We start from the raw sequence: 57,671 nt of genomic DNA, 5'->3' as shown, positions 1-57,671 counted from the left end.
TGCAAGCTTTGGTTGTTGTTCAGAGGGAAGCTCACGTCGTCCTCGCTCCAGTCCTGGCCCCCGACGGTGCGTGTCTGTGGGGTATTGGTCAGGGCTTGCGGATTGCTCAGGCTGGTGGCCTGGGCGAAGTTCTGAATCAGAAACTGGTCAAGATCGTGCGCGCTGGGAAACGCCTGGTTGGCATCGCTAGGAAATTGGACAATCAGCAGGCTCAAAGGAACTGAAAGACTCTGAGGGGGATCAAGCGTGAGCGTTTTCACTCCGCTAGTGGACGTATTGAGCTGGCCCTCGACCCAGTCCTGGGGCAGGCTCAAGGTTAGGCCCAGTGACTGACTACTGGCATTGCTCAAAGGCTTGAAGGAGGATGGCGTGGGCAGAACGTTCGTGGTCGAGTTCTGGGTGCCTGCTGTGGCGGTCGCCGCCGGCGCCTGGCTGGGAAGCCGAACGCTGCGCACGGGAGCCTTGGGGGCAAAATAGCCGTGGACCCAGAGTAGTCCCACCGTAAAACCGGCGCCGAGCAGACAGCTCAGGAGCAGGACGGCGATCGCTGTGAGCCAGCGGTTGGGGCGTGATCCTGGTCGAGCCTGGGCGGCTGAAGTAGCGGCTGCATTCTGAACAGCAGCACTGTTGACCAGCAGCGAAGGACCGGAGGCTTCGCGCGGGTCGCGCGGCCAGGCGGGTGTATCGGCGGGAAGATACGAGTAATATGCTGATGTTCCTGATGAGACTGCTGCGCCGCACTGAGGACAGACCACAGCATAGACTGGTAGTTCTAACTTGCATTGCGTGCAGGTCATGGCTGCACCTCTCTCATGTTCGTTCCGACAACAGCTGCTGTCGTCGGAGAATGCAGTCTGCGCAAGAGATGGATGGATAGAATGGCTGCAACCGGGACGAGGTCTGACATCCTGCTGTGCTCCGGCACCTCTCCCTCACGCTCGACCGGTTGCTGGTTGACTAGCCAGCGAGAGCTGGCTCGGCTGATGAACCGGCTCCTTCCCTGGTGGACGGTGCATCCTTGCCTGATCCGTGCGGCTCGGCTCAATCCAGACGGGTTGGTCGGGGCTACCGACCAGTGCGGTGTGTGTCAATCACCCGGCTGCCCAGGGCCATGAGCTGAGCTATCGGACCCAACGGCAGTCAAAGCGGACCTGTCCACTGCGACGATCGGTGATAGCCCTGATGACCTCCAGGGTGATCAGCTCGCCAATGGCTACTGGCAGATCCTGCTCATCAAGCACGCGGCAGTCGAAATGGCGTTTCGGGTCGTTGAGGTCGGCAATGACGCAACGCACATAAGGGTGCTCCTCACCGCCAATAGAGGCTCGTAGGCCGGATTCCTTAGCGAGCAATCTTCCCGTGCGCTTCACCGTCCGCTGGCCCCCCTCTCTGGGAATCCTCTCACTCACTTTCCTCCTGTCCAGATAGGATGGCAGACCGCTAAAGACATAGTAGAAGAGTCTGCAGCAAAAGTCAACCGTACTGCGGCAAATGAGATTCCCTTTTCATCTACCCTGCCGCCGCTTCTGCCTACAGAAGCGGGAGCTGGGTAGCTTGAGCCTCCTTCCCTCCTGGCTGTCCTGGGTGCTGGTCGACCAGGTCTGCTTGAGGCTTGGCTTAGCCTAGTACCTCGGGATTGACCAGGTTAGGAGGTCGACGTCCCTCGTGGTAGGCGACGATGTTATTACTGGCCATCAGCGCCATCTGATTACGCGTCGCGTAGGAGGCACTGGCAATATGTGGCAGCAATACCACATTGTCCATTGTCAGAAGCTCTGGTTCGATGGCTGGCTCGTGCTCATAGACATCCAGGCCGGCGCCGGCGATTTGCTTCGCCTGCAAGGCGCGCACCAGGGCCTTCTCATCGATGACGGGCCCGCGAGAAGTATTAATCAAGTAGGCTGTGGGCTTCATCAGTGACAGCTCTCGTTCGCCGATCAGGTGATGGGTCGAAGGCAGGTAGGGTGTATGAATACTGACGAAATCGGACTCACGCAGCAACTCGTCCAGCGGGGCATAAGTGAGATGATAGGTGGCCTCCTCCTCTGGTGGCAAGCGGTAGACATCGTAGTAGAGGACGCGCATTTCGAAGCCGCTGGCACGCTTGGCGACGATTTTCCCGATGCGTCCGGCGCCGATCAGGCCCAGGGTCGCGTGATGAACATCGGCGCCACAGAAGAGCAGGGGACCCCAGCCTTTGAACTTACCGGCGCGCACAAAGCGCTCCGCCTCGGGGATACGGCGAGCCACGGCGATCAGCAGACCGAAGGCCAGGTCGGCGGTAGTATCGGAGAGGACGCCCGGAGTGTTGCTGACGGCTATACCGAGGCGGGTGGCAGCTTCGACATCGATATTGTTGTAGCCAACAGCCATGTTGGCCACCATCTTCAGGCGTGGTGTGGCCGAGGCGCAAGCCTCCAGAAAGCGGGCATCGATCTGGTCGGTGAGCAGACAAAAAATATAGTCATGACCGGGGCCGCGGCGGAGCAGCTCTTCGTAGGGCCAGATCAGGCCTTCCTCCATGTTGGCTTCTACCTCGCCGATGGTCTCCAGCGGCGGATAGGCAACATCAGGTACACGCTGGGTCACAAGGATTTTGGGACGTTCTGCCATAGCACTCTCCTGCCAATCTTACTTGCTTTGTTGCTGCTGCTGCTACTGCTACTGCTACTGCTGACTTGCTGGAGCAGTGGTCTGCCTGAACGAGTTGAAGCTGGGAGGCCTTGCCTATGTATGGGGCGCCCCGTTTTACAGATGAGCTGACGCAGTCTGATTGTGACCGCTAGCCATGCCGGATAGAACTTTCTTTTTATTGTATAACCTCTGACAAGCCTCTCGTCGGATCCGTCTGATCGTCCGTGCTAGCGGTCTGCTGACAGGTAAGGGTAACCGGGAGGTGGAACGGTTTCGCCAGGCGGCGACGCAGGAGCATAAGGAGGGCGGGCCATCCGTCTCTCCAGGGAGAGAGTTTTTTCGCCTGACGAGGAGTATAGCGAATGGGGACCTCCAGGATGGTCAGGCCGGCCTGCACCAGGTAGATGGTGATCTCTGGTTCAATCTCGAAGCGGCGTCCCTGGAGAGGGAGGGCCTGCACCACAGCGCGTGGCATGAGCTTGTAGCAAGTTTCCATATCGGAGAGGCGGCAGCCGTAGAGCAGATTAGTGATCGCAGTCAAAAAGCGATTGCCCCAGCGTGTCAGCCAGGGCTGTTGAGAGAGATTACGGCAGCCGTAAACAGCTGCGAGCGGCTGACCTGCCGTGGTCCAGCGCTCTACGAGCAGAGGGATATCCTGTGGATCATACTCCAGATCGGCATCCTGGATAAGGACCAGGTCGCCCGTGGCGTAGCCAAAGCCTGTGCGCAGAGCTGTACCTTTTCCCTGATTGGTGCTGTGGCGCACATAGCGGTAGCGATCAAAAGGTGGCTGCTGGCGCAGTGTCTGCAAGATGTCCCAGGTACGGTCAGTGGAGGCATCATCGACGATGACCACCTCCAGATCGAGAGGAAGTCGGGCCAGGGCCTCCAGGAGCCGGGCCACCGTGGTTTCCTCGTTGTAGACAGGCACAACCACCGAGACGCGCATGCTTGCAGTAACCTCACTTCCCGATGCTGCAGAGTGGAGAGCATGGGAGGCGCATGTTGCCGTTCATGCTCCTCTCCTTATCCAGGATGACAACCCTCTGGATAGTAGGGCCCAAGAGTAGAACTTTTTCTCCTGACCCGGCCTCAGACCTGATGAATGGCGGTGGCCAGGTCTCTCTGCTCATTCCCACAGCTGAATCGTGCCATCGGTCAAAGCAACGAGCAGGCGACGACCGGCAAAATGCAGGGCGCTGATCTGCCATGGATGGTAGAGCTTCTGGACGAGCTGCCCGGCTGTCAGCGACCAAAGCTCTACCACGCCCTCGTTGATCTCGCTGTCTTCGCGAGCCACGGCCAGCCAACTGGCGTCGTCGGAGAGCGCCAGACGCGAAGTGCCTCCCAGGGTGCCGACAGCGAGATCGTAGTAGGTGGCGGCCCGCAGGTCCTGCACGCGCACGCGATTACGCTCCTGTCGCGCTGCGAAAACCACTGTCTGTAGATCAGGCGTGACGGCATAGGGTGGGGCACAATCGCTACACGCTCCGGCCAGCACAGAGGTGACAATACGGGGACGTGGGCGGTTCCCGAAGCGTGTGCGGGCCATAAGATCCCAGCGCCGGACGACGATTACCTCCTCCTGGCTGCCCGGGCTATGCCCACAGGAGAGCGTCAGTAAGGAGCGCGTATCGCGCGAGAGGGCGCGCAGGCGAATTGCCCAAAACTGCCGCTTCTCGATTTCCTCTTCGATGCAGACCAGGTTCTCCTGGGGGGCGGTACTCTGCCCGGGCTGGTAAAGCAGGATATCGGTAGCGCGCACTCCCACTTTACGCGGGGTGCGCGGGTCCTCAGCCTGATAGGGAAGGGCGAGGCGCAGGCTCAGAGAGGACGAATCCGTGATCGATTCCGCCGGCGGCTTAGAAGCGCTTCCTTCCTCCACAAAAGCCAGATCGAGCGTGTAATGGTCGAAGACGGTGCGCTGCTGCAAGGGATAGCTCCAGACCAGCGAGCCGCTTTGTGTATTCCAGACGTGCAGGCCAAGGCGCCCCCAGCCGGCCAACAACTCGCCGTGCGGCGAAAAGCGCAGTTCACGCAGCGATTCGACTGTCAGAGCGGGATCAGTGCGAAACTGAGAGAGCTGAGTGCTGTGGGCCAGGCTCCAAATGGCTCCCTGGCCATCCAGAGTGCCGGCGGCGATGTAGAGATCGTTATCCCTGGTTTGAACGCTGCCCAGGGCCGAGATCACTCCCAGGGACGTCTGCAGGCGGGCACCAGCGCGCAAGGGGCCGCGCGTGCTGAAGATGCTCAGACTGGCAAACTCCAGCTCCTCCTGTGGATCGACGCGCTGTGGGCGCCGGCGAGGTCGCAGCTGGCCGTTGCGCACATCCAGCACTCCCCCCAAGGCTACGTCGTACTGCTGCCGCTTCTGAGGGTCGCTCAAGACTGCATAGGCCCGATTGATACGCTTCATCTGGGTTGCCCCCTCGGGGCCGGCCAGATCAGGATGGTAGCGCCGCGCCAGTTGTCGATAGGCGCGCTTGATCGTCTCCTGATCAGCATCCGCTGGTACGCCCAGAATGGCGTAGTAGTTTTCCAGTTCGTCCCTTTCCATGACCGGCTCTGTTGCCTGCTGAAAGTAAGCGGATGGTACTAGAGCGATACAATGCGTGTTTTGGCGCGGTTGCTTTGCATTGACAGGCGCCGTGTGCGCCAAATATACCAGGTTGCGACGGTGCGATAGGGCCGCCAGCGCTCGCCGAAGGCCAGCAATTCCTTGCGCGTTGGGCGCCGTTCCAGCGCGTAGAGGAGGCGGAGACCCTCGGCCAGGCCCAGATCGTCAACGGGCCAGACATCGAGGCGACCCAAGGAAAAGATCAAGATCATTTCTGCTGTCCAGCGTCCGATGCCCCTGACAGCGGTCAGCGCACGGATAACAGCCTCATCGTCAAGCGCTGGCAGCTGCTGCAGATCAAGCTCACCGCTCAGGACACGTGCACAGAGATCGCGTATGTAGCTGATCTTCTGCGAAGAGAGACCTGCGGCCTGCAGCTGCCGCTCATCGAGGGCCACAAGAGGTTGGGCCTGAAGGGGGCCGGGAGGAAGCAGAGCACGCAAACGTGCCATGATCGCGTCGGCGGCCTGGATAGAAATCTGCTGTGAAATGATGGCATCGATCAGCGCCTCGAAAAGGTTGGGGTCCGGTACCAGGGTGCATGGCCCCACGCGCTCAATCGCCCTGGCCAGGACAGGATCACCAGCTTTCAGCGCCAGGGTAGCGGCGGCGACAACGTCAGTCCAAGTTTGCTGGATAGTCATTCGTCCGTCTTTCTGCTCGCTCAACGCTCTGATTTCGATCGCTTGCTTAAGGCCTACCGAAGGGCTGACCGCTGAGGCGAACGGCACAGCCGATAGAGGCGAAGCGCCGGATGGAGAGCGCATCGAGGCGTCTCAGCTCGGCTCTCCGCAGATATTGTAGCACATGCCGGCTTTCTGCCGCTGGCGCCTCCCGTCTGGTGTAGGGCGAGAGAGGAGGGCGGCATCAGGAGTAGAGGCGCGCGCTTCGGTCCGGGGACGAGCGGTGGAGGAGAACTCTGCTTCTCCTCCACCGATATTGGGGAGCCTGCCGTCTCACTCAGGCCCTGGCCACGAGGCTGCTTTGCCGGAAGTGAAGGAGGGCCGCCAGCCCTACGACCAGGGTCAGGCCGAGGACCGTCAAGGTGGGACCCCAACGCATGCCCTCGGTGATTGGGCTACCGTAGAGATGGAAAATCGAGAGATTGATCAGCCACTCGGGCAGCTTCAGCATCGGCTGCAGGAACTCCATCAGGAAGGAGAGGGCCAGGAAGACGCTGACGAGGCCCGTGGTCAGGCCCGAGGAGAGGCGCGTCGCCAGGAGGTAGACCAGGGCAGCCGTCAGCCACTCCAGCGGCAGCATACTGAAGCAGGCGGCAGCCGTGTCGCCGACATCGATGCGCAGATTAATGATGCTGGCCGTCAGCAGGAGACTGAGCCAGATCAACAGCGGAGGAATCAGCGAAGCCAGGATGACAGCCGAAGCATGCTCTGCGAGCAAGCGGAGGCGCGACTGCGGCATGCTCAGGATGATCTCCAGGCGCTGGTTATCCAGATCGCGGCTCCAGCTGTGGGCCAGCGTTAAGGCGAAGATGGTCAGGGCCACAGGGACAAAGGCGAAGACGGTCGCTCCCAGAAAGCCCTGGTTAGTAGCGACGTTGTAGCCGCTAAAGAGCTGGCTCATCACCGCATTGCCCTCAACTGCCTTCCTGAAGATGTCCAGCAGGCTGGGAATGAGAGCGGTCAAAAATTCGACGAAGAAGAGCGTGATCACCGTCCACCAAAAGAGGGCGGTGAACTGCGCGCGCAGGGTGCGCAGACCCAGCGAGCGCAAGAAGGGATCGCCAGCGGCGCGCGCCAGCGCCCGAGCGCGCTCGACCGTCGCCGGCTGCCGTTGCCCATTGAGGGCGAGCTGCAACGCCACGCCGCCCAGATCGCGTCGGGCAAAGAGCAAAGCACCGGCGACGATCAAAACCACTGCCAGCAGGACAAGCAGCATCACGGCTCCCCAGTTGGCGGCCACTGAGGGTATTAGAGGCTTATTAACATTATAGTAGTAGAAGATCGATAAGTGCCGCAGCCAGTCGAAGTCGTGTTGGACTCGCCCGACGCTATCGAACAGGAACATGATCACCAGGATGGCCGCCGTCCAGCCGGCGGCGGCACCGCGCCAGCGCACGAACTGTGAGATCAGCAGGGCGATGGAGGCAAAGATCAGTTCAAACAGGCCGACGTTGAGAGCCGTCAGCAAGGCGCGCGGGTAGTCAGCTGCTTGCTTGGCGCTGAGCTGGCCAAGCAGAATAAAGAGGCTAATGATCAGCATCATCACGAGGATGGCCAGTATAAGCGCAAGCAGCTTTTCCAGCAAGAGGCGTATCCGAGCCAGGGGCTGAGAGAGCAGGACATCGAGCGTGCCGCGCTCCTCGTCCCCGCGCACTAGGCGGGCGCCGGCCAGGATGGCCCAGATGGCCAGAAAGGCTGGCAAGGTCGTGCCGAAGACGCGGAAGGTGACGTAGCCAGGAATAGTGTTGAGCGCCACCTGATCGCCATAGAAGCTAAAGGACTGATAAATCTGCGTGACACCAGCGCTGAGAGCATCCTGAGCGGTGGCGTACATGGCGTAGATCAGCAATCCCAGGCCGAGGCCCCAGCAGAGGACTGCGATCCAGTACTCGCGCAACGTTTTCAGCCAGATCGTACGCAGCATAGCTGTTCCCTCCCGTCACTGGCCGCCGCACAGCGGCCAGCAGTGCTTAGCGGCCAGCGGCAACCGGCTGGTCGACCTGATAGAAGCGCAGGAAGATCTCTTCGAGGCTTGGCTCCTGGGTTGAGAGGCTGAGCGCATCGTGGGCGGCAGCTGCCTTGATAACTGCCTGCAGCTCGCCCTGGACGTCAAGGTGCAGCTCGCGACCGTCGCGATTGAGGCGGACGGCGGCCACTCCTGGCAGCCCCTGGAACCACTCCGGTGAGGCAGGCCCAGGAAAGCTAATGACGACTGTCTGCTGTCGCATGTGCTTGAGCCGGCTCACCTCGTTCACCTCGACGAGGCGCCCATCGCGGATGATGCCAACGCGGCTGCAGGTCTGCTCAACCTCGGGCAGGATGTGCGAGGAGAGGAAGACCGTGTGTCCCTCGCTCTGCACTTCCCGCAGCATGCGGTAAAACTCCTGCTGGTTGAGGGGATCGAGGCCACTGCTCGGCTCGTCCAGGATAAGCAATCGTGGACGATGCATGAAGGCCTGGATCAGGCCCAGTTTCTGACGGTTGCCGCGCGAATACTCGCGGAAGCGCTTGCCAGGATCGAAATCCAGTCGCTCGCAGAGCTGCTGCACGTAGGAGCGGTCAACGCCGCCGCGCAGGTGGCCAAGGTAGGTCAGGATCTGGGCCCCTGTCAGCCCCGGATCAAAGGCGAACTCCGAGGGCAGGTAGCCCACGAGCCGCTTGACGGCGGGCGCCTGCGACCAGCAGTCCAGGCCGGCGATGGTGGCACGGCCCGCCGAGGGACGCAGGAAGCCCATCAGCGTGCGGATGGTGGTGGTTTTGCCGGCGCCGTTGGGGCCGAGAAAACCGAAGATTTCACCCTCCTCGATCTCAAAGCTTAGGTCAAGAATGCCGCGACTGCGACCGTAATACTTCGTCAGGCCGCTGACTTGAATCAGAGCTGTCATGAGTGCTCCCTCCTGAAATGCCTGGAATATACTGTTCCAGATAGGCGCGAATGGCTGCCACGAAGCTCGCAATATGCTCATTTGCTAGGTGAGCCAAACGGCGACGCCTCTCTGGTGGCGGTAGCTGCTGGCTTTCTAAAGACAACCGAATGGCCTCGCCCAGATCCTGGGCCTGTTGCTCAAGAGGAAGGCGCTCTTCTTCCGGCCAGAGCGGATCAAGCGTCATATAGCCTATAAAGATGGCTGCCAGCATGTATTCGAGGCGCCTGAGACTCAGGTCCGAGCGCAACAGGCCCTCCGCTTGCATCTGCTCCAGGATGGCGTGGGCGAAGAGCACTTTGCGGCGAGCTATTGAATTACTCTGCAGATAGTCATGCTGGGCCACTGAGCCAAGCAGACTGGCATCGTTGGTGAGCAGTGCCTTCACCAGCGGACGCTGCTGGTAGAGCAGAAAGGCATAGGGAAAAAACGTGTGGAAGGCAAAGCTATCAGCATTCTCAACGATGTACTTCTGCAGCGATTCGATGACGGCCAGCGCCTCGCGCATGATCACAGCCATAAAGAGGTCCTCGCGCGTCTTCCAGTGGAGGTAGATGGTCCCCTTGGCGACGCCGGCCTCGCGAGCGATGTCGTCGATGGTCGTCTTATCGTAGCCCCAACGCTCGATGAGCTTTACAGCAGCATCGAGGATGCGCTCAGCGCGCGCCCGGCGCTTTTCCGGAGACGTGCGGGCCCGGCCACGCTTCCTCTGGAGCTGATCTGTCACTCCATCGCCCTCCTTTCTTGACTAAATGACTGTATGAATAAAAATGGTCACAAAATTCTGATAAGAGTATAGTCCGCGTTGGCAAGAAAGTCAAGGGGAGATTCATAAAACCGAACGATCCATTACTGAAGCGTGCGGCGATGGTCTGTTGTGCTGGCAGCTGCTTGCTGCCCGTCTCTGGAGGGCAAGAGGGGGCTGAGCCTGGTCAGGCGACTGACAGGCCGGGGTGTGCAGGCGAAGAGGCGAAAGGGACTCCTTTCCATCCCCTGATGTCGTACAATGAACATCTAAAGGAGAAAAGAGACTGTGCTTGAAAAGCAAAGCGAGCATTTGCTCGGGAGGCAGCATGACAGAAGCAAGCGGCGCGCCGCAAGGCGCTCAGCATACCAATCGTCTCATTCACGAGACCAGTCCCTACCTGCTGCAGCACGCACACAACCCGGTGGACTGGTATCCCTGGGGGGAGGAAGCCCTCAGCAAAGCCAGGCAAGAAGACAAGCCCATTTTGCTCAGCATTGGCTACTCTGCCTGTCACTGGTGCCATGTCATGGAGCGCGAATCCTTCGAAAACGAAGAGATAGCGGCCCTCATCAACCGTCACTTTGTGCCTATCAAAGTTGACCGTGAGGAGCGGCCCGATCTCGACGCCATTTACATGCAGGCCGTCCAGGCGCTGACCGGCCAGGGAGGCTGGCCTCTCAACGTCTTTCTAACGCCCGATGGCAGGCCCTTCTTTGGAGGGACCTACTTCCCGCCCGAGGACCGGCGCTATGGCGGGCAAGTGATGGCCGGGTTCCCGCGAGTGTTGCTGACCATCGTCGACGCCTATCAGAATCGACGCCAGGAAGTTGAGGAGCAGGCCGAGCGCCTGGCTGAATACCTGCGTGAGCGGAGCAGCGCGCCCCTCTTGCGTCGCAGTCAAGGGCAGGTCTTGCCGCAGCTTGAACTTCTGGCCAATGCTGCGAGCGAACTGGCCGCCGAATTTGATCCTGTCAACGGCGGCTTCGGCGGCGCTCCCAAGTTTCCCAACAGCATGGCGCTGGAGTTCCTGCTGCGTGTCCACCTGCATCGCGCCGCCGGCGAGCTGCCAGCGGTGAAGGAAGGGGAGCGCTCGGAGCTGGAGATCGTTGAGCAGACCCTGCAGCGCATGGCCTGTGGTGGCATCTACGACCAGCTTGGCGGCGGCTTCCATCGCTACTCGGTTGACGCCCGCTGGCTGGTTCCCCATTTCGAAAAGATGCTCTACGACAACGCCCTGCTCAGCCGCCTCTACCTGCATGCCTACCTGGTCACGGGCAACCCCTTCTACCGACGCATTGCCGAAGAGACCCTTGACTACGTCGTGCGCGAGATGACGGCGCCAGAAGGGGGCTTCTACTCAACCCAGGACGCGGACAGCGAAGGGGAAGAAGGCAAGTTCTATCTCTGGCAGGCCGAGGAGATTGCTCGCCTGCTGCCTGGCGAGGATGGGGAGCTGTTCATGGCCTGGTATGGCGTGACCCCGCGCGGCAACTTTGAAGGCAAGAATATTCTCCACGTGCCCGAGCCTGATCCCCAGCGGGTGGCTGAGCGTCTCGGGGTCAGTCGCGAGCGTCTGGAGCAGGCTCTGGAGAAGGGCCGCGCGCTCCTCTTGGCAGCACGCGAGCAGCGCGTCAAGCCGGGACGCGATGAGAAGGTCCTGACGGCCTGGAATGGGCTGATGCTGCGCAGCTTCGCCGAGGCGGCGCGCTATCTCGGGCGTAGCGATTACCGGCACGTAGCCGAGCGCAATGCTGACTTTCTGCTGACGGCGCTGCGCAAGGATGGGCGCCTGCAGCGTACCTGGAAGGATGGACGGGCCCACCTGGCTGGCTATCTGGAGGACTATGCCTTTCTGGCAGATGGCCTGCTGGCCCTCTACGAAGCCAGCTTCGAGCTGCGCTGGTTCAGTGAAGCGCGCGGCCTGATGGAGGAAGCCATGCGCCTCTTTGCTGATAGCGAGAATGGTGGCTTCTTCGACACCGGCAGCGACCAGGAGGCGCTGATCAGCCGTCCCAAGGAGATTATGGATAACGCTACACCGGCGGGCAACAGCGTCGCCGCCGAGGTCCTGCTGCGCCTTGCCGCTTTCACCGGAGAGGAGCGCTATCGCCAGCTGGCCGAGAGCTATCTGCAAGCCCTGGCGGATATCATGACCCAGCATCCGCATGCCTTCGGGCATGTGCTGGGAGCGCTTGACTTTGCCCTCTCGCCCGAGCGTGAGATCGCCATCATTGGCGACCCGCAGGCTGGAGAAACAGCCGCTCTGCTGGCAGTGGTCAACCGTCGCTATCGACCCAACACTGTCCTCGCCTGTGTGGCACCCGGCAGCGCGCAGGAGCGTGCCGCCGCCCGCATCCCGCTCCTGGCGGAGCGGCCCCAGCAGAATGGACGGGCGACAGCCTACGTCTGCCAACATTTTGCCTGTCAGGAGCCGGTGACGACACCAGAGGCTTTACATGCCCAGCTCGACCAGTTGGACCGCTAACGTCCTCCTGCCAAGGCTGAGTGAGGAAAGACGGGGCACTGTGGACCGGCTCCCTCTCTGCTGATTCACAGTGCCCGGAGCGCATGCTGATGCACATAGTAGAGTTGCAGGAAGCTGAGCAGGCCCGGCATAGGTCGAGGCCAGTACCTGAACTAAAAGAGGCAGATAATGGGCTGCCAGGCTTAGTCATTGACATAGCGCAGTTGGCCTTCCACCTCGTGACGGCAGAGCCTGCCACTATTGACGAGATGTTCAAGTGCGAGCGTAGCCGCGGCAACCTCCTTTCTGCCGGCCTTCTTCTTGCTGGCCGGCAGAAACATAGTGGCGACCTCCTGGGGAGTGAAAACAGCCAGAGCGCCGGTCTGCTCCTCCAGGTAAGCGGTCAGGGCCTTGCGATACCAGGCGACCAGGTCGCCTGGCTGGGCGATCCGCGGAGCCATCACGATCATCACCGGGCAGGGGGCAAGCGCTAAGACACGGCGGGAGATGCTACCGACGAGCAAGCGTCGCAGCTTGTGACGAAAACCCTCGCCGCGGCTTCCGACGACGATCAGGTCGACGCCCAGCTCACGCGCAGCCCTGACGATCTCTCCCGCCGGCTCACCGACGCGAATCATCATCTCGATACGTTCAGAGGAGATGGTATATTTTTGGAATTCCAGTCGGGCGCGCTTGAGCACCTCCTCGGCTTCGCGGCGTTGTTCGGTGGTGATCGGCAGGGGCTGAATCTGGCCAACATACATGCCAAAAGAGGGAGAAGCGGTATAGGGGATAGGAATGACCGTCAGGAGAATCACGTGCAAGGCGGGAGCCTGCTCAACCAGCTCTCTGACTTTCGTGATCGCCTGCCTGGTGGCCGGAGAGATCGCGGGATCGATACCAAGCAAGATATGCCTGTTCATGGCTACTGTACTCCCGAAGGTCACCCGAAGATGGCCACCCCATCTTCTGGGTTCGGTTTCTCACGCAGCGGGGATCAGTGGCCCGGACATCCAGCGTTAGGCTGGGCTAATACTGTGGTACTGTGTACTGCGTATCTCACCAGAGAAATTCTCTATCCGATCGGGGACATGGGGCGGAGAGCGCCCGACACCGCGGCTGGTTCGTCAGCTCGTTACTGACTGCTTCGCCTGCTGGCTGTTCTGCTGCCTGCCTGCCTGGTGTGATAGCACCTACCCTCATCCTCTCTCCTTCGCGCGGCGCTCGCTTCCCCATCACCTTAGCCGGTAGTCCCTCTTCTTTTCCTTGCTTCCTTCCTGACTCCTCCCGGCGACCAGCTTCCTGACCGGGTTCGACGCTTTGGTCGCTAGCTGCTTGTGTGGCAGGAGACTACTATAGAAGAGATCAACGCTTATTGAACGCCATTGTTGCCTGATCGCTCATTGCTCAGCCATGTCCTTGCGCGCCGTACCTGGCCTGCGTGGAAAGTGGCAGCCAGCCAGTCGACTGAGAAGGCAGCGCCTGCGGCGGTTCCTTCCTCGTCGGCGCTACTCGCATGTCTCTGCTCTCACCCCGCCGTTGAATGTGTGGAGTAGTTCACACTGAGCTGGTTAGCTGCGACATAGCCTGTCCTGAGAAGGGACCGTACACTCTCTATACGATAGTATAGCTGTTTTTTAAAGGAGCCACAAGAGCTTCCAGCCGCTTCTATAGCAGAGTTCAGGCCCTTCAGGCAGCTGAATCCTGTCGAGGAGTGGTCTCCGCCATGAGCAATGTCGACGGACTGGGTCCAGGGGGAAGCCCGGTCGCCCAGCGCATCGTTCCAATGCTATTCTTGGCGCCTGCCGAGCCAGGTGGGCGGCGGGAGATCTGTCGTTATAAACGCATAATCTGGACTCATACGAATGAAAAATTGGAGATCAGCCTGACAATAGCGTCTACCTGAATATGGATGTCTTAGGGTCCTGCCACCAAGCGGACGAACAAGACTATCTCCGTGTAAGCGAAGGCATTGAAGGAAGAAAGCAGGTTGAGAGCGATGGGCATGCAGACTGAACAATTCTCAAGTGTCCTGGAGCTGGCCCTGCCGACCGAGGTTGACGCCGGGGGAGCCGAAGCGATGAACGAGAGAGCAGCCGAGCAAAGGCACGAGGAAGAGTGCTATGGACTGGAGATCTTCCAGCGCGCCATTCTGGAAGGTGATCAACAGGCCTGGGCGCTGCTTCAAGACCAGTTCTCCGATCTTGTCCGCTGTTGGATGCGCCGACATCCTAAGCGAGAGATTGCCATGCGTCTGGATAGCGAAGAGAACTATATTGCCCAGGCTTTTGAGCGGTTCTGGCAGGCGACGGCTTTCAAGCACGACCTTCAGTTTACTTCCCTGGCGGCGGCCCTGAGCTATCTACGGGCCAGCCTCAACGGCGCCATCATGGACACTTTGCGTATGTACGCCCGACCGCGCGAGGCTTCTCTCTCAGTGCCGGGCTACGAAGGAGCACCAGTGAGCGAGGACAGAGATGATGGCGGCGAGCTTTGGGAGATACTCAAGAGTCTGCTGCCTCAACGGCGAGAGCGGTATCTCGCCTATCTGCTCTTCCATTGCGGCCTGAAGCCACGTGAGGTTGTCCGCTACTGCTCACAGGAATTCCGCAGTGTCCAGGAGGTTTACCGCTTAAGGCGTAATATTGTGGAACGTCTCATTCGCCATGCTGATCAGCTACGTTGGCGACTCAGCGTGCATTAGCAATCCTTCTGAGCAGTGGCCTGACCTGGCAGAGTATAGCAGGATGGGGTTTATTACTCCGAGAGCAAAGTGCTGCGGCAGGAGAGGAGGAAGCTGGAAAGAAGCTGAAGAACGCCGTGTGCAAAAAGCCGTACCTGAAACGTTGATTTAGCGAAAGGAGTATCCTCAGAAGGAGGAAGAACCAGCCTGCGTTTAGGCATCGTTGCATGCCATGCTGCCAGGTGAAGGAAACAAACGATGGATTGCAAAGATCAGTTTGCCCCTGGAACTGAGGAGCTGGCCATGCTGGCCTTCGACGACGAGGGCCTGGCCCCCGAAGTGGTGCGGCACTTACGCGCATGCATGATCTGCCAACGGCGCCTTATGCAGTTTCAGGCGCTCTATCGTCACTTACTTGCGCAACTCTATCGTAGTCAATGCCCTGATGGCCTGCGCCTCAGCTTCTACTGCGCTGGCCTCCTCAGCGTGGAGGACCGGCGTCAGATTGCGGTTCACGTGCAAGAGTGCCCGCTCTGTGCCGAAGAAGTGGCTATTACCAGGCGCTTCATGGCTGATCCGCTGGTACCCGCGACGTCGGCGCCTTCTTGCCCCCGCCTGGCAGCGCCTCGCGCCAGGCGTCAGGCTCGGCTGGTGTTGTGTGATAGATGCCCATCGGCAACATGGCCGCGGTACTACTACGGTGAAGAGTTTGAGCTGGCACTGCATATCTTGTCTTCCACTCCAGGGCGTTACGTGCTGTACGGTCTGCTCAGCTGCGCCAATTCTGCGCTGGATGTGTCAGCTTTCGCCGGTCGGCAAGCAGAGCTGCAGCCGCTAAAGACGCCGCCAGGGAAGCAAGCCAGGCGATCCGTGGCCGACGCAGATCTGCCTCGGCTGTCAGCCGAGATCGACCGTCGGGGAAAGCTGACCTTTCCCGCCGTCTCTCCGGGACGCTATATGCTGCTCTTGCGCCTATGCGAGCGAGACCTGGTGATTGAGGAATTACAAATCGATGGCTACGGAATGAGCTGAAGCTAAGGCTCGCTGGGCCGGCGAGGGTTGACGAACGCAAAGCAAGGGCGCCGGACCTGGGACAGACTAAGGGCCACCGGATCGCCTGGTAAGCGTGAGGGACCACTGGCCCTGGGTGAGGCCGAGCCAGCATCAGGTCGGCGGCCTCTCTCCCGCTTCCAACCGGCGCCGTCGAGTATGCAATATATGCTTTTAGGATAAAAGGAACAATATCCTGTTTATGGCTTTTATTTTAGAAAGCGCAGTGATTCCGGGATGCTCTCTTTGCTGCTGGTCCTCCCGTCGGGGCTGAATCACGCTCCTACTCCAGTTCACCCAGCCAGTGTGTCTTGTTCCGATAATCGGTTGGAATCCGCGCGGGTGGCGAAAGAGCCGGGTAGCCGACATAGAGAAAGGCCACAATCTCATCTTCGGGAGCCAGGCCGAGCCAGGCTTTGACCTGTGGATCATAGGCCGCTTCGCCAGTGCGCCACATCGTGGCCAGGCCCTGCTCCTCGGCGGTCAGCAGCATGTTCTGAACGGCGGCGGCCACCGCCTCGATATTTTCAATGGCACGTACCTCGGGACGCTGGGGAGCCTCGGCAGCTACCACGATGACCACTGGGGCACGCAAGGGCTTCTGACGCTCCTTCTCGATCAAGGCTCGGGTCTTTTCATCCTTGCCCTGGCCCAGACGTAGGGCCAGGGCCTGAGCCATTGCCTCGCCCAACTCCTGACGGGCGGCGCCGCTAAAGATGATGAATTTCCAGGGTTCGACTCTATGGTGATTGGGGGCGTGTGTGGCCGCCTCCAGCATGCGCTCAATCTGGGCCCGTGTCGGACGGCGCTCACTCATCTTGCTGATGCTGCGCCGTCGGCGGATCGTTTCAAACACCAGCATTGTCGATGTTCACCCTTATGAAGTGCCATGATGATGTTCCGTATACTATACCCCATGCGGCCCTGTTACTCAAGGAGGACTTTCGCTCTCAGACGGCTTCACGGGCTGTGGCGGCTCTCTTTCTCTGATTGCTTCTCTGCCTGTCCGTATGCTTCTCTGCCTGTCTGATAGTCGGTCTGGGAGGTACAGATACGCTATAGCTGTCGCCAGAGCTGCCTTGTCATGGTTCTGCCCGAGGGATACAATGGAGGCAAACGGTAAAGGCAAAGGCGAAAGCGAGCTATGATGACAGCAGTACACTTTGGCTGGGTGCTCAATGCCGGACCGACGCGCGGCATGGAGCCGAGCCGTTTTCTGGAAATCACGCGAGAGCAGATTGCGCTGGTGGGCGAACAGATCGACTCCCTGTGGTTCACCGATCATCTGCAGTTTGGACATTCGCCTGTGCTGGAGGGTTGGACAGCGCTGACCTATATTGCCGCACTTTACCCCCAGTATCGCATTGGTCACATGGTCCTCTGCCAATCCTTTCGCAATCCGGCTCTGCTGGCCAAGATGGGTGCTACCTTGCAGTATCTCAGTGGGGGGCGTTTCCTGCTGGGTATCGGCGCCGGCTGGCATGAGGAAGAGTATCGCGCCTACAACTATCCTTTCCCCGAGCCGCGGACCCGCATCGAGCAACTCGAAGAGACTCTGCAGATTGTCAGAGCGCTCTGGAGCCAGGAGCAAGCGACCTTTGAGGGGCGCTATTATCGCGTCCACAGCGCCTATTGTGAGCCAAAACCGGAGCCAGTACCTCCCATCATCGTCGGTGGTCTTGGCCCGCGTCTGCTCCAGATCGTAGCCCGTTATGCTGATGGCTGGAATGCTGCCTGGGTCAGGCCCGAAGCCTACCAGGAGCGGCTAGCCACCTTCGAGCGTACCTGTCAGCAACTCGGGCGCGACCCCAGCCAGATTGAGCGGAGCTGGTTCGGACGTTGCATCTGTGTCCCCTCTCCGCAAGAGGCGGCCAGACTGCAGGGCCGGGGGCTGCTGGGTACTCCGGATCAAATTGCGGAGCAGATCCAGGCCTACATCGATCTGGGCATCACCTCCTTTATGTTAGGAAGCTGGGAGCTCGAGGATCTGCAAACCGTCGAACTGCTCGCGCGTCAGGTATTACCCCGCTTCCGCCCAGGTACCGGGGCCGCCTGAGCGCCTCCGCCGACAACGGCCCTGTGATAGGACTCTGATGGTGCTCGTTGGTTGAGCAATCGGCGAACGAGCAAACAAGCAGATGAATGAATGAGTGTGTGAGGAGCGAGGTTTATGGAAACGCCCAAGAGTGAGCGTCCCCCTATCCTCTTCGGGGCAAATGTTGATCCTACGGCGGATGATCCGCGCTGGCCCCTGGAACTCACGCGCGCTGTGGAGGAGGCTGGTTTTGACCTTATAGGCATTCAGGATCACCCCTACAACGCAGGCTTCCTCGATACCTGGACACTCATTGCTACCCTGGCGCAGGCCACGCAGCGTGTACGCTTCTTCCCCAACGTCGCCAATCTGCCGCTGCGTCCCCCGCTGATGCTGGCCAAAGCGGTGGCCACCCTTGACGTCCTCAGCGGCGGTCGTCTTGAGCTGGGACTGGGAGCTGGCGCTTTCGCCGACGGCATCGTCGCTATGGGGGGACCACGGCGCAACGCCGGCGAAGCAGTCGCGGCCCTGGAGGAAGCAGTGCAACTCATACGCCGCTTCTGGAGCGGCGAGCGCAGCCTTCACTTTCAGGGACGCTACTACAGCGCCCTGGGAACGCGCCCTGGTCCACGTCCGGCCCATGCGATCGGCATCTGGCTTGGCGCTTATCGTCCACGCATGCTGCGCCTGACCGGGCGTCTGGCCGATGGCTGGATTCCCAGTAGCACCTATGCCGCCCCTGAGCAACTGCCTGCCATGCAGCGTCAGATCGACGAGGCTGCCCAGCGGGCAGGACGCTCGCCGCGAGCTATTCGGCGTATCTACAATATCATCGGCCAGATCACCGATAGCGGCCCTGGCTGGGAGCGCGGCACCTTTCGCGGCGGCGTCCAGGATTGGATTGCGGAGCTGACGCGCCTGGTGCGCGAAGTGGGACTGGATACCTTTATCTACTGGCCGCTGGAGGACCGTCTGCGTCAGGTCCAGCGCTTCGCCGCCGAGGTCATCCCTGGTGTGCGGGAGGCCCTCACTACTCCCTAGCGTACTCGTCTCGCGGAAAGGTGGTGGCAGCCGGGGCAGGGGGCCAGCAGTCAGCGCTAGTCAAGAAAGAACCAGGGCAGGCGGCCAGCAATAGCTAAAGGGCATTGCTGGCCGTGCCGGCTGGCTCTCTGCGTGAACTCAGCCCTGTCCTTCTGAGGAAGAAGGAGCAGGCCCTTTCTCCAGCAGGTTGCCCTCCACTCCTTTCAGCAGGTTCCCCTCGACTCCGAGCGAAGGGAGAAGCTGGGCCTGGGCCTGTGTCTGCAGTGGGAGACCCCACAGCTTAATAAAGCCCACAGCGGCGTTATGATCGAACTGATCGCCCGTATCGTAGGTCGCCAGGCTGTGGCTATAGAGCGAATGCTCGGACTGGCGTCCGACCACGGCAAACTGGCCCGGCGCCAACTTCACGCGTACCTTGCCGCTCACAAAGCGCTGCGTGCTCTGCACGTAGGCCGCCAGGTCCTGATGCAGGGCGCTGTACCATTGCCCGTTGTAGATCAGGCGCGCATATTCGGCAGAAACCAACTCCTTGAAGCGCAGCTGGTCGCGGCTAAGTGTCAGGCTCTCCAGAGCCTTATGCGCCGCGTGCAGGACCACCGCGGCGGGCGCCTCGTAGATCTCGCGCGACTTAATGCCCACCAGACGATTCTCGACATGATCGATGCGCCCGATCCCGTACTTGCCGGCCAAAGGGTTGAGCGTCTCGATCAAGGTCACCCCATCGACCTCCTCGCCGTTGAGGGCCACCGGGATGCCACGCTCAAAGGTCAACTCGATATAGGTTGGCTCGGGAATGGGCGGACCGCCCGGACGCCCGAAGAGCCAGGGGCTGGTGGTCCAGGCATAGACATCCTCTGGCGGCTCCTCCCAGGGATCTTCCAGGGCCCCGCACTCGATGCTACGCCCCCAGAGATTCTGATCGATGGAGTAGGGGCTGGCGTTCGTCACCGGGATGGGAATATTGTGCTCGGCGGCGTAGGCGATCTCGCTGTCGCGCGTCATGCTCCACTCACGCACCGGGGCGATAATCTTCAGATCGGGGGCTAACGTCGCGATCGAGACATCGAAGCGTACCTGGTCGTTGCCCTTGCCAGTACAGCCATGAGCCACGGCGACTGCGCCCTCGGCGCGGGCTACCTCTACCAGCAGGCGAGCAATTAAAGGACGGGCCAGAGCAGTTGCCAGCGGATACTGGCCCTCATAAATTGCGCCGGCCTGCAGAGCGGGCCAGACAAAATAGCGCACAAAGTCGGCCCGCGCGTCCACTACAATCGCCTTCACGGCCCCAATCTGTTCCGCGCGGCGGGCAATACTTTGCAGATCGCGATCGTTGCCGACGTCGATCGTCAGCGCGATCACATCCAGATCGTATTTCTCCTTAATCCAGCGGATTGCCACAGAGGTATCGAGACCGCCGGAATAGGCGAGAACCGCAGTAGCCATCAGCTTAAGCCCTCCCATGCTCAGACTGAAGCCCATCCGGCGCCGACGTGGGGCTGTTCTGGCCGCCCTGATCATTCTGTCCTGGGTCTATCAGGCGCCGGATCGCTCTTTCAAAAGTGGCAGTGCGTTCCTGCCAGGCCGCCCGTGCGGTGGCCAGCCGCTGGGCCACTTGTTCCAGACCGAGATTACCGGCTCCGCCCAGGTGATTGCGCTTCTTGAGGCGCTCGACCAGCTGCTCGCGGCTCTCTGTGGGCAGAGGCTCATGACGATCGAGCTGAGCTGTTACCTCAGCTCCCACAATCCGATAGGCATCGCGAAACGGCAGGTTGGCGGTGCGCGTCAGCTCGTAGGCGCGATCGGTAGCGAAGAGTTCGAAGGTACAGGCGGCGACCAGGCGGTCGACATTCACCTCCAACGACCCCACCACCAGCGTAGAGATGTCCAGGCACTCACGCACCACATCTAGCGCTTCCATAAAGGGGCGCTTGGTCTCCTGATAGTCCATATTGTAGCCCGAGGGCAGGCCAGTGACAATGCCCAGAATCTGCTGCTGAAGGGCCAGCACCGTCTGTGTACGGGCGCGCACCAGCTCCATCACGCCCAGATTGCGCTTCTGGGGCATAATGCTGCTGCCCGTGCATAGTTCCTGGGGGACATGGAAGAAATTATATTCCGCCGTTGTGAACAGCAAGATATCCTGAGCCAGCTTACTCAGGTCCAGCATTATCTGGACCAGGGCCTGCACGATAGCTGCCTCTACCTTGCCGCGACTATTCTGCACATACACCACATTATTCTGCACACGGGCGAAGCCCAACAGCTCAGCGGTATACTGGCGATCGATGGCAATCGGTACACCATAGCCGGCGGCGGAGCCAAGCGGTGACTGGTCGTTCAAACTGTAAGCGGCGCTCAGCAACTGCTCATCGTCGAGTAGGGACTCGGCGAAAGCGCCAGCCCACAGGGCCACCGATGAGAGCATGGCCCGCTGCATATGGGTATAGCCGGGCATCGGTACATCGGTATGGGCGCCGGCGAAGCGCCAGAGCGTTTCCACCAGCGTCAGCAGGGAATTGGTGATTCCATGCAGCTGCTCCTTGGCATAGAGGCGCAGATCAACCAGCACCTGATCATTGCGCGAGCGCGCCATGTGAATCTTCTTGCCCGCGGCCCCGGCCACCTCAGCCAGATAGTTCTCGACGCGCGTATGGACATCTTCATCGCTGGGCGTAATGGTAAACTGTCCCATTTCGGCCAGATGGAGGATGTCACACAGGGCCTCTTTCAAGACCCTGTGCTCATCCTCCGTCAGCACACCAATCTTGGTGAGCATGGCCGCATGCGCCAGCGACCCCCAGACATCGTGGCGCACCAGGCGGCTATCGAGAGCGCTATTCTGCGCCGCCTCGAAACGCTCGACCTGCTCATTCACACGATAGGTTTTCTGCCAGAGTTTCGGCATGAATCAGATCCCTCCTACGGGACTGAACCCCAGATTCTTGTTGCGGCGCGAGATCAGCTCATAAGGCAGACCGCGGATGTGGGCCACAGCGGCGCACTCCTTCTGATTGAAGCTGGCGCTCTTGATAGAGCGCACATCGGGGAAGAAGAGACCGCCCTCCGCTTTGCGTGCCACAATATCAATGTTCCCTTTATAGAGCTGGAGCGTGTACTCGCCGTTCACCACCTTCTGCGTTTCAGCGATAAAGGCGTCGATGGCCTGCTTCAGAGGATGGAACCACTCGCCGTGATAGACCAGGCGTGCCCAGTAAGCGTCAAGAGGACGCTTCAGCTGGATCTCCTCCTTTGTTAGACAGAACTGCTCTAGATCGCGGTGGACCTTCAGCAGGATGGTCGCCGCGGGGGCCTCGTAGATCTCGCGAGACTTGAGGCCCATGATGCCATCCTCGAAGAGGTCGATCTTGCCGATTCCATTGGCCCCACCGATCACATTCAACTGCTCAATCATCTCGTCGAGCGGCAGCTCATGGCCGTCCAGGGCGACCGGCAGGCCATTGCGCCAGGTCAGCTTGATCGTTGTCGGTTTATCTGGGGCCTTCTGAGGAGGAGTCAGCCACATCCAGATCGAATCGGGCAGCTCCGTATCCAGATCGATCCCGCCGCTGGCGATCGAGCGACACCACATTGTCTTGTCATCACCGCCGACAATGATCTCCTCGATCGGAACGCCGTAGTGCTCCATCAGCAGCCCCTCTTCGCTGCGCGTCAGGTCGAAATCGCGCACTGGCACAAAGATCGCCAGGCCGGGAGCGAAGAGGCTAAAGACATTATGCATGCGATACTGGTCGTTACCTTTGCCGCTGGAACCCTCCATCAAGGCATCGCAACCCAGCTCCAGGGCTTTCTGAGCCACCCTGGCGGCGATCAACTGGCGCGTCATCGAGGTCGAGACGGGATAGCCGTTATAGTCCGAGTTGGCCTGAATGGCTTTTGTCAGCCACTGCTCGGTGAATTCCTTTCTGGCGTCGATCGTAATCGGCTGAATACCCAACTGGACCGCGCGCTCTACCGCCATCTCGATCTCATCCTGTCCCTGACCGACATCAACATTGATGGCGTATAGCTCCCGCGCCTTGTACTTGAGCTGGGAGAGCTTGACGCAGAGCGACGAATCAAGGCCGCCAGAGTAAGCGAGGGCGATGCTCTTCCCCTGGGGAACCTCTACCGCCTCGATCTTCTGCAAGGCAACTGCGAGGGCACTCTGCTTGTCGGTCTGTTGTTCCTGATTGCTGGTTGTCATCGTGCAACACTCCTTCAAGGTCAAGGAAAACGTGTCGAGAAGGAGCGAGCAGGCATCAAAAAACCCTCGCCCCTTCCTGTCCTGGAAACCTGAAGGGACGAGAGTAGGCAAAGGCGAGATGAGATTGAGGACTCGCTTGCACCTACACCCGTGGTGCCACCCTTATTGTCACCAGCCGCTGCCTAGCGCCAGAGAGAGGAGGAGACCAGCTCTCTCCTGTCGGATGCCGCTCACACCGCTGTGAGGAGCATGCACGGTGACCGCTCTTTACGGTTATTGCGCTGCGTGGGAACCACCCACCTGATCCTACTTGCCCGTGATGTGCTCCCTTCCACTTCCCTCTCTGTCCCAGATTAGGATGCTTCTGACTTCAGGCGCATCACGAACTTTCTTCGGCCAGCCGCTCACGAAGGCGTTCCAGAGGGCGTGTCCTTCCGAACTCTCACCGAACATCGGATCGCTGTTGGCCGCTTCCTCTGTACTACGTTCGCTCAACGCGGGACAGCTATCAGCAAGCTCGTATTCGATTGTCGCTTGTGCGGCGTAGGCACCTGCCCTGGTGGAATGATGGCCTCTCTCGGATTCTTGCCCGGCTGCCTGGCGCATCTCATCTGCCAGGGGCGGTGCCGTGGTACCTTCCTGCTGACGAAAAAGAGAGAAGCCTGCGAGCAATAGCCTGCCCTGCAGGCATACCTTTCTTCAGCATTGGGGTCAGGGTTGTGGCAAGTGATGCGAGCCGTTACCAGATCGGCTCTGAGCGATAGCACCGAGCAATTTCGCAGGGGACAGCGCGGAGAGGGAGGTAGCTCATGCCAAGCTGCGGACTCGCGCCGGCTTTCGAGGAGACCATCCTGGAGCGAGTGATACTCATCCAGATCGGGGCTTGCGGCTCTCTCTGCACGGCCCTTGACCAGACGGCCCACTCACCTTCCAGCGAGGCGCTTCGCTGTCGTCATCCTCCGCTGCCTCTTGCCGAAGCTTCTCCTGCCTGCTCTTGTTTTCGCTCTTGATGCCAGCCTCTATGCCCAGAAGCTAAACACCCTGCCACGAGTATTATACAGGGACGGTCAGGATTGCGCAAGTTTCTGCCTGGTGGACACATGACTGCTGTGCCAGCTGGAGCATACGAAGAAAAGTCCTTCGTCTTTTCCCCTTGTCATTGCTGAAAGCAGGCTTTATGCTTTCTAGTATGTGTAATGAATGAGTAGCCATTACAAAGTGTTGTCAGTTGCAGCAGCGACATAAAGAGGTTGTTTCCCATGAATTCACTGAATCTCTTAGCCAGCGTCATCGATGTCGTGGCGGGCGCTTCTATGATTGTTTTGAGCCTGCCATTGTTGCGTGGCACCACTCAGCGCAACTCCTTCTACGGTTTCCGCTTCGGACGGGCCTTTACCTCAGCCGAGCAGTGGCGCGAAATCAACCGCTACGGAGCGAGATGGACGATCCTCTGGTCCAGTCTGCTGATAGTTATTGGGATCGTTGCTTTCTTTATTCCCTTTGGGGACAATACGACTCTGGCTTTCCTCTGGATTGTTATCCCTGTGCTCTTCCTTTCGACTATACCTATCATCCAAGCAGCCAGCTATGCCAGGCGCATAGCTAGATAAGATAGCGCCTCCCTTGGTAGGAGGGGAATGCTTCCCCGTGCGCTCCTCCAATCCTTCCCCGGCGTTTGGACTTCTTTCTCCGGTGCCGGGGACCCAGGCTTTAGCCGTGAAATAGTTGACTCTTGTGCCGTTGTTGGCTATCTAGCGGGCGCGTCTGGCTGCTACGATATACACCGCCGTTGAAAGCAGCATGCAGAGCAGCAGGCCGATGAAAACCAGCGCGCCGGGACCCGTCGCTTGTTGAGTTGCCACCTCTATCGTAAGCCATTCGCCATAGAGCAGCATCCAGATCAACAAGAGTTTGAGCCAGTTGATCAGCCCTCGCGCTAAGCGGTACTGCCGAGCTGCGTTCTCTTCGGTAATAGCCCAGGGATAATTGAAAAACCTCGTGAAGCATGACAAGAGAGTTATGAAAATATAGGCAATAACTGAGAAAATAGGGTAGAATAGAAGGTCTGATCTGTTAGAATAGGCATCAGGCTGACCTGCGAGGCCGAAATGGCCAGGAATGCGCGCTGGCAATGTAGCCCAGGCCTGCACCGTCAGGTAAATGCTCAGGGCAACACTGGCCAGAGCAACGATCTCTATCCCTATTTCGAGGGGAGAAAGTGGTGGACGGACTGCAGGGCGCCGTTTTCTCTCGTGCATAGAGTGCTCCGACTTTTTGAAACGCTCAGTCTCAGCAGAATATGCTGTTTTTTTACATTCCTCTGTATACCGCCCCCCTGCGAAATTGCTCGATGTTATCGCTCAGAGCAGATCTGGCAGCTGTTCTATTCACTCGTCGTAATCCACACATCAATTCTAAAAATACCATATGCCTGGTAGCGAGGTCAACCCCAGCGAGCGGAGATACTGACGATGTCGCGTTGGCGCTTGTGCCCCTGCGGAGCGGTGTGTCATACTGGTAGCAGACAGGGGGGGGTGCTCTCATCGGTGATGTGGGCAACTCTGCCGAGAGATAGCTCAGTCAGGAGGGAGAAGCGTTTCACAATGGTCGCTATTTCCATTCAGATCGAAGGACAGACGGGCCTGACCTGGTCCCGCTGGCAGCGCCTGGTCGAGGCCATCGAAGGTCTGGGCTATGCGGGCCTCTTCCGCTCCGATCACTTCACCGACCCCGTGCCGCCCGACCGCGAGGCCCTGGAAACCATTGTCTCGCTGGCCTATGCTGCCGACCATACGCGGCGCCTCCATTTTGGCCCGCTCGTCTCGCCGATCTCCTTTCATCATCCCGTCATGCTAACGCGCCAGGCGATAGCTCTCGACGACCTGAGTGGGGGACGCTTCATCTTCGGTGTTGGAGCCGGCTGGCAGGAACGCGAACATGCCATGTTTGGGCTGAACCTGGGCGATATGCGTACGCGCATGGCGCGCTTTGCTGAGGCCCTGGAGGTGATCAATCTCCTGCTGCGCTCCGAGCAGCCAGTCACCTTCAACGGCAGCTTCTACCAGCTCCGCGAGGCGCAGCTTCTGCCCCGTCCGCAGCGACCTGGTGGGCCGCCCATCATGATCGGTGGCGGCGGACGCAAACGCACACTGCCGCTGGCGGCGCGCTACGCCGACATCTGGAATGCCGGCTTTCTCTCCCCTGAGCAGTTTCGCGAACTGTCTGCCTTTCTTGATCAATTGCTGCAGGAGGCAGGACGCCCGCCCTCCAGTGTTCAGCGCACGATGATGACCTCGCTCTTCTTCGGGCGCACACGCGAGGATCTCTATCAGCGTCTTGACTGGTGGCGTCACTATGATCCCAGCTACGCCTCCCTCTCCTCGCAGGAGATCCTGGAGCGAGTGCAGGCCCAGAATCGCACCATTGTCGGCACGCCCGACATGGCTATTGCCCAGATCAGGCGCTACGGCGAAGCCGGCATTCAAGAGTTGATGCTGCAGTGGTTCTATCTTGATGACATCGAGGGCCTGCGCGACTTCGCCGAGACAGTCCTGCCTTTTGTCTAGCTTGCAGCTGCCCGGCTCCCAGACGGCCAGAACAGAACAAAAAAGGATGGGACCGGCGTCACCGGTCCCATCCTTCACTTTCCTTTACTGCGCTTTACGCTTTACAGGCCTGGACCCGCTGAGAGAAAGAAAGCGGGCTGGGCTGCCACTAGCCGGTATTGCGCAGGCCAGCGGCAATGCCATTGATGGTCAGCAGCACAGCGTAGGTCAGACGCGCCCGCTCGCGCTCCTGTTCGCCAGCCTCCTGCTGCTCCGCCTTGCTCAGATCCAGCGGCCCGCCCAAGGCCCGCAGGCGGCGCAGTAGTACCACCTGGAAGTAGCTCAGCGGGTCCACGTAAGGATTGCGCAGACGGATTGAGCGCTGCAGAACCGGCGAGTTATCCAGCAGGGCCTTGCCTCCCACAATACGCAGCAGCCAGCTGCACGTGCGCTCATACTCTGCCTCAATTTCGGCAGAGATGCGCTGACGCAGCTGCTCGTCGGCCACCAGCGTCGCATAGTGGCGAGCAATATGCATATCCGCTTTTGAGAGCGTCATCTGTAAATTATCGAGGAAAGCGCGCATGAAGGGCCAGGAGCGGTACATCTCCTGCAGCTCGTGCAGGCCCTGCGGCTCGGCCTGGACGAACTCCTCGATAGCCCCGCCGATCCCGTACCAGCTTGGCAGCACATAGCGGCTCTGCATCCAAGAGAAGACCCAGGGGATGGCACGCAGCTCCTCAATATTGCGTCCGCTGGTGCGGCGCGCCGGGCGAGAGCCGATATTGAGCCAGCCGAGTTCGAGGATTGGCGTTGCCTGCTCAAAGAAGTTCAAAAACTCGCGATCCTCGTAGATCAGGCGGCGGTAGCGCTGATAGGCGCTCAGCGAGAGCCGATCCATGATCTCGACCCAGCGTGGCGGTTCCTCGCGGCGCTGGTCCTGGGGGAGGCTCGACTCAATGACTCCAGTGACCACCAGCTCCATATTGCGCAAGGCAATCTCGTGAAGCCCGTATTTAAACGAGAGCATCTCTCCCTGTTCGGTAATGCGAATGCGCCCGTTGACGGTGCCTGGTGGCTGGCCCAGAACGGCCTCGTAGATAGGGCCGCCGCCGCGCCCGATGGCCCCGCCGCGTCCGTGGAAGATCATGATACCGATCCCATAGCGCTCTCCCAGTGCTGCCAGGCGTTGCTGTGCCTGATAGAGCTCCCAGCCCGAGGTCAGCATTCCGCCGTCCTTGCTGCTATCCGAGTAACCGAGCATAATCTGCTGCTCATTGCCATGACTGGCCACCCACTGGCGGTAGAGCGGGAAGCGGAAGGCTGTTTCCATGATCGTCGCGCAGCCGCGCAGATCGGCGATTGTCTCGAAGAGCGGCACGATCGGCAGGCCGCTGATGCCGGCCTCCTTGCAGAAAAACTGTACCTCCAGCAAGTCGCTGAGCGTACGGGCCATACTAATGATATAGCAGGTCACCGCCCGTGGACCGAACTCCTCGCGTGCCTGGCGAATGGCCTCGAACGTTCCCAAAACCGTGGCTGTTTCCCTGCTCAGCTGGAGGCCGCGTCGCGGCAAGACGCGCGGATCGCGGAGCAGGCGCTCCAGCAGCTGAACCCGTTCCTCCTCATTCAACTCCAGATAGTCTCTGGCGGGTGCCCCATCGGAGCCAACGGTCAGTGTCTCTGCCAGGCCGGTCACGCGCAGCAGCTCTGAAAGCGCCTGAGCATGGCGCTCGCTATGTTGGCGCACATCAAGCGCGGCGAAATGAAAGCCAAACAGCTCCACCTGGCGAATCAGACGAGCCAGGGCCCCATTGGCCACCTCATGCTCACCGTCGGCCAGCAGGCTCTCATAGACCAGGCGCAGATCAGCCAGTAGCTCCTCCGCGTCGCGATAGGCCACCGTGCGCTGTAGGGCCGAGGCCGACTCAGTCGTTTCCTCCTCCTGGGCTGGGGCCATCGCAGCCAACGTCGCTCCCAGGCGCTTCCACATGAACGATAGCTTGCGCCGATATGGCTCCAGGCGTGTCTGTTCGCCCAGCTCGCGATCGTAGTCTGGCAGGCGAGCGGCATCCTCCTCGATCGAGCGGCGCAGCTCCTCAGTCACCGTGCTGTAGGTAATCGACTGTGAATACTCCCGTGCCAGTGCCTCGATCGAGCGACGGTAGTGTGTCAATAAGCTAGCGCGTTGCAGGCGCAGGGCCTGCAGCAACGTCTCCGGTCCGACATTTGGATTGCCATCCTGATCCCCGCCGATCCAGGAGCCGATCCGCAAGAAAGGTGGAACGCGCAGGTCCAGGTTGGGATACTGCCGTTCAAGCAACTGCTCGAACTCCTCGTAGAGTTCGGGAAGTGCCTCGTAGATAATCTCATCGAGGTAATAGATGCCCATCTTCACCTCATCCACCGGCTGCGGGCGCACGTGGCGGACAGCATCGGTGCGCCAGAGCAAAGCAATAGTACTCTCCAGCTCACGCTGGCGTGACCAGGGGCGTTGAGGTCGACCGAGCACGTGGCCGTACTCGCGGTCGTAGGCATCCAGCAGATCAGCCACCTGACGCGACTTGATGATCAGCGTACGGCGCGTCGCCTCAGTCGGGTGGGCCGTAAAGACCAGCTCGATCGAGAGGCGCTGCAAGAGGGTTTGCAGAGTCTCGCGGTCAACTCCGTGCTGTTGGAAAAACTGCATGAGGGCAGCCAGCGAGCCACGCTGTGGCGTCGGTTCCGGGCCGCTCTCGTGTTCGCGGCGGCGGCGAATGCGGTGGTACTGTTCTGCCGTATTGACCAGGTGAAAGTAGATCGTGAAGGCGCGGATCACATCGATGGCCATGCGCAGATCGCAGCTCTCCACGACTCGCATAATGTCGGCATCCAATGCCTCAATCTCACGCTGCAATTGTTCTGCTTCCACTCCCTCGGCCTGCGCGAGCTGCTCGGCATAATCGCGCAGACGCTTGCAGCTACGGCGGAGGTGTTCCACCGTCTCGAACACCTCACTCCCCCCGTGCTGCTGAATGGCACGTCCCAGCGCATCGCCAAGCATGCGAATATCGCGACGCAAGGGGGCATCTTTCTCCTGACGGCGTTCTTGCTCAGACATAGAGATGCATCCTTTTCCAAGCGCTCAGATGCAAAGTCCTGCTCTGCCAGAGTAGCAACTGATTCTCTCCCGGCTGGCTCTTCCTTCCCAACACCAGGCAGCCCAACCAACCTGCTGCTGTGCGCCTCCTGAGGCGATGACACTGGCAGAGCTGTCAGCCAGACGGAGATCCCTAATCCATTCCAGGTTGGAAAGTGCGGAAACATAGGTGATCAATCGAGCGATCAGCGTTGCTGGAGCCCTCGTCAGCGGTGCGGTCAACGGTCCTTGTGGGAGGCTCATCATTGTGCCGTCATTAGCAATTGTAGCACATTGCCGTTCGAATAGTCGTGCTTCTCCCTGCATCGTAAGACTCGCCGAATGGCAAGGGGACTTTGAACTGGAACTGACCTGGCCTGGCCTGGCCTGGCCTGGCCTGGCCTGGCCGCTTTGACCAGTGGGCACATTCCTTCCCAAAAACGACCTGCAGCCAGGGGCAAGTTCCTGCTGCAGGTCGAGGAAGAGCCGCGCTTCCCTGGGGGGCAGGGGCCGGACGGGACCGTCAAGCCGGTCGTCGTCGGGCTGCCAGCCCCATACAAGCCGGGTCTGTCAGCACGAGCTAACGCAGCGACACGTCATCGACATAGACCGGGCCCTGGGCATACCAGCCGTGGACATAGATCGTCACGCTGGTTGTTGAGGAACCGGTCGTAAACGTCACTGACAGCAATGTATAGCTTGTGCTGCTTGTCCAATTGCTGGCTCCGCCGCTGATGCCGAGATAAGCATACGGGCCGTTCACGTAGGCGCTCAGCGTATACGTATGATTCGACTGCACACTGATTGTCTGTGTGCACTGGCCGGTTGTCGAATTACTCGGCGTCAGTTGCAAGGCATACGAACCGCTGTGGACGGGAGACGTCACCACACGGTCGCCGGCGTCGCAGCTCCAGGGCGAGAGCGAGCCGCTTTCAAAGCCGGGATTGGCCACCAGGTTCCCTCCGGTTGGAGTTGGCGAGGGCGTTGGAGTGGGAGTGAGGCCAGGGGTGGGAGTAGGCGTCGCCGGCTGAGACGTTGGCGTGGGCGTGGGCGTGGGATTCGTAGTGCTGCCGCCAGTGAACTGGTTAAAGAGCTTCGAGAAATCAAAGGGCTGCTGCTGAATACCGCTGCACGTCGGTGAGACATAGGCCCCATTGTTAGGACAGGGCTGATCGCGGCCCGCCGACCACATCGCCAGCTCCCCCAGACCATTCTGCTGGGCGAAACTGAGCAGCTGCTGGGCATCCTGAAGTGTAAAGACCTCGGGCGACACATCGTTTAAGCCGATCATCGGCGTCACCCCAATCATTGCCCACAGCTGGGCGTTCGATTTGTTGGGGTAAAGACTCTTGAGCTGATTGAAGGTGCTCTGAGCGGCGCTAATGGCATTTTGCCCCATCTGATTGGGAGGGGCCGAGCTGCCGTAATCCATTGCCATAATATTGACCATGCCCACGTTAACGCCGTTAGCGATGGCATTCTGCAGAAGATTGATGCCGTCCTGCGTCAATCCCGAAGGCATCACCGGCAGCGTATACGAAACGAACAGCCCAGGGTTGGCCGCCTGCAGAGCGGCAAGGGCCTTATTGCGCCGGTCGACCGAAGCCGAGTCGGCAATGGTCGCCCCCTCGATATCAAAATCCACGTGCGTCAACTGATAGTTGGTCACCACGGCCTGGTACTGGGCCTGCAAGCTACTGACGCTGCTGCAAGCCTGGGCCAGCTCGGTGCCATTGGCGCCGCCAAAGGAGACAATCACATCGCCTCCCAGGGCACGCAGATTGCTGATATCGCTTTGCAAGAAGCCCTGATTGACGGGGGTGGTTCCATTCCACTCGGCCTGACAGCTTCCGCCGCCGTTAATAATGAAGGCCAGTGTATAGAACTTCACCCCGATCTGCTGGGCCGTCTGCGTCAACTGGAAGGTGGGATATAGACTTGTATCAACATAGGGAGCGAAGTAGTGGGCTGGGAAGCCGGCGGCCTGCGCTGGCCGACTCTGGTGCAGCTGCCAGCCGACTAAGAGAGCGGCGACCATAAAGAGCGACAGAACGACGAAAGCGATAGGACGCGGTAATCTTTGCGGCATCGTTGCTCCTTTGTTGCATCATGCATCGGTAATAACGAAAACGACCAGACGAGAAGGAGGAAGGCCGCAGCCATGCGAAACAAAGAGCAGCAGGGAAGCGCGCAGCGCAGCCTTGCGCCTGACCATCCAACGGATCAGCAGCGCGGGTGAGAAGAGGATAAGGCATCGCTTACCTCCTGATTGAGGGCTTCATCATAGAGCTGGCACAGCGTTTGCAAAGCCGCTTTCTCGCCGACATAGTGCGCTAACCGGGCACAGAGTCGGTCGGCTCGGCGCAGATGGAAGGCAATGACCTGGTGGCGGGCCCGTCCCAGTGCCAGCCCGTAGAGACCGCGCTGCATCGCAACGTACTCGGCCTCGATCTGGCAACGGAGGCGTGCCACCTCACTCTGGCCCTCAACCAGGGACTGCTTGCTGCCAGGCATAGGCTCACCTGAGAGTAACTTTCTGCTCGCACACAGCGAGCCTGCAGAAGCGAACACATCCTTTTCAAGGAGATCCTAACCAAAAACTGGACTGAATGTCAAGATGTATAGTCCACTTTATCTAACCCAGGTGGCTGGCAGTCGCCTGGGCTGAAAGTGGTCAATGGCAGGGCCTGGATGGAAGCCGGAACCTGTAAGAGGGGAGAGAAAGGTGAGGTGAGCGAGCCGGCGGGGGCGGACTAGCGCGGGCTAGGTACGGAAGTGGTGGCCGGCCCGTTCCAAGACCTGTCTAGCGCGTTCCAGATCTTCGGCCTTCACCAGGATATGGTCGGTCTCATAGGTGGCGATCGCCAGCACGCTGATATTAGCTTCCGCGAGCGGGATAGCCAGCGAGACATGCACGCCAGCCACAGAAAAATCGAAAGGGCCATCGACGCGCAGGCATTTCCAGCCGCGTTCGACCTGATAGCCCTCTTGAGGAACGTTATCCTCGCAGCAAACTACAGACAGCTCATAGGGTGTGCGGGTGAGGGAGATAAATTCATCGCCGATCAAGGCCCAGTGGGGGATTGGGCCATTGGGATCAAGGCGGCAGACAGCGTACTGACCGGGCAAGATCGAAAGCGTCAATTTCCGCATAGAGCAACTGACTCCCTTCTCCGACAGCGACAGCGTAGCAAGCAAGTAGTGCAGCGTGTGCAGGAATCTCAGCGGCGTTGAGGCCGCGGGCGGCTGCTATCCTGAAGTCTGTGTTTTTTGCACAATGCTCTGGCTAGCGTTTTCGCCAGCGACCTAGAGCGCAGGGGTAAAAAATCCCCACAGTGTTAAGTATAGCCGTTAACGCGGCCCGCGTGATTGTGCACAATGCATGAATCCCGTCTCTGACTTTTTGATGGATTGTCTCTACTTTTCGGCGAGGGAGCGGCGCTACACTACTAGCGTGGGGAAGAGCAGGAGACGAACGAGCGGTGATTGCCCGAAAGCTCTTTCCGCGGCCCGGCGCCATGAAGGCGAATCCTGTGGTAATGAGGCCAGCCATCATCACATTCTTCCTGGGATTGTGCTGCTAGAAAAGGAGGTTCCTCATGGCTACAGAAACCGGTGGTGAGGTGCGCATGCAGCCCACCCTGGGGCTGACGGGTGTCACCATCAACGCGATGGCGCTCATTGCGCCCGGTGCTTTTCTCTGGACCACCTATCAGATCCAGGCGGTGCCGTCCTCGGCAATGAACATGTGGTTTTCGGTCTTCATTGCCACTGCCATCGCCATGCTCACTGCCATCGCCTATGCGACCCTGGCCAGGCGTTATCCAGAGGCCGGCCCCGGCAGCTCCTACTATTTTGCCGAGGCGGCGGTCTTGCAGCAAGAGGAACACCGGCACTTCAAATTTGCTCGTTTGAGTAAATTCATTGTAGGCTGGGCCTCGCACCTCTATTACTGGGTCTACCCGGGCGTGATGGTTGCCTTCATGGGGCTAGTGATCACTTACATCATCCAGACCTTCGTTCCCAGCTTTGGCGCGCCCTGGCAGGAGGTACTGGTCTGTATTGTCTTTGCCATCATAGTCGGGACCATCGCTTACATTGGCGTCACGGGGGCCACTCTGGCCAACATCATTATCAACGCCATCCAGATCATAGCCCTGGTCAGTTTCTCGATCCTGGCCGTTGTCTACCGTATCCAGCATCCCGAGCTGCACTACATGCATCCCAACCCGCTGAGCGTAGTGCTGCCCCACGACCTGGGCGGGTTGATCTTCCAGTCAACGATCGCCATCCTGTTGGTGGTAGGCTTTGAATCGGCCACGGCCCTGGCGGCGGAGGCCAAGAATCCGGCGCGTGATATCCCGCGGGGCGTCATTCTCTCGCTGGTTATTCAGGCGGTTATCTTCTACTTCCTGGAGTACTTTGCGGCCAATTTCGTGATCAATGATGCTTACAAGAACGCTGGCGGGAGCGGCTTTGCGGCGGCCAATAGCTCGGTGGCTCCCATCGGTGATCTGGCGCGCATCATCGGCGATAGCCTGCTCGGTGGCAATGGCCTGGCCTACGCCATGATGCTGGCGGCCAGCGTGGTGGTGGCTCTCGTAGGTACCTCTCTCTCGTGTTTGAACACGGGTGTGCGCGTGACCTACGCGATGGGCAAAGATACCGAGCTGCCAGTGGTCTTCGGCTTCCTCCACGGGCGCTTTCGTACCCCTCACGTCGGAGTAATTGTCCTGACGATCATTTCAGCGCTTGTCGGGTCATACGGTGTGCTGAACGTGAACAACCTGACTCAGGTGACCCTGATCTCGAACATCGGCACCTTCCTGCTCTACGGTATGACCTGTTTGATCTGTCTGATCGCTTTCCGCGGCGTGCCGGGGCGCAGCTTCTTCTCGACGATCCTGGCCCCAGCTTTGGGAGCGCTCATGAATATCCTGATGCTGGTCGGCGTGCTCTACTACGCCATCACCGCGGGCGGTGCCTCGCAGCTCAATACGATCATCGCTGCGCTCTTCGCAGTGGCCTGGCTGGTCATCGGTTTTGGCTACCTCTACATCCGCAAGTTAGTCACGGGTATGCCTATCCTCTACCCCGAGGACCACAAGGAGAAGCTGGGGCTGAAGATGGGCTCTGGCTCGGGGGTCCTCTCAGGCGAAAGCAGCTAGCCAGGCCAGAGGTCTCTGCTCAACAGCGATGAGCGCATGGTGGGCTGGCGCTAGCACCAACCTGACCGCAATCGGCAATGGCCTGAAGCCAAACTGTTCCTCTCAGTGTGTTTGCCTGTTCCTGTCATGAGCCGGTCGGGCAGGAAGCCGGAGAGTGCGAGCTGCCTGTGGTACAGCAGCGAGGCGATCGCAGCGCAGCAGGGATCTCTCTGGCTGATCCTGCCGGCCTGGCCCACCCCACCAGCAACGGGCCGACACAAAAATACGAAACAGACGGAGACGGCGGATATGGAGGCCGGCAGGCTCGGCGATAATCAGCGAGTCTCTGCGAGTAAGTAAGAAAGAGGGTGAGAGGTAAGCTTGTCACAAGCATGAACCCACCAGGGCGAAGGAGAAGAGGGAGTGAAGTAAGGTAACTGGCAGATTCCTTGGGAGAAGCTATGAGCGTTGCTTGTTCGGGAGGCAAAGACTGGCGGGGCTCTCCCTTTTATGCTACACTGGGGAAGAGAGACAGACTGGCACTGGCGACTATCTCGCGGAAAGGCGTACGAAGCCGATGCAAGGGGTCTATTCACCGGGGACGCGCATCGACCACTATGAGATCGTGCGCATGCTGGGCCACGGCGGCATGAACCGTGTCTACCTGGCCCGCGATTTGCATAACCAGGAGCTGGTCGTGCTCAAGTTTCCTAATAGCGAGCTGATTGGCGACATTGCCGTCTTCGAGCGCTACAAGCGTGAGGCCGAGGTTGGTCATCGGATCAACCATCCCTACGTACAGCGTCTGCTCAATGTGGATGAGCCGCGCTCCGAAGACTACCTGGTGATGGAGTACATCAAAGGTCGCTCGCTACGCCAGATCCTGGAGGAGCATGCTCCCGAACCCCTGCCGGTTGCGGAGGCTCTGCGCATTGCCATTCAGATCTGCGAGGCTCTGGCCTATTGCCATGAGCATGGGGTTTTCCATCGCGACATTAAGCCCGAGAACATCCTGATTCAGGAGAACGGCGATGTCAAGATCATTGACTTTGGCATTGCCCTTCTGGAAGGGGCACGGCGCGTAACCTGGCGTGGCCTCTCCAGTACGGTAGGAACTCCTGACTACATGTCGCCGGAGCAGCTGAAAGGTGAGCGTGGCACCGCTCGCTCCGATATCTATGCGGTCGGCATTATTCTGTACGAGATGCTCTGCGGTCGAACCCCCTTCGAAGGCGAGAACGTCTTTGCCATCATGAATCAGCATGTCTCGCAGGACCCGCCTTCGATTCTGAAGTACAATCCGCAGCTCTCGCCGGAACTGGCAACGGTGGTCATGCGGGCCATTCGCCGTGATCCGCAGAAGCGCTATCAGAGTATGCAAGAGCTGCTCCACGACCTGCGCAATCTCGAAGAGGTCAAGCCAGTACCCTATACGCCCGATCCGGTCCAGCTCGGCCAAACCGGACGTCTGGTGCTCATTGCCTCCCTTGTTATCATTGCCCTCTCCCTCGCCATTATTGCCTTTGGCTTCTTAGTACAGTTTCTGCATCACACAGCGCACTAAGGTGAGCAGGTAGCTGTCTACCTTTCTCCCTGCCGCACTAGCCTGCCTGTCTACTTGTCTGTCTGCTGGCAAAGGCGATCGCTGTTTACTGTTGTGTTCTCGATGCGTGGTTCCTTGGGACAGAAGGGGGGCGATGCTATGTCTGAGTCCATCGCCACGCCGATCTACCTGGTTGGCGATGTACATGGCCATCTCAAGAAGCTGCTTGTGCTCCTGCAGCGTGCTCAACTGATCGATAGTCAGCAGCGCTGGAGTGGGGGCCGGGCCAGGCTCTGGTTCTTAGGCGACTTTGTTGATCGTGGGCCGCAGGGTATTGCCGTAGTGGAGTTTGTCATGCGCTTGCAGCAGGAGGCGGCGGCGGTTGGAGGACGCGTCGAGGCGCTGCTGGGAAATCATGAGTTACTCTTGCTGGCGGCGTATCGCTTTGGCCGGCGCTCCACGGGCCTTGGTAGCAACTTCCTCACTCGCTGGCGCAGGAATGGGGGCCAACGGGCAGACCTGGCCGCCCTGCGTCAGCATCATCTGGATTGGCTGCAGCAGCTGCCGGCAATGGCCCTGGTGGCTGACCATTTGCTCATCCATGCCGATGCCCCGCTCTATCTGCGCTGTGGCCGGACGCTGGAGGAGGTCAATGCTTCCTTCTCTCACCTGCTGCGGCACAGCGATGCTCTGGTCTGGGAAGAAACGTTAGAGGATTTTGGGGCGCGCGGTCTCTTCGCTAATCCTTTTGTGGGGACGGAGATGGCGCAGCGCTTCCTGCGCACCTTTGGAGGCCGCTACCTGGTGCATGGTCATACGCCCATCAGCTTCTTGACCGGCCAGGCCGCCGGCCGTATCCTTGATCCCTGGATCTATGCCGGGGGGCTGTGCATTAATATCGATGGCGGCCTGCATCTGGGTGGGGCCGGTCTGGTCTATCAGCTTCGCTCTGCGCGTCACAGCCCGGCCGCTGACAGTCATGACGAGCCTGTGCCTGGGCAGCCGGCGCTCAGGGCTGCTGCGAGCTAGCCAGACAGGCAAGCTGATGACGGATGGGAGAACCGCAGGCCATCGCGCCTCGCGCCTGATCTGCTGTCTTTGCCCGGTTGTTTGTTTGTTTGTTTCCTTCCCTCAAGGAGAATAGCATACTCTTCCTCCTTGTAGCCCTCCTGAACTCCTGAGACAGGCCGCGTGTGGGAACAGGGCGGTTCTCATGCGATCAGCTCGCTGGACAGAGCTTGGAGGCCGTGAGCACCTGTTACAGTGTTCACGGCCTCCGGCCCGTGCCTGCTTCACGGGTTTCCCCTTGCCAAAAGCCGTGTTCGTATGTTACACTTTTTGAACAGCGAACGCTGGTTGTTCGGCTGTATGGACCGTGACCAGGTGTCCGCGAGCCCCGCCGCTCTTCCCCGACCAATGCCGCTCATGTGTGCGCATCTGTGCGCCCTGCAATCCTGTCTATCCCGATGACCTCGGCGAGCGCTGTTCTGGTCGCCGACACAGTGTGGCTCCAACGCTGGTGCCTCCTGGTCTTCTATGCTGTCTGTTTTACAGGAGGGCAATCTATGCAGCACCACGCTTCTGCTGATCCCGCATATCCGCTCTACGATGCCCGGTGGGAACATGATGCCTGTGGTACAGGCTTTATTGTACAGATTTCCGGAGAGCGCAGTCATGCGCTGGTAGAGATGGCCCTGGAGGCGCTGGCTCGCCTGACGCACAGGGGGGCCCAAGACGCCGATGCCGAGACCGGCGATGGTGCTGGCGTGCTGACCCAGCTGCCGACGGACCTCTTCCGCTCGGAGCTGGAAGCCCAGGGGATCACGCCGCCCGAGGCTCACGCCCTGGCTGTGGGCATGCTCTTCCTTCCCCCCCTCGCGCGCGCTCCCGACGAGCTTGAGGCAAGCCGCCAGATCGTCGAGCAGACGCTGGCCGAGTTGGAGATCCCACTGTTGCTCTGGCGCCAGCCGCCGCTCGATGAGAGCGTGCTTGGCTCCCAGGCGCGCGCGACGCTGCCAACGATTTCCCAGATTTTGCTTGCATGTCCAGACAAGCTTACCCCTGAAGCGTTCGACGCCTCCCTCTACTATGCCCGTCGCCTGATCGAGCGTCGCTGGCTGGAGGCTGGCCTGGCCAATGCCTATGTGGCCTCGCTCTCTCGCCATACCCTGGTCTACAAGGGCCTGATGGCGCCCGATACGCTGGCGCGCTTCTACCGCGACCTGGCCAATCCTCTCTATACCAGCGCTTTTGCTATCTTTCACCAGCGTTACAGCACCAACACCTTCCCGTCCTGGCCGTTGGCCCAGCCGTTCCGCATGCTGGCCCACAACGGCGAAATCAATACTTTGCTTGGTAACCGTAACTGGATGCGGGCGCGCGAGAAAGCCCTGACTGCCGCTCGCTGGGGGGAGAAGCTGGCCGCTCTACTGCCTGTGATTCAAGAAGGAGGCAGCGATTCGGCCCAGCTCGATAACGTGCTAGAGTTCTTAACCTGTTCTGGCCGGGACCTGCTGCATAGCATGCAGATGTTAGTTCCGCCGGCATGGGAGCAAATGCCTGAGCTGGATCATGCGTGGCGGGCCTGGTGCGAGTATCATGCAGGCCAGATCGAACCCTGGGATGGCCCAGCGGCCTTAGTCTTCAGCGATGGGCGCTTTGTGGGCGCGGCTCTCGATCGCAACGGTCTGCGCCCGGCGCGCTATACGCTTACCTCGAACGGGCTGCTGATTCTGGCCTCGGAGGTCGGGGTAATCTCTTGTGAGCCGCATGAGGTGGTCGAGAAAGGGCGTCTGGGGCCGGGGCAGATGATTGCCGTGGACCTGGAGCGTCATGCTGTGCTGCGCGACGAGGACATCAAAGCGATGTTAGCGCAGCGCCAGCCGTACGAGCAGTGGCTTGATGCCAATTTAGTGCGCCTGACACGCCAGCCCCAGGTGGTGTCTTCGGAGCTGTGTAGCGATGGAGGGGATCAGCAGGAACTGGATGCCGAAGCCCTTTTCCAGCGTCAGCTGCTCTTTGGCGTGACGAATGAGGATGTTGAGTTGATTCTGCGCGCGATGGTCCAGAATGCCAAAGAGCCAATCTGGAGCATGGGCGACGATACCCCGCTTGCCTCCCTCTCGTTGCGCTCCCGTTCCCTGGCCGACTACTTCCATCAGCGCTTTGCTCAGGTTACCAATCCGCCTATCGATCCTTTGCGCGAGCAGGTGGTCATGTCACTGGACTGCTATTTGGGACGGCGGGAAAGCCTGCTCAGCGAATCGCCGCGCCATGCCCATCTTATTCACCTGGAGACGCCCCTGCTGACTGAGGCGCAGTTGAAGACGCTCCGTCATCTGGAGGGACAGGGATTTCGGGCGCGCACGCTGGAGGCCACCTTCGCATTGGCTGAAGGGCCGGTGGGACTGGAGGCCGCTCTGGCGCGTTTGGAGCGCGAGGCGGTGGCAGCTGTTCATGAGGGAATAGACCTTTTGATTCTGAGCGATCTGGGGACCGATCTGGAGCATGTCCCTGTCCCGATGTTGCTGGCTGTCGGGGCGGTCCACCAGGAGCTGATCCGTCAGGGTCTGCGTACTTCCGTGTCGTTGATTTGTGAGACCGGCGCCGCCTGGGATATTCATCAGATTGCCTTGCTGCTCGGCTATGGCGCGGAGGCCATTGTGCCCGCCGTGGCGCTGGCGACAGTGCGCGCTCTGGCCGGTGAGCGTCATCTGGAGTCGATCACGCCCGAGGAGGCGGTTGAGCGCTACTTCCACGGAGTTGAGGAAGGCCTGCGCAAGGTCATGGCGCGCATGGGCATCTCGACTGTGCGTAACATCATCGGTGGCGGCCAGTTCGAGATCGTGGCCCTGGAACCTGCTCTGGTCGAGCGCTGCTTTGCTGGCTCGCCGGCCCATCCGGGCAGGGTCGGGTTGGAGCAGATTGCGCGCCAGTTGATCGAACACCACCAGAAGCTGGCTCAGCCAGCAGAGCAACCTGTGGCGGCTTCGCGGACGGCAGCCACTGCCGCTGCGGCTCATCAGCGGCGCAAGCTCCCCGAGGCCGGCTACTATCGCTATCGTCGTGATGCTGAGTATCACGCCTTCAACCCGCTGGTAGTGCGCGCCCTGCAGAAAGTGGCCCAGAGCGGCGATCCCGAAGACTATCGTCGCTTCACTGAGCTGGTCTATGGGCGTCCACCCACCAACATTCGGGATCTCCTTAGCTTTGTGCCGCGTGAACCCATTCCCATCGAAGAAGTTGAGCCGGTCGAAGCAATTCGCGCGCGCTTCGTGGTCTCGGCGATGTCGCTGGGGGCCTTGAGTCCCGAGGCCCATCGCACCATTGCCGCCGCTATGAACAGTATTGGCGGGCGTAACAATACGGGCGAGGGTGGCGAAGATCCTGATTGGTACTACGAGCTGCTGGAGGGCCATCCGGTCAGTAGCAAGATCAAGCAAGTGGCTTCCGCGCGCTTCGGTGTAACCACCGAGTATTTGGTGCGAGCCGAGGAGCTGGAGATCAAAATGGCACAGGGTTCGAAGCCGGGCGAGGGCGGCCAGCTTCCACCCAACAAGGTCACACCCTTTATTGCTCGCTTGCGTCATACGGCGCCGGGCGTACCCTTGATCTCGCCGCCGCCCCATCACGATATCTATAGTATCGAGGATCTGGCCCAGCTGATCTATGATCTGCGCCAGGTCAATCCGCGGGCGCGCGTTGGGGTCAAGCTCGTATCGAGTAAGGGCGTAGGAACCATTGCAGCAGGTGTAGCCAAGGCCCATGCCAACTACATCCATATTGCAGGCCACGATGGCGGCACGGGCGCCTCACCGTTCCAGTCGATCAAGCATGCTGGTATCCCCTGGGAGCTGGGTCTGGCGGAGACCCAGCAGACGCTGGTGCGCAACGGCCTGCGCAGCCGTGTGCGGGTACGCGTTGACGGCGGCCTCAAGACGGGGCGTGACGTGGTCATTGCGGCGATGCTGGGGGCCGATGAGTTTGGTTTCGGCACCGCTATCATGGTCTCGCTCGGCTGTGACATGGCGCGTCAATGTCATCTAAATACTTGTCCAGCGGGCATAGCCACCCAACGTGAGGATCTGCGTGCGAAGTACACAGGCCGGCCAGAGATGGTTGTCAATTATCTGACCTTGCTGGCCCAGGAGGTGCGTGAGATCCTGGCCCGCCTGGGGGTGCGGCGTCTTGATGAGATCATCGGGCGGGCTGATTTGCTACAGTGTCCCGAAGATGTGAGCATCGAACTGGCGCCTGTCCTGGCGACACCAGCGGGGGGCTTTGTGGCGCCAGCGCCACCGCCGCCGGGTTCACAAGTGGCGGCCCAGATCCTCAGCGAGGCCGAGCAGGCTCTCAATGGAGAGCGCAGCGTCTTTACGCAGCATAGCATCCAGAACGCCGATCGCACGGTTGGGGCCAGTCTGGCGGGGGAGATCGCGCGGCGCTATGGCAATCAGGGGCTGCCAGGGGTGAGCGTCACCTGCACCTTCCACGGCTCGGCGGGACAGAGCTTCGGCGCCTTCTGCGTGCCTGGCATGCGCCTGATCCTCAACGGCGAGGCCAACGACTATGTGGGCAAAGGCATGACAGGCGGCCAGATTATTATCATGCCGCCGCCAGCGGCGCGCTATCCTGCGCATAAGAATATCATTATGGGCAATGCGGTTCTCTATGGAGCCACTGGTGGCCAGCTCTTCGCTGCGGGCTGTGCGGGCGAGCGCTTTGCCGTGCGCAACAGCGGTGCCCTGGCTGTGGTGGAGGGTGTGGGGGCCCATGCCTGTGAGTACATGACTGGTGGCATGGTGGTGGTGCTTGGCAGCACGGGCATCAACTTTGGCGCCGGTATGTCCGCCGGTGTGGCCTATGTCCTCGATGCCGAGGGCGTCTTCCCGCCGCGTTGCAATACCGAACTGGTCGAGCTGCAGCGCATCAACGACCCTGATGAGGCGGAGGCGCTGCGCAAGCTGATCGTGCTCCATCGCAAGAAGACCCATAGCTGGCGCGCGGCCCAGATCCTGGCTGAGTGGGACCATATGCAGCGCTTCTTCTGGCGTGTGGCGCCGCGCGAGCGAGTGCAGACGGCGTGCGATTTCCTGGGTGCCTATCCCGAGGAGAAACGCGATGCCGTAGGAAGCTAGCAAGCAACATGAAGGGCCACCGCTCTCGGTGGCCCTTTTTACTGCTGCTACTCGATACTGGCCTGCTGACCACAAGCGAGCCGCTACAGCGACCATGACCCGCTGCCGGACGAGCTCAACTTGTCGAACTAGTCTGCTGTCTGTCGAATGTGCCTGCTGCGGCTATGCTGGCGACTCAGCACCTGCTCTTTCAGGCAGCATGAGGCGAGCAGAGTCAAGAAGCTGATGAGGGCACTGGCGACGAAAGCCTGATGCAGGCTCTGTGCCAGCCCACTTTTCACGGCATTGAGCAGGGCTGCGTAGGCGCGCAGGCCCTGTGGTCCGTAGGCGGCGAAGGCCGCGCGAATCCGTAGTAGGGTGTTACCGGGCGCGAGCAAGACCAGCGGATCATCGAAGATGCTGATGAGGCGTTCAGGCAGGGCTGTGCGCAGCGCCGGCGGCAGAGCGGCGTGAAAAGCCGGGACGTAGCTGGAGGTGACGATGCCTCCCAGAACAGCCAGACTGATGGTTCCTCCGAGCTGGCGGAAGAAAGCCAGTGCCGCTGTCGCCTGGCCGAGCTTATCCGGCAGCGCATTCTGCACAGCCGTCGTATAGACGGCCTGACCCGCTCCCATCCCAATCCCCAGCACCAGCATGGCCATCAGGGCATCCACCCACTGTGAGCGCACGTTTAAGCGTAGCAGCAGCAGTGCGCCCAGCAGGGCGATCGCGGCCCCGGCGACCGCCTGCCATTTGTAGCGGCCCGTCAGGGAGAGCGATAGCCCGGTGGTCACCGCGCCGGCGATGGCGGCCAGCGCCAGCGGGATGACCACCAGGCCGCTGTTAGTCGCCGAGCTGCCAATGACGCCCTGGATGAAGAGCGGGATGTAGTAGGCGCTACCCATCAGGGCGATATTGAGGCTGATCGTTACCAGGGAGGCGATGCCGAAAACGCGCGGGCTGCGGCGAAAAAGGCCTGGCTCAAAGAGCGGTTCCTGCCCGCGGCGCTCCAGAGAAGCGGCGTAGAGCACAAGGACGGTCAGGAAAACGGCAGCTCCTGCCAACAGGGCGAGGATCTGTGGCGAGAGCCAGGCGTACTGATTGCCGGCCCAGGAGAAGGCCAGCAGCAGTGGTGCCGTGCCCAGTCCCACGAGCACAGCACCGATATAGTCGATAAAGACCCGCTCTACCCGTGGTCGCAGCGGAGGCATCAGCCAGAGTAGCGTGATCAGGGCCAGGCAGCCGATGGGCAGATTGACATAGAAGATCCAGCGCCAGGAAAGGTGGTCGGTCAGCCAGCCGCCAGCCAGCGGCCCCACGATGGCGGCCAGCGCGTAGACGCTGCCTGTCAGACCCATCCATTTCCCGCGCTCGCGTGGCGGAAAGAGGTCGCCGATCACCGCGGAGGCAATGGGCTGAAGACCGCCGGCGCCGATACCTTGAAGGGCGCGGAAGACTATCAACTGCGCCATTGACTGTGCCAGCCCGCTGAAGGCCGAACCGATCAGAAACACTCCGATGCTGAAGAGAAAGATGAGCTTGCGCCCCAATAGATCGGAAAGCTTCCCGTAGATGGGAATGGTGACCGTTGACGTCAGCAGGTAGGCGATACCAACCCAGGCGAGATCGGCGAAACCTTGCAGATCAGCGGCAATGTGCGGCAGCGCGGTGGCTACAATAGTTTGATCGAGCGTGGCCAGGAAGAGAATCAACAGAATACTGCCGATGGTAGCGAACGTTTGACGGCGGCTGTAGACTACAAGATCCTCCTGCTGCGCCGGGGATGGCGGTAGCGGTTGCTCCAATTCAGGCTGCATAGTGGTAAGCCTTTCTCTCCTTACATCACGACGTCAGGACATACGGTTTTAAGTATCGCTAACGCTCCAGCCAGATCCGCCAGCCTGACAAGGGTGCTCAGGGCTTCAGGATGCGCAGCATCCGCTCGATGGAAAGCTGCACCTCGCTGTATTCATCCATGAACCAGGCGCCCGTGGCCAGACCCTGAAGCAGCGACCCATAGAGCAGTGTCAGCTCTTCGGGGTCAGCCAGGACCACCTGGCCAGCCTGCTGGCCCTCAACGATCAGCTCGCGAAAGAAAGTGTACGACTCACGGATGTAGCGCCGTGCCAGCGCTCTGATCTCTTCGGGTACAGCCTCGCTGATCAGCGTGTGCAGCACGACATGGACATAGGCCGGTCGACGACGCATGCCTTCCCACATGTAGGCTGTCAGACGATAGAGCTTCTCCCAGGGCGTGCCTGGCTGCTCGCGTAGCTCCTGCAGGCCAGTCAAGACCTGATCCAGAGCGTTGGCGATCACTGCTCTCAACAGCTCTTCCTTACTGGCAAAGTAGCGATAGATCAGACCCTGGCTGATCCCGCTGGCGGCGGCGATATCGCTGATGCGGGTCTCCGCCAGCCCTTTGCGCGCGAAGATCTCCGCGGCCACATTAAGGATCTGGCGACGGCGTTCATCGCGTATCTGTTGATTGGCTTGCTCGCTACGTGGCATTAGCTGATCCTGCCAGGTAATATGCAGTGCTCGTGTACTGTGCTCGTGGTGGCCCTGATCTCAGCTCAGCCCAGCCCAGCGCACACTCGCGACTGGATTGTTGAATGAGTAATCATTCATTAAACACATTGGAAAGTATAGCCTCCTTGCTGACCTCCGTCAAGAGGGTAGGGAGGGGAGGCGGAGAGGGCCAGGCAAGGTGGTGATCGGGGCCAGGGCAAGGAGGCAAGAGCGAAGGAGAGCGTCAGGTAGGGACAGGCGGACGCTAAGCGAGAGCGTCCAGCGAGTCATCCTCTGCTGAGGGGTGGATCACCTCAAGTTGGGCCCCGAGGGCGCGCAGCTTCTCATCCAGACGCTCATAGCCGCGCTCGATATGCTCTACGCCATGCACCTCGGAAGTTCCCTCGGCGCAGAGGGCGGCCAGAATATAAGAGCAGCCAGCGCGGATATCGGGGATATCCAGGCGGGCGGCGTTCAGGGGTGTGGGGCCGCGAACCACGCAACTATGCAAATACTGCTTTTCGCGGAAGCGGCAAGGCACTTCTCCCAGGCACTTGGTATAGAGGCCGATATGGGCTCCCATTGTTTTCAGGGCGTGGGTGTAGCCGAAGCGGTCCTCATAGATCGTTTCATGGACCACTGAAATCCCGTCGGCCTGGGTCAACAGAATGGTAAAGGGCTGTTGCCAGTCTGTCATGAAGCCTGGATGGACATCCGTTTCCAGGGCGATTGGCGGCGGCGGGCGATCATCCCCGATAAAGCGAATGCCTTCATCCTCCACCTCGAAGTGCAGGCCCATCTTGGACAACGTATTCAAGAAAGTCAGCAGTGTATCCTGCTGGGCTCCGCGCAGATAGATATCGCCTTTAGTCAAGTAGGCAGCGATGGCCAGTGAGACCGCCTCATTGCGATCGCTCAAGAGCGTATGGCGAGCTCCACGCAGGCGTTGGACTCCTTCGATGACGATGCGGCGGTCCACCTTCTGCTCGATAATCGCGCCCATTTTCTGTAAGAACTTGATCAGATCGATGATCTCCGGTTCGAGGGCGGCATTCTCAATGATCGTCACGCCGCGGGCCAGCGAAGCCGTGATCAGAAAGTTCTCGGTGGCCATCACGCTAGGGAAAGGCAAGCGAATAGTGGCCCCGTGGAGGCCGCGGGGAGCGCTCATATAGTAGCGTCCGCCCAACTCCACGATCGTGGCGCCCATCTGTTGCAGGCCGTTGAGATGGAAATCGATCGGGCGAGCCCCGATCCGGTCACCGCCGGGGAGAGGGATATCGGCCTCGCCGCAGCGATGCAGCAGAGGGCCGACCGTCAGGATTGCCATACGATTCAGGCCGCCGATGGTCGCGGAGACTGAAGTTGAGTGGATGGCCGGGGTTCTGATCGAGAGCAGATGCTCCTGCTCATCGAGCATCACCTCGGAACCCATCTCCTGGCAGAGACTGAGGGTCAGGTAGAGATCGCCGATAAGCGGCACATTGCGCAGCGTGCAGGGTTCCTCGGTCAACAGCGAAGCAATCGTCATCTTGGTGACAGCATTCTTGGCCCCGCTGACCGTGACCTCGCCGTGGAGGGGAGTCCCGCCGCGGATCAGATAATAGGGAGCAGCCTTTGCGATGTCCGTCATGGATAGAGGGGTCTCCTTACCTGCTTACGAGCATTGCCCGGGGCCGTCCATAACCAGCGCAGGGCATTGAGGCGGGAAGGAGGGCGTACCACATGACCCGAGCGCGCTCGTTTCCGTCCTCGTCTAAATGGTAACCAGCCTGGCCGGCGCTGGCGTTCGCCATCTGTGGCTGTCGTGACTGGCAAGTGAGGGCTGCCCAGAGGACCAGCGGCCTCGCCGCGCTCGATAGCATCGAGGAGATCGAGCAGGTAATTGACGCTCTGTGCTACTCCCTCGACCATCAGATAGCCGCTGGGCTTGACGGCATCGCCCACCAGGAAGAGGCCCTGTAAAGGTGTGACCGGCGAGAGATCTCTCCCCTGGGCCAGGCGATTCACCGGCCACTCGCCTCGATAGACGCTCATCGTCAGAATACGGCAGTGTCGTTCAAAGGTTTCTCCGAAGAGTCTGCGCAGATCAGCGATCGCCAACGCTTTCTCTTCTTCAATATTCTCGCTCTGGAGCACCTGATGCGTGATGAGCAAGTGCTTGCCAGGAGGAGCCAGGCGAGGATCGCTGTTCGTTGGCTGGACAATGCCGGCGATGCGCTGGGTGTCCAGGCAATACATGATCCCGCGATGGGGGATCAAAGAAACATCGCTGAGCACGTGAACTTTCAGCCCCACCGCTTCGCGGTAAGCGTGTGGTGCCTCGCTGGCTGCCGCCGCTATGACCTGGGCTGCCTCGCGCTGCTGCTTGAGCAGCTCGGCCTGGCGTAGCTGGCGATTTTCGACCAGGGCGGTTGTTGCGCGAGGACCGATGTCGCTAACTACCAGGGGAGCAGAGAGCAGCAGCTCATCACCGCTTGCCTTGTTGCGGGCACGCACGCCTGTCACGTGTCCATCGGCATGCAGAATCTGCAGCACCTCATGGCTCAGCAACACAGCGGCTCCCCGCTCGCGCAAACGGCGCTCTAGCTCGGCTACCAGCGCCCCACAGCCGCCCTCGACGATGCCGGGTGCGCCGTAGCGGAACATGTTCTTGGTCGTGGCAATGACCTCAGCCGTTGAGACCTGGTGCAGCTCCAGGCTGAGGGCGAAACGGGCAATGCGCTCGAAGAAGGCCACCAGCTCGCGGTTTCGCTCGACATTGATATGGCGTGCCAACCAGGCGCTAAAAGGTAAATCGCCCTCGCTGGTGGGCAGCGGGCGGAAAAACATCAGATAGCCCAGGCGGAGAAACCAGAAGAACTGGCGCGGGCCCAGAAAGCGATAGACACCGAGGAGGCCGCGAGCGCGTACCTGGCGACCATGCACGTGAAAGGAGCCGAAGACATCAGCGTCCAGGAGGCGGTGGGGAATCTGCAGGCGCCGCAGGGTGCGGGCCAGCACCCCGCTGCTACCAAAGGGCACCATGTGCACAGCTCCGGTGCTGACCTGCACTCCTTTAAAGGTTTTGGCCGTAAAGCGCCCACCGCAGTGATCAAGCCGCTCCAGCAGAGCTACGCTCTTGCCGCGCTGCAGCAGTTGAGCGGCGCTAAGCAACCCCCCCAGGCCAGCGCCGATGACGATGGCGTCGTAGTGAGCTTCCTGCATTTTTCGAGAAAAGGCTCAATTTACTATGATTTGATGCTATTATCGCTCTTCGCCAATGAGCGCGCGCAATAAAGTATTGCACTCAGCAAGCGTATTGAGTACGCTCTGATGGATCTGGAAGACTTTATTCAGCTCGCGGGCTTTGCGGGCAAGGCGTGTAACATACTCAATATCGCGCGGATTGTTTGTGACGTCTTCCATCAGCTGGATCAGCTCGGACCAGGCCAGGGCCTCACGGCTGCGGGCCACATCGGCGATCGTTTGATCCATGCGTTCGGCCACGCGGCGGACGCCGGCGCGCAGCTGATTAGCCGTCTGAGCGATTTCGGCCTCGTGGTTGCGCAGGGCCTCCTGGGTTGCATTCAGCTGCTCTTGGAGAGCCGAGACCTGACCATCGAGGGTTGCCAGGGCTGCCATCAGGGAAGACATATCCGGCAAAGCTGGCAGAGGCAGGCTGGTCAGGCGATTGAAAGTGACGCCATCGGCAGGGCTAGAAGCAGGAGGCTGAACGGCGTCTGCGGCGGCAGAAGCGGGGGCCACTGGCTCTGACTCGCGCGCGGAGCTGGCTGCGACAGGCTCGGCCACGGTCGCGCTGCTGGAGCCACTCTCGCTGCTAGGGGTCACAGGTGGGGTGGACGAGATTGATCGGCTGCCGGTCACCACTGCAGGGGACAACTCGCCCTCCGTGCGTGTCACAAACTGGTCCACCGAGCTGGCTGTCAGACTGCTATCTTCGCGCGTCCGATAGGTCATCTCCTCCGGTTGAATGCTGATGGTAGGCAGTTCATCGACGCTGACGGCAGGAGCCTGGAAGATCAGCTCATGCTCGCCGATACCAATATGGTCGCCATCCTTCAAGGTGTAAGGAACCAGCTCCTCAAGCTGTTGTCCGTTGACGAAGGTCCCGTTAGCGCTCCGCTCGTCGCGCAGGATATACTGCCCATTTTCGTAGCGGACAGTGGCGTGGCGACGCGAGGTAAGCTTATCCTTGGAGAGGAGAATATCGCTGGTTGGAGCGCGTCCGATCGTAATTTCCTCTTTATCAAGGGTATATTCCTGGATTACCTCGCCGCTTTCGGACTTCAGGATAAAGCGGGCAGGGTTGTTAATTTTTGGCGTCGCCGTGGCCACTGCCGCTTCAGGGCTCGCGGCAGGCTGAGCTGGAGAGGGTGACAGCTCCGTTGGTGCAGATGGAGAAGCAGGAATAGTAGCATTGGGCCAGCCTCCGCCGGACAAAGACGGCGGCTGTGGACCAGGAGCCGCAGCTCCCCACTCATCTTGCGCTGGCATGGTTGCATCGCCCCCGGAGAGCGGGGTCTGGGCCGGCTCATAGGCGGGAGCGGCGGGAAGCAGCGGCTGACCACAACTCAAGCAGAAGCGATCCCCGGGCCGCGTTTCTGCACCACAACGGGGGCACTTGTCCATAATAGATCTCCTCCCTTTGCTAGCACGTAGGCTTTGCTTTTGTGCTCCTCGTATACCTCACAGGAGTATTTAGCGCACTCGCAAAACTGCTGCCATTATACCAGAAGTGGTCACCGCGCGTCGAGCGGGTACACAAGCGAGAGCAGGAGAGAAACTGCTCGCCCGCTCCTTCTTCCCTCTCGCTCTACCTTGCAGCCGCAGCGAAGGCTCGTCAAGAGAGAGGCACCCAGGCCACGTCGGGTTGCAGCGTATCGAAAAACTGTTTCAGCGCCTTCTCATCGCCGGGCGCCGAAAAAACGATGCTGGTCTCGCCGCGTACCCCGGAACAAATCTGGTTCGGCGTCCGCGTCGGTGTTGGACTCACCTGGGCTGTTGGGCTGGCCTTTGTCTGGGGGCGAGCCGTGGCCGTGGGAGTCATGGGAGAGGCTGTGCACTGGAAAAGCGACTTCTGGTTACGGTGCGGTGCCTCCGAGAGGCTGATAGCGCTTCCATCCGGCAGCAGATACGAGATTGAGAAGTTACCTCCAAAAATAGGGTCGTGGACTGTGCCAAGGGCGCTTACCAGGCAGGTGCGAGCAGGCAGGCGTGGAGGAAGGTAGACAGTGAAGCCGAGCAAAGGCTGAACCTGCTCCCAACCCGTAAGCGTGCGTGGGCCGCTGCTGGCAGCCGTGGCCTGAGCAGTGGCGGTGGGGGTCGTAGTCGCTGTAGCGGTGGAGGCTGATGGTGAGACAGTTGCCCCCTCATCGCGGAACAGCATCGAAGGCTTACCGCACCAATGGAGCTGATTCAAAGCGACAGTTGCTGCAGTGGGCGTGTTGGTTGCAGATTGATGTGTATTGCCACCCAACAGACCAGAACAGGCAGCGGTCAGCGATCCCGTCAGGACCACCAGGGTCAGGAGTAGGAGCCAGCCATGCCGATGCTGTGGCGAATGAGCAATCTGTGCCGAGCGCAATAATGCTTTCATGAGCATCATTGAGCAGCCGGCTCCTCTCCCTGATGGCCTGCGGACCAGGGGGCCAGGAGCAGAGCGGCTGCCTCTCCTTTCTATCCTCTCACTCAAGGGATTGCAGCGTGGCAGCGAGTAGAGCCTGAACAAGGACGTCGCGCTCTCCCTTACTCGCTCTTTCTCCCTGAAAGACGCATGGTGAAGAGGGGAAGTCAAGAGCACGCGCCTTCGTTGCATTGCTCTATCGTGCGAGTCTGTCATGCTATCCAGGCCAGGTATCAGAAGCGGGGCAGGTGAGCAGCCAGATAAGAGCAGGGGCCTCTGAGCGGTGTATGAGTGGGGGAGGAGGGCTGTCATCCCCCAGCTCTGGTGGCAGCTGGGTGAGCGAGGTAGAGCGGGAAAGGTGAAAGGCGTTGCCTGAGTGCATGAGGCCCGCCTCGCCTCTCAGCTCTCGCTTCCCAACGGCAACAGGACTTTTTTCCTTGCTCACAAGAGCACCCTGCGCGCTTTGCACCCAGTATATATTACTGGTAAAGGAATTCCTATGGTCTGCTTCTCATCTGGTACCAAAAGAGGGCTTTACAGCCTTTTGGTTTAGTGCTACCATTACCCTCTGCTATTCAGGAATACGTTGATCCGGGTGTTTTTTGTCCTACTCATCCGACCCTTGTACTACCAGCGTAGGGCTGGGCACCCCTCTAGCTGCCGAATTGTTTCTGATGATCCAGGCCTGTGACCTGGCATTTCTATGCCCGAACGAAGCAAAGCAGGGCGAACTGACGCGGCCTGAAGGCAGAGACGAACTGCGTATGAGGTGAGAGCCGGTGAATGCAAGACAGATCTGGAAAGCGACACTGGAGCAGATACAGACCCGGGTCCAGCCGTCCGTCTACGATACCTGGTTCAGCGGCACGGTGGGTCTCTCGTTCGACGAGAACGTCTTTATGGTAGGGGTGCCCTCGGCCTTTGCTAAGGCTCAGATGGAAGTGCGCTTTATCGAGATGATCCGCTCCCTCCTCTCGGAGGTGACTGGCTGTCAGCCCGAGGTGCGCTTTGTGGTCACTAAGGGTTCGACGGTCAACGAGGAGTTACAGGCATTGGAGCAGGAGGCCGCTCTGGGTGAGGGACCTGCCCAGCGTTTGAAGCGCGCGTATCGTGCACCCAGACATCGCCCGGCCTTACGGGCGAAGCTCGATTCGTCTTCACCGGCGATTGTGATGACGTCTCATGCCCCCTCTAGCGCTCGCCCCATTCCCCATCGCGCCGAGGCCCGTGAGGAGGAGCAGGAACAGCCTGCCATCTTTCTTGGATATGAGCGCTCTGCCGAGGAGAAGGCTGGCGGCGGTGGCGAACAGGAGCATCTCTTTACTCCCATTGAAGGCGGTAGTATGCTGAATCCTCGCTATACCTTCGATACCTTCATTGTCGGCAAGTCGAACCGCCTGGCTCATGCCGCCTCAAAGGCAGTCGCCGAGCGCCCCGGCTATGTCTACAATCCACTCTTCCTCTATGGGGGGGTAGGGCTGGGTAAGACCCATCTGCTTCATGCCATTGGGCATCATGGTGAGGCTGCGGGCCTGAGCGTCCTTTACACGACCTCCGAAAAGTTCACGAATGAAATCATCAACGCTATTCGCTTTCAGAAGACGGAGGAGTTCCGCGCGAAGTATCGCCAGATCGATATTCTGCTGGTCGACGATATTCAGTTCATCGCTGGCAAGGAATCGACAGAAGAGGAGTTCTTTCATACCTTTAACGCGCTCTACGATTCTAATAAACAGATCGTGGTGACCAGTGATCGCCCCCCCAAGGCGATTGTGAGCTTGCAGGATCGTCTGCGCTCGCGCTTTGAGTGGGGATTGCTGGCCGATATTCAGCCGCCTGATTATGAGCATCGCCAGGCGATCTTGCGCTCCAAGGCTGAGTCGATGCGTTTCCAGGTCCCTCCGGCGGTCATCGATTATATCGCTCGTCCCGAATGTCGCAGCGTTCGTGAGCTGGAAGGGGCCTTGAAGCGTGTGATCGCCTATGCCACCTTGCATCAGGAGCCTCTCACGGTCAGTCTGGCCGCCAAAGCTCTGGAGCATATCTATAACAGCAAGCCGCCGGCAACCTTAACGGTGCGCGAGGTCCTGGAGGGGGTTTGTCGCTACTATAATGTCGATCCCGAGCAGTTGCGAGGCAAGGCTCGCGATCGAGAGATCGTCTGGCCGCGTCAGGTGGCGATGTATGTGATGCGCGAGCAGACCGATGCTTCGCTACTCCAGATTGGCGCCGAGCTAGGTGGGCGTGACCATACGACGATCATGCATGGCTGGGAGAAGGTGCAGGCGGAGATGGCTACCAATGACCGCGTGCGTCGGGAGATCGCGGCGGTCATCGAGACAATCGAGCAGTCTAGAATGGACCTGCGGCGGCTCTGATCTCCCTCCAGGCTCGTCTGCTGATTGGCCCGCTGCTGTCTGATCAGTGAGCGAAGCGAGCTGAGGCCCAGGTGCTGCGTCAGGGCCGTGACGGAAAGTGGCAGCCAGACCGGCGATATCGTGTGCTGACCTCTTCTGACCACACGATGCTGCCGGTCTGGCCGTATTTTTGGATCTTGGCGACTGCACCAGCGCCGCGATCTCCAAGGCGGCGACTTGCACTACAAGCCATTGTGATGTTCCTCGCTCTGACAGTGACGGATCTGCCCACAAGGACAGTGAGTGATCTGTCCACTTGCCCGGTGCGTGCTCCTCGTGGCGCGCCTATGATCGGTCTCGCTTGTGAGTGCTTCAATAAGCAAGGAGGTTCGTGATCTATGATGTCTTCTTCTCTGAGCACTGACCGTATCGGGCTGATCACTGGGGCCTCGCGCGGCTTGGGGCTAGCTCTGGCCCGTGAGCTGGCGCGTGCGGGCTGGCGACTCATTATCGATGCGCGCACTGCCGGAGAGCTGGAGCAAGCGCGGGCCGAGCTGGCCCGCTGGAGCGAGGTTGTGGCTATTACTGGCGATGTCAGCGATCCTGAGCACCAGCAGGCTCTGACCAGCGCTGTGGCGCGTTGGGGGAAGCTTGACCTGCTGGTCAATAACGCCAGTATTCTTGGTCCCAGTCCTCAGCCATTTCTGCGGGAGTATCCTCTAGAGGTTCTAGAGCTTGTCTATCGTGTCAATACTTTTTCCCCTCTTGCTCTCATCCAGAGAGTGCAGCGCTATCTCTCATCCAGCGCCTGTATTATCAATATTACGAGCGATGCGGCGCGTGAGCCATATCCAGGCTGGGGTGGCTATGGCTCCAGCAAAGCGGCGCTGGAACAGCTAACTGTTATCCTGGCGGCGGAGCAGCCCCAGTGGCGGGTTTACCTGGTTGACCCTGGAGACATGAGGACGCGGTTGCATCAGGAGGCTTTCCCGGGAGAGGATATCAGTGATCGGCCCCCGCCGGAGGTGAGTGTGCCAGGCTTGCTGGCCTTGATTAAGGGAAACTACCCCTCTGGGCGCTATCTGGCGCGCGAGGTGAAAGTGTGATTGATGGTAGGTAGCAGGCTGACTATGCCGAAGGACGATAGGTGTCTATGAGCGGATTAGAAGAGAGCTGGCGAGGACAGCGTTCAGAGAGCGGGGGACGTGTGAGGGAAGCTGGTCCTCAAGCTGGTTCTAGATGGTCATGGCAGACGGTTGAGTGGGATCTGACTGCTTTGTCGTTTGAGCTACCGTCTCAGCTGGAAGCCGGAGAGCCGCCCGAGGCACGTGGCCTGGCGCGCGACGAGGTGCGTTTGCTGGTCTCCTATCGCAGCGACAATCGCCTGGTGCATGCGCGCTTTCGCGAGCTGCCGGCTTTTCTCAGGCGGGGCGACGTGCTGGTGATTAATACCAGCGGCACGATGAAAGCCGCCCTGCCGGCTGAGCGAGCCGGAGGAGAGCCGTTAGAGCTGCATCTCTCGACCTGTCTGCCAGCTGGTCTCTGGGTAGTTGAAGTCCGGCTCCCTCTCTCTCGAGGCTCGCAGCCCTTTTTCGGCCTCGAACCTGGTGAGGTACTGGGGTTGCCACAAGGGGGGCGAGCGGTGCTGCATACCCCCTACGGGCGTAACTCACCCCCTAAAGCTGCCGGTCAGCTGCGTCTCTGGGTGGCCACGTTGGAGCTGCCAGCACCACTTGAGACCTATCTGGAGCACTATGGCTTTCCGATTCGCTATGGCTATGTACGGCAGGAGTGGCCAATCGACTATTATCGGTCGGTGTTTGTCACAGAGGTGGGCAGCGCGGAGATGCCCTCGGCCAGCCGTCCTTTTACGCCTGAGCTGGTCACGCGGCTGGTAGCGGAAGGGGTTCAGTTCGCTCCCCTGCTGCTGCATACGGGGGTGGCCAGCCTGGAGGCGCATGAGCCGCCCTACGAGGAGTACTATCGGGTGCCCGCTGAGAGTGCCGAGTTGGTCAATGCGGCTCTCCGGCAGGGACGGCGAGTCATCGCCATAGGGACAACGCCAATGCGGGCCCTCGAGACGGTAGCCGATCAGTATGGAGTCGTGCATCCGGGTGAGGGCTGGACGGATCTGGTGATTACTCCACAACGGGGGCTGCGTGTTGTCGGTGGACTGCTGACAGGCTTCCATGAGCCGCGTGCCTCGCATCTGGCGCTCTTAGAGGCGCTGGCTGGACGCGAGCATCTGGAGCGGGCCTATGCTGCAGCACTGCAGGAGGGCTATCTCTGGCATGAATTTGGCGACGTGCATCTGATCCTGCCTTGAGCAGGAGACGGCTGAGACCTGCGGTGCCTCCTGTGCTTGACGAGCGGCTGGTGCAGGCTGTCAGAGCCAGGCAAGCGCGGCGACCAGGGAGGACTTCGGCTAAGCCAACGGCCGCAAACCATGCTGCTGCTCCCTTGCTTAAGCGGACCGCACGCGCTTGGCGGGCCTCTGTTGTGAGGCGCCTGGCTTACTCCTGCTGGGGCGCCTGGCTCTGGTGAACTGCAGTCACTAGCCAGTGATAGCGGCTTTCCATTTCAGGCGTGAGCTGATCATGCGCAATGAAGGGATAGACAGGACGGTTGTGCTCGTAGCCGTTGCGCGTGCTGGAGGTAACGGTGGCCTGCCAGGCTGGCGGCCCAGGGATCAGGGAAGAGGCGATCTGGTCGCTGACTCTCATGAGCGCGCGCAGCGGCTGTCATATAAGCTGTGTACCCTATCGATGCTTTCTGGGTCGGGGTGAGGCTGTGCTCTGCCATAGCTAGGATTGATCCTTTCCAGGACAAGGCGCTTTGCCGGTAGCGTGACTGAGCGTTAGGTTGTGACCAGGCTCCTGGCGGTTATGGTTTCGCGATAGCGACCAGTAGCCGCCAGGAGCGACTGAATATTGCTCAGAATGAGCCTGAACTAGACCTGTGGAGTAAAGCCCTGCAGAGCCTGTGCAGTAGTTTGAGTATCGACCAGCGCGGAGAAAGGAGGAGTCTTCTTGACCGCGCCGGTTTGGAGAGCGAAGTTGGCGGTGATATTGTAGCCCTGTTCATTGACAACTGGCGTACTCGCATAGGATGCACGCAGATGCTGAGCAGCGGCGGCGGCAGTCTTGTCGTCGATGTGGGTGTACTTCTGTAAGATCTTGATAGCCTGGTCGGGGTGTTTCTGAATGAAGGCCAGGGCCATCGCCATAGCGCGCACAAGGGCCTTGAAGGTGTTGGGCTTGGCGCGAATGAGGCTGGCTTTGGCGTAGAAGACGGAGTTGAGTTGTCCCTGCATTTGCGGGACATCGCCGTGCAGAGGGCTGATGAAGATATGCCCCAGGCCCTGGGTTTCGATGGCCTCGCCGACCGGCTTATAGAAGCTGAGAGCATCGACGCGGCCCGTCTTCAAGGCTGCCACAGCCGCCGAGACGTTGTTGCCGACGGCAACAAGAGTGGCGTCCTTGCTGGCATTGAGGCCGAAGAGGTGGAAGAGGTAGCTGACGAAGCCGCCAGTCTGGCCGGTAGAAGAGATGACGCCGATCTTCTTACTGACGAGGGCTTTGACTTTGGCCTCCAGAGGGCTGCTTTCGGAGAGGCCGCTCTGCTGCAGGAACTTGTTGCTAACGGTGATATCGTTAGGGAACGCCACCTGGAGCTGACCAATCACCTTGACATCGGCGTCTACCTGGGAGACGAGGAAAGCTTCGGTGAGCAGCCCACCGACGGCCACCTCGACGGCGCCGGAGTGGATGGCCTCGGCCATCTGGGGGCTGGTTGGTTCAAGTTGGAAGGGGGTAGGATAGACCGTGAGGCCCTGGGCCTGGAAGTAGCCCTTGTCGAGAGCCACCAGATCGGGCAAGAAAGGGGCAGACAGGCTGTCTACTGCGACTTTTAATCGCATGTTGTCCTGACTGTGTCCGCTGGGTGGCGGGGTGGAGCTGGTGCCGCCACAGGCGCTGGTAGCGAACAGAATCAAGACCAGGATCAGCATAAGCAGCGAGAAGCTGCAGCGTGTAAGTGGCCGATGCTGTTGCCAGTACATGGGTAAGTCCTCCCTGTGAGTGGCTGGCGGGGCAAGCGATACTTTGGACTGCGTACGGACATGCTCCAGGGATCGCCGGCGGACCAGGCGGCTGTAGGCTGCTCCGATGGAGCTGAGAGCAGCCTGGGACCGGCAACGGCGCAGAGCGCTGCTGATGATCGATGAGCTATCCATAAGCAACGACATGTATGCATGCTCATTAGCGGTAGGGAAAGACGGGGCTAGGGTGTTGATGTTAGTCACTTGCAGAGAGCAGTCTCCTTGATCAAACCCAGAGTGAATTCCTCTCGCGCTTGGCGAGCAATCGCCGATATTGCTTCTCAAAAGCAGGCCGCGCCCATCGCAGCTATCAACGTAACTGGGTGGGCGCGGCCTGCAAGCTTCAATGTGATAGTAGCTCGGCACCTGTATGAGCTAAGAGCCATTAAACGTTCGGAGTAAAGCCCTGCATCGCTTGAGCAGCCATCTGCGTGTCAACCAAAGAAGAGAAAGGAGGGATCTTCTTGGCGATACCGGTGTCCTGAGCGAAAGAGGCTGTCACATTATATGCCTGTTGATCAACGAT

At 60.0% G+C, this 57,671-nt stretch carries 41 protein-coding genes (1 of these 41 only partly in view); 14 read left to right on the top strand and 27 right to left on the bottom strand.

Going from position 1 to position 57,671, the window contains the following annotated elements:
* From A4R35_RS11445 to A4R35_RS11410, 9 genes are all read right to left on the bottom strand, one after another.
* Positions 1 to 797, bottom strand: partial view of a hypothetical protein gene (locus tag A4R35_RS11445; RefSeq protein ID WP_112429455.1) — the 5' portion only. 133 nt of this gene lie to the left of the window's left edge; only the first 797 of its 930 coding nucleotides appear in the window; its start codon is at positions 795 to 797; its stop codon lies beyond the left edge, outside the window.
* Between the two features lie 324 nt (positions 798 to 1,121).
* Positions 1,122 to 1,409, bottom strand: a complete 288-nt coding sequence (locus tag A4R35_RS23920) for a hypothetical protein (RefSeq protein ID WP_146747191.1) — start codon at positions 1,407 to 1,409, stop codon at positions 1,122 to 1,124.
* A gap of 208 nt (positions 1,410 to 1,617) precedes the next feature.
* Positions 1,618 to 2,613: a 2-hydroxyacid dehydrogenase gene (locus A4R35_RS11440; RefSeq protein WP_112429453.1), complete on the bottom strand. Its 996-nt coding sequence runs from the start codon at positions 2,611 to 2,613 to the stop codon at positions 1,618 to 1,620.
* A 196-nt stretch (positions 2,614 to 2,809) separates the two neighbouring features.
* Positions 2,810 to 3,583 carry a glycosyltransferase family 2 protein gene (locus A4R35_RS11435; protein WP_112429451.1) on the bottom strand — a complete coding sequence of 258 codons (774 nt, stop codon included), beginning with the start codon at positions 3,581 to 3,583 and terminating at the stop codon, positions 2,810 to 2,812.
* A gap of 180 nt (positions 3,584 to 3,763) precedes the next feature.
* On the bottom strand, positions 3,764 to 5,191 hold the full coding sequence (locus tag A4R35_RS25075; protein ID WP_317615975.1) for a DnaJ domain-containing protein: 1,428 nt from the start codon (positions 5,189 to 5,191) through the stop codon (positions 3,764 to 3,766).
* A gap of 38 nt (positions 5,192 to 5,229) precedes the next feature.
* Entirely contained in the window at positions 5,230 to 5,895 is a 666-nt protein-coding gene (locus tag A4R35_RS11425) for a DNA-3-methyladenine glycosylase family protein (protein WP_112429449.1), read from the bottom strand.
* Between the two features lie 316 nt (positions 5,896 to 6,211).
* A complete protein-coding gene (locus A4R35_RS11420; RefSeq protein WP_112429447.1) occupies positions 6,212 to 7,858 on the bottom strand; it encodes an ABC transporter permease subunit in 1,647 nt (548 codons plus the stop codon).
* A 46-nt stretch (positions 7,859 to 7,904) separates the two neighbouring features.
* The gene (locus tag A4R35_RS11415; RefSeq protein WP_112429445.1) at positions 7,905 to 8,819 is read right to left on the bottom strand and encodes an ABC transporter ATP-binding protein; all 915 of its coding nucleotides are present in this window, start codon (positions 8,817 to 8,819) and stop codon (positions 7,905 to 7,907) included.
* A complete protein-coding gene (locus A4R35_RS11410) occupies positions 8,755 to 9,585 on the bottom strand; it encodes a TetR/AcrR family transcriptional regulator (RefSeq protein WP_112429443.1) in 831 nt (276 codons plus the stop codon). Before A4R35_RS11410 ends, A4R35_RS11415 begins: the two co-directional genes overlap by 65 nt.
* Positions 9,586 to 9,931: 346 nt before the next feature.
* Here A4R35_RS11410 and A4R35_RS11405 point away from each other — a divergent pair, with 346 nt between their 5' ends.
* A complete protein-coding gene (locus tag A4R35_RS11405; RefSeq protein ID WP_112434143.1) occupies positions 9,932 to 12,091 on the top strand; it encodes a thioredoxin domain-containing protein in 2,160 nt (719 codons plus the stop codon).
* A 182-nt stretch (positions 12,092 to 12,273) separates the two neighbouring features.
* Here A4R35_RS11405 and A4R35_RS11400 read toward each other — a convergent pair whose 3' ends face one another.
* Entirely contained in the window at positions 12,274 to 12,993 is a 720-nt protein-coding gene (locus A4R35_RS11400; protein ID WP_112429441.1) for a universal stress protein, read from the bottom strand.
* A gap of 1,076 nt (positions 12,994 to 14,069) precedes the next feature.
* On the opposite strand from A4R35_RS11400, the gene A4R35_RS11390 reads away from it, so the two are divergent.
* Positions 14,070 to 14,774 carry a hypothetical protein gene (locus tag A4R35_RS11390; protein ID WP_112429437.1) on the top strand — a complete coding sequence of 235 codons (705 nt, stop codon included), beginning with the start codon at positions 14,070 to 14,072 and terminating at the stop codon, positions 14,772 to 14,774.
* A 237-nt stretch (positions 14,775 to 15,011) separates the two neighbouring features.
* Positions 15,012 to 15,785: an anti-sigma factor gene (locus A4R35_RS11385; protein ID WP_112429435.1), complete on the top strand. Its 774-nt coding sequence runs from the start codon at positions 15,012 to 15,014 to the stop codon at positions 15,783 to 15,785.
* Positions 15,786 to 16,086: 301 nt separating this feature from the next.
* On the opposite strand, the gene A4R35_RS11380 is transcribed toward A4R35_RS11385, so the two are convergent.
* Positions 16,087 to 16,665, bottom strand: coding sequence for a nitroreductase family protein (locus A4R35_RS11380; protein ID WP_112429433.1), 579 nt, complete (start codon positions 16,663 to 16,665; stop codon positions 16,087 to 16,089).
* A 282-nt stretch (positions 16,666 to 16,947) separates the two neighbouring features.
* On the opposite strand from A4R35_RS11380, the gene A4R35_RS11375 reads away from it, so the two are divergent.
* Positions 16,948 to 17,859: an LLM class flavin-dependent oxidoreductase gene (locus tag A4R35_RS11375; RefSeq protein WP_112429431.1), complete on the top strand. Its 912-nt coding sequence runs from the start codon at positions 16,948 to 16,950 to the stop codon at positions 17,857 to 17,859.
* Positions 17,860 to 17,973: 114 nt separating this feature from the next.
* Complete coding sequence (locus tag A4R35_RS11370; RefSeq protein ID WP_112429429.1) at positions 17,974 to 18,879, top strand: LLM class flavin-dependent oxidoreductase; 906 nt, start codon at positions 17,974 to 17,976, stop codon at positions 18,877 to 18,879.
* Between the two features lie 138 nt (positions 18,880 to 19,017).
* Here the strand turns inward: A4R35_RS11370 and A4R35_RS11365 are convergent, their stop codons facing one another.
* The 3 genes from A4R35_RS11365 to argG are packed head-to-tail and all read right to left on the bottom strand — an operon-like array spanning position 19,018 to position 23,083.
* Positions 19,018 to 20,325, bottom strand: a complete 1,308-nt coding sequence (locus A4R35_RS11365; RefSeq protein WP_399358717.1) for an argininosuccinate synthase — start codon at positions 20,323 to 20,325, stop codon at positions 19,018 to 19,020.
* Between the two features lies 1 nt (position 20,326).
* Positions 20,327 to 21,784: an argininosuccinate lyase gene (gene argH, locus A4R35_RS11360; RefSeq protein ID WP_112429427.1), complete on the bottom strand. Its 1,458-nt coding sequence runs from the start codon at positions 21,782 to 21,784 to the stop codon at positions 20,327 to 20,329.
* Between the two features lie 3 nt (positions 21,785 to 21,787).
* Positions 21,788 to 23,083, bottom strand: coding sequence for an argininosuccinate synthase (gene argG / locus A4R35_RS11355; protein ID WP_112429425.1), 1,296 nt, complete (start codon positions 23,081 to 23,083; stop codon positions 21,788 to 21,790).
* A 1,259-nt stretch (positions 23,084 to 24,342) separates the two neighbouring features.
* On the opposite strand from argG, the gene A4R35_RS11340 reads away from it, so the two are divergent.
* Positions 24,343 to 24,693, top strand: a complete 351-nt coding sequence (locus A4R35_RS11340) for an SdpI family protein (protein ID WP_112429418.1) — start codon at positions 24,343 to 24,345, stop codon at positions 24,691 to 24,693.
* A gap of 141 nt (positions 24,694 to 24,834) precedes the next feature.
* Here the strand turns inward: A4R35_RS11340 and A4R35_RS11335 are convergent, their stop codons facing one another.
* Positions 24,835 to 25,341 (bottom strand): DUF1648 domain-containing protein, encoded by a 507-nt coding sequence (locus A4R35_RS11335; protein WP_112429416.1) that lies wholly within the window; start codon positions 25,339 to 25,341, stop codon positions 24,835 to 24,837.
* Positions 25,342 to 25,686: 345 nt separating this feature from the next.
* On the opposite strand from A4R35_RS11335, the gene A4R35_RS11330 reads away from it, so the two are divergent.
* Positions 25,687 to 26,649, top strand: a complete 963-nt coding sequence (locus tag A4R35_RS11330; protein ID WP_112429414.1) for a TIGR03560 family F420-dependent LLM class oxidoreductase — start codon at positions 25,687 to 25,689, stop codon at positions 26,647 to 26,649.
* Positions 26,650 to 26,797: 148 nt separating this feature from the next.
* Here A4R35_RS11330 and ppc read toward each other — a convergent pair whose 3' ends face one another.
* The 4 genes from ppc to A4R35_RS11310 all read right to left on the bottom strand — a co-directional run bounded on the left by ppc (position 26,798) and on the right by A4R35_RS11310 (position 32,899).
* Positions 26,798 to 29,728 (bottom strand): phosphoenolpyruvate carboxylase, encoded by a 2,931-nt coding sequence (ppc, locus tag A4R35_RS11325; RefSeq protein WP_112429412.1) that lies wholly within the window; start codon positions 29,726 to 29,728, stop codon positions 26,798 to 26,800.
* Positions 29,729 to 30,326: 598 nt separating this feature from the next.
* Positions 30,327 to 31,835 carry a carbohydrate binding domain-containing protein gene (locus A4R35_RS11320; RefSeq protein ID WP_112429410.1) on the bottom strand — a complete coding sequence of 503 codons (1,509 nt, stop codon included), beginning with the start codon at positions 31,833 to 31,835 and terminating at the stop codon, positions 30,327 to 30,329.
* A gap of 134 nt (positions 31,836 to 31,969) precedes the next feature.
* Complete coding sequence (locus A4R35_RS11315; RefSeq protein ID WP_112429408.1) at positions 31,970 to 32,260, bottom strand: hypothetical protein; 291 nt, start codon at positions 32,258 to 32,260, stop codon at positions 31,970 to 31,972.
* A 249-nt stretch (positions 32,261 to 32,509) separates the two neighbouring features.
* On the bottom strand, positions 32,510 to 32,899 hold the full coding sequence (locus tag A4R35_RS11310) for an ACT domain-containing protein (RefSeq protein WP_112429406.1): 390 nt from the start codon (positions 32,897 to 32,899) through the stop codon (positions 32,510 to 32,512).
* 446 nt (positions 32,900 to 33,345) lie between these two features.
* Here A4R35_RS11310 and A4R35_RS11305 point away from each other — a divergent pair, with 446 nt between their 5' ends.
* From A4R35_RS11305 to gltB, 4 genes are all read left to right on the top strand, one after another.
* Positions 33,346 to 34,914: an APC family permease gene (locus tag A4R35_RS11305; RefSeq protein ID WP_112429404.1), complete on the top strand. Its 1,569-nt coding sequence runs from the start codon at positions 33,346 to 33,348 to the stop codon at positions 34,912 to 34,914.
* Positions 34,915 to 35,470: 556 nt separating this feature from the next.
* Complete coding sequence (locus tag A4R35_RS11300) at positions 35,471 to 36,457, top strand: serine/threonine protein kinase (protein WP_112429402.1); 987 nt, start codon at positions 35,471 to 35,473, stop codon at positions 36,455 to 36,457.
* 138 nt (positions 36,458 to 36,595) lie between these two features.
* Positions 36,596 to 37,465 carry a metallophosphoesterase gene (locus tag A4R35_RS11295; RefSeq protein WP_189361682.1) on the top strand — a complete coding sequence of 290 codons (870 nt, stop codon included), beginning with the start codon at positions 36,596 to 36,598 and terminating at the stop codon, positions 37,463 to 37,465.
* Between the two features lie 536 nt (positions 37,466 to 38,001).
* Positions 38,002 to 42,573 (top strand): glutamate synthase large subunit, encoded by a 4,572-nt coding sequence (gene gltB / locus A4R35_RS11290; protein WP_112429398.1) that lies wholly within the window; start codon positions 38,002 to 38,004, stop codon positions 42,571 to 42,573.
* A 128-nt stretch (positions 42,574 to 42,701) separates the two neighbouring features.
* On the opposite strand, the gene A4R35_RS11285 is transcribed toward gltB, so the two are convergent.
* The 6 genes from A4R35_RS11285 to A4R35_RS11260 all read right to left on the bottom strand — a co-directional run bounded on the left by A4R35_RS11285 (position 42,702) and on the right by A4R35_RS11260 (position 50,671).
* Positions 42,702 to 44,369, bottom strand: coding sequence for an MDR family MFS transporter (locus tag A4R35_RS11285; protein WP_112429396.1), 1,668 nt, complete (start codon positions 44,367 to 44,369; stop codon positions 42,702 to 42,704).
* 97 nt (positions 44,370 to 44,466) lie between these two features.
* A complete protein-coding gene (locus A4R35_RS11280) occupies positions 44,467 to 45,063 on the bottom strand; it encodes a TetR/AcrR family transcriptional regulator (protein ID WP_112429394.1) in 597 nt (198 codons plus the stop codon).
* A 265-nt stretch (positions 45,064 to 45,328) separates the two neighbouring features.
* The gene (gene murA, locus A4R35_RS11275; protein WP_112429392.1) at positions 45,329 to 46,696 is read right to left on the bottom strand and encodes a UDP-N-acetylglucosamine 1-carboxyvinyltransferase; all 1,368 of its coding nucleotides are present in this window, start codon (positions 46,694 to 46,696) and stop codon (positions 45,329 to 45,331) included.
* On the bottom strand, positions 46,693 to 48,270 hold the full coding sequence (locus A4R35_RS11270; protein ID WP_112429390.1) for a phytoene desaturase family protein: 1,578 nt from the start codon (positions 48,268 to 48,270) through the stop codon (positions 46,693 to 46,695). Before A4R35_RS11270 ends, murA begins: the two co-directional genes overlap by 4 nt.
* A gap of 39 nt (positions 48,271 to 48,309) precedes the next feature.
* The gene (locus A4R35_RS11265; RefSeq protein ID WP_112434139.1) at positions 48,310 to 49,695 is read right to left on the bottom strand and encodes an FHA domain-containing protein; all 1,386 of its coding nucleotides are present in this window, start codon (positions 49,693 to 49,695) and stop codon (positions 48,310 to 48,312) included.
* Positions 49,696 to 49,906: 211 nt separating this feature from the next.
* Positions 49,907 to 50,671 (bottom strand): hypothetical protein, encoded by a 765-nt coding sequence (locus A4R35_RS11260; RefSeq protein ID WP_112429387.1) that lies wholly within the window; start codon positions 50,669 to 50,671, stop codon positions 49,907 to 49,909.
* Between the two features lie 797 nt (positions 50,672 to 51,468).
* Here A4R35_RS11260 and dnaA point away from each other — a divergent pair.
* The 3 genes from dnaA to A4R35_RS11245 all read left to right on the top strand — a co-directional run bounded on the left by dnaA (position 51,469) and on the right by A4R35_RS11245 (position 55,372).
* Positions 51,469 to 53,067 (top strand): chromosomal replication initiator protein DnaA, encoded by a 1,599-nt coding sequence (gene dnaA / locus A4R35_RS11255; protein ID WP_112429385.1) that lies wholly within the window; start codon positions 51,469 to 51,471, stop codon positions 53,065 to 53,067.
* A gap of 377 nt (positions 53,068 to 53,444) precedes the next feature.
* The gene (locus A4R35_RS11250; RefSeq protein ID WP_223258300.1) at positions 53,445 to 54,152 is read left to right on the top strand and encodes an SDR family oxidoreductase; all 708 of its coding nucleotides are present in this window, start codon (positions 53,445 to 53,447) and stop codon (positions 54,150 to 54,152) included.
* Between the two features lie 47 nt (positions 54,153 to 54,199).
* A complete protein-coding gene (locus tag A4R35_RS11245; protein ID WP_112429381.1) occupies positions 54,200 to 55,372 on the top strand; it encodes an S-adenosylmethionine:tRNA ribosyltransferase-isomerase in 1,173 nt (390 codons plus the stop codon).
* Positions 55,373 to 55,559: 187 nt separating this feature from the next.
* On the opposite strand, the gene A4R35_RS24300 is transcribed toward A4R35_RS11245, so the two are convergent.
* On the bottom strand, positions 55,560 to 55,769 hold the full coding sequence (locus A4R35_RS24300; protein ID WP_189361680.1) for a hypothetical protein: 210 nt from the start codon (positions 55,767 to 55,769) through the stop codon (positions 55,560 to 55,562).
* Positions 55,770 to 55,996: 227 nt separating this feature from the next.
* A complete protein-coding gene (locus A4R35_RS11235) occupies positions 55,997 to 57,292 on the bottom strand; it encodes an ABC transporter substrate-binding protein (protein WP_112429379.1) in 1,296 nt (431 codons plus the stop codon).
* Positions 57,293 to 57,671 lie beyond the last annotated feature (379 nt).

Origin of the sequence: Thermogemmatispora tikiterensis (assembly GCF_003268475.1) — a bacterium.
In the GTDB taxonomy this organism is placed as follows: domain Bacteria; phylum Chloroflexota; class Ktedonobacteria; order Ktedonobacterales; family Ktedonobacteraceae; genus Thermogemmatispora; species Thermogemmatispora tikiterensis.
This window is presented reverse-complemented; position numbering and strand designations above follow the sequence as displayed.

What these genes read in the sequence shown, in the direction of transcription:
- A4R35_RS11405 (WP_112434143.1), top strand. Translation starts at nt 9,932, where the DNA reads ATGACAGAAGCAAGCGGCGCGCCGCAAGGCGCTCAGCATACCAATCGT.
- gltB (WP_112429398.1), top strand. Translation starts at nt 38,002, where the DNA reads ATGCAGCACCACGCTTCTGCTGATCCCGCATATCCGCTCTACGATGCC.
- A4R35_RS11335 (WP_112429416.1), bottom strand. Translation starts at nt 25,341, where the DNA reads ATGCACGAGAGAAAACGGCGCCCTGCAGTCCGTCCACCACTTTCTCCC.
- A4R35_RS11285 (WP_112429396.1), bottom strand. Translation starts at nt 44,369, where the DNA reads ATGCAGCCTGAATTGGAGCAACCGCTACCGCCATCCCCGGCGCAGCAG.
- A4R35_RS11305 (WP_112429404.1), top strand. Translation starts at nt 33,346, where the DNA reads ATGGCTACAGAAACCGGTGGTGAGGTGCGCATGCAGCCCACCCTGGGG.
- A4R35_RS11375 (WP_112429431.1), top strand. Translation starts at nt 16,948, where the DNA reads ATGATGACAGCAGTACACTTTGGCTGGGTGCTCAATGCCGGACCGACG.
- A4R35_RS11270 (WP_112429390.1), bottom strand. Translation starts at nt 48,270, where the DNA reads ATGCAGGAAGCTCACTACGACGCCATCGTCATCGGCGCTGGCCTGGGG.
- A4R35_RS11435 (WP_112429451.1), bottom strand. Translation starts at nt 3,583, where the DNA reads ATGCGCGTCTCGGTGGTTGTGCCTGTCTACAACGAGGAAACCACGGTG.
- A4R35_RS11265 (WP_112434139.1), bottom strand. Translation starts at nt 49,695, where the DNA reads ATGGACAAGTGCCCCCGTTGTGGTGCAGAAACGCGGCCCGGGGATCGC.
- A4R35_RS11440 (WP_112429453.1), bottom strand. Translation starts at nt 2,613, where the DNA reads ATGGCAGAACGTCCCAAAATCCTTGTGACCCAGCGTGTACCTGATGTT.
- A4R35_RS11340 (WP_112429418.1), top strand. Translation starts at nt 24,343, where the DNA reads ATGAATTCACTGAATCTCTTAGCCAGCGTCATCGATGTCGTGGCGGGC.
- A4R35_RS11245 (WP_112429381.1), top strand. Translation starts at nt 54,200, where the DNA reads ATGAGCGGATTAGAAGAGAGCTGGCGAGGACAGCGTTCAGAGAGCGGG.
- A4R35_RS11330 (WP_112429414.1), top strand. Translation starts at nt 25,687, where the DNA reads ATGGTCGCTATTTCCATTCAGATCGAAGGACAGACGGGCCTGACCTGG.
- A4R35_RS11320 (WP_112429410.1), bottom strand. Translation starts at nt 31,835, where the DNA reads ATGCCGCAAAGATTACCGCGTCCTATCGCTTTCGTCGTTCTGTCGCTC.
- A4R35_RS11420 (WP_112429447.1), bottom strand. Translation starts at nt 7,858, where the DNA reads ATGCTGCGTACGATCTGGCTGAAAACGTTGCGCGAGTACTGGATCGCA.
- argG (WP_112429425.1), bottom strand. Translation starts at nt 23,083, where the DNA reads ATGACAACCAGCAATCAGGAACAACAGACCGACAAGCAGAGTGCCCTC.
- A4R35_RS11260 (WP_112429387.1), bottom strand. Translation starts at nt 50,671, where the DNA reads ATGATGCTCATGAAAGCATTATTGCGCTCGGCACAGATTGCTCATTCG.
- A4R35_RS11400 (WP_112429441.1), bottom strand. Translation starts at nt 12,993, where the DNA reads ATGAACAGGCATATCTTGCTTGGTATCGATCCCGCGATCTCTCCGGCC.
- A4R35_RS11295 (WP_189361682.1), top strand. Translation starts at nt 36,596, where the DNA reads ATGTCTGAGTCCATCGCCACGCCGATCTACCTGGTTGGCGATGTACAT.
- A4R35_RS11415 (WP_112429445.1), bottom strand. Translation starts at nt 8,819, where the DNA reads ATGACAGCTCTGATTCAAGTCAGCGGCCTGACGAAGTATTACGGTCGC.
- A4R35_RS11310 (WP_112429406.1), bottom strand. Translation starts at nt 32,899, where the DNA reads ATGCGGAAATTGACGCTTTCGATCTTGCCCGGTCAGTACGCTGTCTGC.
- A4R35_RS11315 (WP_112429408.1), bottom strand. Translation starts at nt 32,260, where the DNA reads ATGCCTGGCAGCAAGCAGTCCCTGGTTGAGGGCCAGAGTGAGGTGGCA.
- A4R35_RS11390 (WP_112429437.1), top strand. Translation starts at nt 14,070, where the DNA reads ATGGGCATGCAGACTGAACAATTCTCAAGTGTCCTGGAGCTGGCCCTG.
- A4R35_RS11380 (WP_112429433.1), bottom strand. Translation starts at nt 16,665, where the DNA reads ATGCTGGTGTTTGAAACGATCCGCCGACGGCGCAGCATCAGCAAGATG.
- A4R35_RS11370 (WP_112429429.1), top strand. Translation starts at nt 17,974, where the DNA reads ATGGAAACGCCCAAGAGTGAGCGTCCCCCTATCCTCTTCGGGGCAAAT.
- A4R35_RS11280 (WP_112429394.1), bottom strand. Translation starts at nt 45,063, where the DNA reads ATGCCACGTAGCGAGCAAGCCAATCAACAGATACGCGATGAACGCCGT.
- argH (WP_112429427.1), bottom strand. Translation starts at nt 21,784, where the DNA reads ATGCCGAAACTCTGGCAGAAAACCTATCGTGTGAATGAGCAGGTCGAG.
- A4R35_RS11235 (WP_112429379.1), bottom strand. Translation starts at nt 57,292, where the DNA reads ATGTCGTTGCTTATGGATAGCTCATCGATCATCAGCAGCGCTCTGCGC.
- A4R35_RS11385 (WP_112429435.1), top strand. Translation starts at nt 15,012, where the DNA reads ATGGATTGCAAAGATCAGTTTGCCCCTGGAACTGAGGAGCTGGCCATG.
- A4R35_RS24300 (WP_189361680.1), bottom strand. Translation starts at nt 55,769, where the DNA reads ATGAGAGTCAGCGACCAGATCGCCTCTTCCCTGATCCCTGGGCCGCCA.
- A4R35_RS11250 (WP_223258300.1), top strand. Translation starts at nt 53,445, where the DNA reads ATGATGTCTTCTTCTCTGAGCACTGACCGTATCGGGCTGATCACTGGG.
- murA (WP_112429392.1), bottom strand. Translation starts at nt 46,696, where the DNA reads ATGACGGACATCGCAAAGGCTGCTCCCTATTATCTGATCCGCGGCGGG.
- A4R35_RS25075 (WP_317615975.1), bottom strand. Translation starts at nt 5,191, where the DNA reads ATGGAAAGGGACGAACTGGAAAACTACTACGCCATTCTGGGCGTACCA.
- ppc (WP_112429412.1), bottom strand. Translation starts at nt 29,728, where the DNA reads ATGTCTGAGCAAGAACGCCGTCAGGAGAAAGATGCCCCCTTGCGTCGC.
- A4R35_RS11300 (WP_112429402.1), top strand. Translation starts at nt 35,471, where the DNA reads ATGCAAGGGGTCTATTCACCGGGGACGCGCATCGACCACTATGAGATC.
- A4R35_RS11425 (WP_112429449.1), bottom strand. Translation starts at nt 5,895, where the DNA reads ATGACTATCCAGCAAACTTGGACTGACGTTGTCGCCGCCGCTACCCTG.